This window comes from Kocuria nitroreducens, from assembly GCF_042879195.1.
Taxonomy (GTDB): Bacteria; Actinomycetota; Actinomycetes; order Actinomycetales; family Micrococcaceae; genus Kocuria; species Kocuria nitroreducens.
This window is the reverse complement of sequence record NZ_JBHZTC010000005.1, coordinates 1-54,356: the sequence shown is the minus strand read 5'-3', so window position 1 is coordinate 54,356 and position 54,356 is coordinate 1. Positions and strand designations below refer to the sequence as shown.

The following is a 54,356-nucleotide window of genomic DNA, read 5'->3' as shown; positions in this document are numbered from 1 at the left end:
GTGACACCATGGTCGACCTCATCGCCGAGGGCCACATCGACGACACCGGCCGCGAGCTGACGCTGACCGACGAGGGCCCGGCCGCCGCCGGGGTGCTGTGGCCCCGCGTGCGGTAAACGACGAGGGCAGGTTGGACGCCGTCGGCTCGGAGTCCTACGGGGTGCTCATCGGCCCGATGATCGACCACCAGCAGGCGGTCGTGCGGCTGCTGCGGGTCGCCCACTTCCGAGCCGCCGTCATCCCCCTCTCCCTGGACCACAACGCGGTGCCGCCGGAGATGTGACGGGAGGTTGCGCCAGTACCGTCAACCCTGATTCCCCTCCGCACTTGGGGTGATGGCGGTGACCAGCAGAAGTGGACGAAGGTCCTGGAGATCGACCGGGACGTCCTCATGAGGTGAGCGCGGTTGGCCGATGACCCCCATCACGGCGCAACCAGACCCCTTTCACCCTCCATCAGCGACGGCGCAGGACACCCCTGCCCTTGGGCTCCGTCTCGGAACAGGTCCTCTCCATGCGCACTCCCTCCCTCCGCGCCCACAAGATCGCCGGCCTCTCCGCCGCCCCCGTCGCCGTCCTCGTGGCCGGCGTGCTGGTCTGGCAGGGATCCACCGCCGCCTTCACCGCCACTACCCGCAACCCCGGCAACTCCTGGGCCACCGGCCAGGTCGCGCTGACCGACGACGACAACGGGCGCGCGGGGTTCAACGTGGAGAACCTCGTGCCCGGGGCGACCGGGGAGAAATGCATCGTGGTCACCTCCAACTCCACCGTCGCCGGTGAGGTCCGCGCCTACACCCAGAACCTCTCCGGCTCCGCCGCCGGGCTGGAGGACCACATCGACCTGCGGGTCGAGCGCGGCACGGGCGGCTCCTTCGACACCTGCGACGGCTTCGCTCCCGTCCCCGGTGCCCTTCCCGCCCAGTCCTTGTCCACCCTGGCTCAGGCCAACCGCGACTACGCCACCGGTGGCGCCGTCTGGGACACCACTGGCACTCCGGGCGAGTCCACGACCTACCGCGGCACCTGGACCTTCGACACCGCGGGCATGACCCAGTCCCAGATCGACGCGCTCCAGGGCTCCCGGGTGAGCGTGGACCTGGTCTGGGAGCTGCAGAGCGACGACGCCGCCGCACCCGCCTCCTGACCCGTTCCTCCGTGCGGAGCCGGCCCGACCCCGACCCCAGCCCCACCGCCGAGCCAGCACCTGATGGTGTGACGGCCGCGCTGTGGGGCTGGGCCCGGCTCTTCACCGGCACCGCGGCCCAGATCTACCTGGTGATGCTGGCCACCCTGGCCGCGATCGCGTTGATCCCCGCCCTGTTCGGCTGGCACTCCACCGTCATCGAGACCGGCTCGATGCGCCCGCACATCGAGCCCGGCGACGTCGTCGTGCTCGCCGACCTCCCCGCCGACCGGCCGGTGCCGCTCGGCGGGGTCGTGCAGTTCACCAGCCCCGCCGAGGCCCGAGCCAGCGGGGTGGAACGCCCGGTGCTGCACCGGATCGTGGTCGACCACGAGGACGGCACCTACGCCACCGCAGGGGACGCCAACGCCGACGTGGACTCCACTCCGCTGGTCCGGGAGCAGATCACCGGCCAGGCCCGTCTGCTGGTGCCGTTCATCGGGCTGCCCGCCCTGTGGCAGAGCACCGGCCGGCACCTGCAGCTGGGCCTGTGGGCCGCAGCCACCGTGGCGGCGCTGTTGACCACCCTGGCGGTCTTCGTCCCTCGGGGTCGTGCCGACGGTGACCAGGAGGGCGACGAGGACACACAGGAGCTTCCGGTGCTCGCTCGTCGTGGCGCTCTGGCTGTGGCGGGAACCGCCGTCCTGGCTGGCCTGGTGACAGCTCCGGTGCCGCCGAGCACCGCGGCCTTCACCGCCCGCACCGGCACCGGCGCCTCCTGGCGGTACGTGGGGCTGCCGGCGATCACTCCGGGGCGGGCCGGTCCGTACGCGCTCCTGGCTTCCACGAGCCTCACCGACCACACCCCCTCCGGGCACCCCTCCACGGTGGGCGGCAGCGTGGGCACCCACCCCGGCCTGGGCATCGCAGGCCTGCAGTCCAGCGGATCGCGCCGCAACGTCACCGGGTCGGTCGAGCCCGGCACCGCGGCAGCGGCCAACGCCATGGCCGACGCCCGTGCGCTGGAGATCGCCCTGCTTGCCCGGTCCGCCACCGGCAGCCGGCCCACGGTGCTGACGGGTCGGATCACACCGGGGACCTACACCAGCACCACCGGGGCCTTCACCGTCACCGGCGACCTGACCTTGGATGCCCAGGGGAACCCGGATGCACAGTTCATCTTCCGGGCCGCCACCATCACCGCCGCGGACAACAGCCGCGTGCTGCTCGGCGGGCAAGCGGGAGCAGCCAACGTCTACTGGGCCGCATCCGGCGGCATCACCTTGGGGATCGGCACCACCGCCCGGGGCACCTACCTCGCCCGCGGCAGCATCGCAGCCAACCTCACCCCCGGCAGCCCCACCCAGCGGCTCACCCTGGAGGGACGCCTGATCAGCCTGGGTACCGCGGCCCCCGGAGGGACGGTTGAGGTGAACCGGCCCACGACCACGCTCCCCGCCTGAGCCGCCGGAAACTGCGAAGGCCCGGACACCGGCAGCACAGTGGAATCCGGACCTGCGTGGCACCCACCCCCCACCGACGGAGGCAGGTGATTGATCGTGCGTGCCGGCGCCTGGTCAGGGCAAGAACCTCAGACGGCGACGGGCTCCTCGGCAGTCTCCTCGGCCACGGTCGCGGGTGGCCGATAGGCGGAGTGCACGACGCCGGCAACCTGATCCCAGCCGTAGCCCGGTGCGTTGGCGTCGGTGCACAACGCCTTCTGCTCCGGCTCGACCAGCACGTCCACGGCGACCTCGTCGCAAGCCGTCTCGGCGGCCTCGCGCCTGAGTGCCGAACTTGCCGCCGTGGTCCAGGGAGGACTCGCGGGCAGAAGCGGCCGCGGCGCTCATGTTCTCAGGCATGAAGGGAATGTGTGCGGCCCGGCCCGGCCTGGAATGGTCAGGACGGGCCGCACGAGCTGCCGGTGTCAGCCGGTCACGGGCAGGGGCGCTTGGCCAGCTCCGAGGCCAGGGCGGAAGCGGAGGAGGTGGAGGAGTTGATCCGCCAGTCGGTCTCCTTGTTCTCGTTGAACCACACCATCCCGGTGACGTCGGGCTGGGAAGCGAGGTAGTAGACCAGGTGGGCGTTCCACTCCGCCTTGGAGCCGCCGGCCTCGGCCGAGGCGACCTCCCCGATGAGGATCGGCTTGCCCGGTGCCACGCTGCGCGCCTCGTCCAGTCCCCAGCCGAAGAGCTCCCACGGCTGTTGCCAGGATGACCACGACTGGGAGGTGCCCCAGTTGTAGCCGTCCAGGCCCACGGTGTCGACGTAGGCGTCGCCGGGGTAGAGCCCGGCCATCGGCGTGGAGCCCCAGTAGGTGGTGTTGGGGTTCCAGACCCACTCGACGTTGTCGGCGCCGGCGGCGGAGAAGATGTCGTGGACGTGGCGGTAGGCGGCGACGTAGTCCCCGGCCTCGTTGCCGTTCACGCCCTCGGCCCACGGGTACCAGTTGCCGTTCATCTCGTGGGCGAAGCGCAGCATCACCGGGTTGTCCCAGGCGGCCAGTTGCTCGGCCCAGGAGCGGATGTAGTCGTCGTGGGCGCCGGAGGCAATCGCGTCCAGGGAGTAGGCGCGCTGGTCGATGCCCCCGCCCCAGGTCCACGGCTCCCAGGTCAGCAGCGTGCTCGCCCCGGCCGAACGTGCCTGCTCGAGCTCGTAGAACGGCACCGGCTGGTTGAAGTCCTTGTAGGACAAGATGATCGAGGGCTTCTCCCCGGTCAGCGAAGCGACCTCGGCCAGCTCGCCGGCGGCCGCGGGCCCGCTGGGGGTGCCGACCCCGAAGCGCAGCGGGCAGTTGCGCACCGTCAGCGCCACGGTGGTCGGCGCAGCGGCCGGGGCAGTGGTCGTCTTCTTGGCGGCGTTCGAGTTCTGATTCGGGGCTGCGGTTGCGGCCGGGACCGCCAGCAGCGACAGGGCGGCCGCGACGGCGACGGAGGAGATCATGGTGGAACGGGGCATGGGTGCTCCTTGTTCACGGCGCGCGGGAAACGCCACCGATGGGGGTTTGCAAAAGCATAACCCTGTGCGAGGCGGTGACGTCATCCGCACACACACGCCCACGTGAGGGGGTCGTGTCCGCAGCGCACGCCCGGCACCGCCGGCAGCATCTGCGGGGACGTGCCGACGCCGATGCCGGGCAGCCGGGTGAGCGGGGAGGCCTGGTGCCCGGTGCGGGAGGCGCAGCGCGAACCGGCCCGGTGATCGTCGTGGTGGACAGGGCGGGGGCGGGGTCAGTGTCGGCGCGCTCGTGTTCCCCGACGCGTGCGGCAGCTCACGCTGACCACCGCGCCGGAGGAGCAGACGTCAGGGCCTGGCCCCGTGCCTGCCCCAGGACATCGCACCGAACACCTCGTCCGTCCGTTCGAGGAACTCCACCTCTGCGCGGGACAGCAACGCGCCTGGGGCGTAGCCGTCGGACTCGCAGCGCACCGGCACGACCGCCTGGTGCGGGGCGGGCTCGTAGTCGGCGCACAGCACCAGCTCACCGGCACGCAGCTTCAAACCGGGCCGGTCCACCAGCATCCGGTAGCGACGCAGCCGGGCAGGCGTCTCGTCAGCACACGAGCCGCCGGTCGGGCTGGGACTGGTCAGTGCAACGGTGTGCAGAGTACTCATGGGGCAGACCTCCTGGAAAGCAGAATTCCCGGAAGGGACCTTCCGGGGCGTGACGCGCTCCATCGGTCGTCCACCTCCCACAGTAGCGGTCCCGGACATGATCGGTGACAGTGCACCGGTGAACATCTGGGGTCGGGTGCTGTGGCGCGGGGAGTCCTGGTCGCTGTCGGTGAGAGCCACGTGGAGGCGGCCCCCCGTCCGGGGGCCACGGGATCGAGGGGTACGGTTCTTCGGTGGCGCCCTCTCGTCGACGCACGCGACGGAGGACGGGTCGATGACCTGGGCGCCGCCGCCGGTGCGGCAGGAGAAGCTGCGGGTGCGAGCGAGGCCCAGGAGCGCGGTCCGCAGCTCGTCGGCGTCCACCACGGCGTTCGGTGCGGACTGGACGACGGCCTCGGTGCTGTCGCTGGTCAGGCGCACGTGGTCGGCCCAGGCGAAGGTCACGTCCACGATCCACGGGCAGGGGGTGGCGATCGAGAAGGAGGGCTCCAACGGGTCGAACGCGGTGCCCGGCACCGGGGCCCGGAGTCCGGCCGCGCGCAGGGTGGGCAGTGAGTGCCCGACAGCTGAGAGCCGGCCGGGGAACTGGTTGGTGGGGGCGGCGACCTGGGCGACAGGAACGTCGAACCGGTACGAGCCCGGCTCCACGGGGACGCGGGCCGGGGATCGTCTCGGCGACGCGCCGGGGAACGTGACGAGCTACTCCGGGGCGGTCGTCGGGGAAGCAGATGCGCCCCAGAAGAACTCTCCGTCCTGCGCTTCACCTGTCACGGTGATCGTCTCCGGTGGGGCATCGTCCGAGGCGCCGAGGTAGGTCGTGGTGGTCACCGGAGAGGTCGAGCAATCGCCCTCTCCGTAGGTGCCGCGTTCACCGCTGAGCGTCAACCGTGCGGAGCCGGTCCCGGAGTCCGTGGGTGTGCAGGCGATGGTGATCGCGTACCACCCCGGATCCAAGCCGGAGACCTCGATGGTGGATCGTCCGCCGTCCGAGCCCGTGATGCCCGCGACGGAGAAGCCGGTCCCATCGGCTGCGGGAAGAGTGTCGGATGCCCAGCCGTCGAGGTCGGTCGCCGGAGTTTCCGCCGCTTCGGGTGACGCACCACAGGCGGTGCCGGCCAGCAGCGCTGCGGTCGTGGCGGAGAGGGTCGTGGACGTTCGGATCGTCATCTCCGCCACCCTAGTCGCGTGTCGCGCGGTTCAGTCGGGTGGCGCTCTCAGTCTTCGACGGCGATGCCCAGCTGAGCAGCCATCGCCGGCGCCAACAGCTGCAATTGGAGGTCGGTGATCGTCGCCCCGCGCAGGTGCGCCAGCCCGGTGATCTGCGGCAGGTCCACCGCGCGCAGATCGACATCGGTCAGGGTCGCCCCGGAGACGTCGAGGGTGCCCACCTCGGTGTCGTCGAGGGCGAGCCGCTGCACCTGGGCGCCGGTGAGGTCGAGCTCGTCGATGACGCAGCCGGTGAACTGCACATCGCGCACGGTCGCTCCGCGCAGGCTCACGTATCCGACCTTGGCGTTGCGGATGTGCACGGAGCCCCAGCTGCCTTCGATGCATTGGAGCACGCCGAGCCGGGAGTCCTCGAGCAGCACTCCGCGCAGGGTCGAGTAGGCGGCCGAGACGGTGGGGATGTCCAGGTGGTGCAGGCGCGAGTCGATGATCCGCGCGCTGGTGAGTTCCAGCTCGATCGTGTTCAGGTCGGTGAGCGAGCAGTCGGTGAAGCCGACGCTGGACAGGTCCATGCCGGTGAGGTCGTCGCCGGTGAAGGACAGCGCCTCGAACGTGCCGTGGGCGCGGAGAGCGGACGGGTCGCCGGGGGTGAGTTCTGGCAGGCGGAGGGTGCGGAGCGTCGGGGGCACAGGCGTGGAGCGTCGAGGCATGCACACCACGGTAGCCGTGGGCGTCGACCGAGTGGTGATGCCGGGTCGTCAGCCGGTGCGCCCGGCGGACTGCAGGGCGCGCAGGCAGGCCCACCCGCGGCGGGCCCTGACGACGCAGAGCACGGTGACGAAGGCGAAGACGACCGTGAGCGAGGTCCACAGCCGCTCGTCGCGAGTCGGCATCAGGATGAAGAAGGCGCTGACGGAGCCGGCTCCGTTGACTGCCACCTCGATGCGATCGCAGGCCTCCACGGCTGCATCCACGCGCACAGGCTCGTCGTCCGGCGCGACCCCCCCGGCCGCTCGGGCAACCGGAGCATCGACTTCGCCCGCTGGGGACCCACGCGCTTGTCCCGCCGAGGACGCGGCGCCCGGGTGACGTGGTGCACGAGCAGCGGCAACCCGAAGACCGCGGCGAGGGCCACCGGCCACCACGGTGTGCGCATCTCTCCGGACGGATCGAGCAGCACCCGGACGACCAGCGGAAGGCTGAGAGCCATGGTCCCTGCCGCGGCAACGTGTTCCTGCTCCGGGGCAGGTGGGGCGGCTGGGTGATGCCGGCAGGAGCGGCGCTGCTCGTGGTGATGCTGACGCTGGTGGTCCGCCGGCGACGACGGGGCAATCAGGGAGTGCATTGTGCCCGCGGCACCCCGGGGTGAAGACGTCGGAGCAGCGGAAGCACGAGCGGGAGATCACGCTCTCGGTGACCTTCTTCCTGGGTGCCGGCACGTACCTCGTTCTGCTCTCCACGGCGTGGGACAGGGGCGCGACCGCACTCGGGATCCTCCTGTGCGGAGTCACTGGTTTCTACCTCGAGGGGTGGCGGCGCCGCCGAGACCGGAAGCGCCGACAGCTCAGCGCGGGAGGTGGCGCTGCAGCCACATCGTGCACCACAGCTTCAGCCGCAGCTCGTCCCAGTCGTGGACGTTGACGATCAGCGCGGAGGGCCCGTAGCGGTGGACCGACTCGACGCCGTCGCGGTCGCACAGCTCAGCGATCAGATGAGCCACGACCTGCGGGTGCTGGGCAGGGATGTCTTCGCGCAGGCCGACGTCGAAGCAGTCGAGCTCGGCGACGACCGTCACCATCGGCTCCTCGATGGCCTCGGCCTCGGGGCCTTCCCCGTGCATCGCGTCGATGGTGCGGCGGGTGTGGGCGAGCATCTCGGTCCCGCTCATCGGGTCCCGGCCGTGGGCGCACTGGTAGGCGCCGTAGAGCGGGATGGCCGGCAGGAAGATCTGGTGGTGCTCGGTCGCCAGCACCGGGTAGTTGAGCAGCGGGTGGTCGGAGATGAGGTGCTCACCGACCCGCCAGGAAGCCTGCGGCGCCGCGGTGCTGATGACGTGCGCGAGGTAGGAGGCGAAGCCGTCAACGAGTGCGAACGTGGCTGCCGGCGGGTGCGGGTCCACGAGCCGGCTGCGACGAGCCCAGGACGGCCAGGCGGGCCGGGTCGGGTCCTCGGTCAGGGTGTGCGGGTCCACGCCGAGCTCGGTGGCCCGGGTGTTGATCCACGCCCACAGCGGGGACACCGAGTAGACGGAACCATCGAGCATCTCCTCGGGATCCAGACCGTGACCGGCCAGTGCTGCGCGCAGGCGCTGCAGCGCAGGTTCGCGTTCAGTCAGGTAGGCGTCGAGCGCGTCAGCGGCCTGGTGCATGTCCATCAGCTCGTACAGCGGCTCACCCATGGGTGTGACTCTACTTGCCGGTGCCCGAAGGCGTCGCGGAGCCGGGGCGGTGCCGCAGGAACGTGCGCAGGACCTCTGCGGCGAGTGTCCGGCACGGTGTGTGCGTCCGCAGGCAGTCCGCACTCATGGTGTGCATGAGCAACCTTCGCATGGGCGCCACCCGCGGCTGGTGACCGACTCTGCCGCCGAAGCCTCGCCGGCCCGGTGGCTGGTGCGACTGGAAGTCGCCGACCGACGCCGGCGGTCGTGTGAGGACTCTTCCACCACCGGGGTGTGGCGGTGCACCATCGGATCACCCGAGGACCTCGTGAGCGCTGCAGCCCCAGCGCGGCGGGGTCCTCGGTCGATCCGGTGGACGCCCCGGCAGCAGTCGCCGGGGACAGGCCGATCCGACGGAAGGAGTCGCCATGAACCCCGACCAGTGCCCGTGCTGCGACAACGGAGTCATCAGCCCCTGGCGGGTGAACGCCACGAACGAGACCATTGTGGTCTGCGACGAGTGCGACTCCGTGCGGGAGGAGCCCGGGGATCTGCCGTGCCCGGCGCTGACGACCGTGGACCAGTTCCTCGCTGCCCGCGGGCGTCCTCCGTTGTGGAGCGAGCTGCAGCGCCTCGGTCGGGCGCCGGCTGCATGAGGGAGGCGTGGGCGGCTGCGACCGGTGACTCGACCTGGGCGCAGTACCTCCGCACGGCACGCGTGACCAGCACCACGCTGATCCTCACGGACGGGCCGATCATCGACCCGGCCGGGGTGGCAGCCAACCCGCAGGACTGCCTGCTGGACATCTACGAGCACGCGGCGGAGGCGTCCGCGCTGTGGCAGTCTCGCCGGCGCCGGGACCGGCACCGGAGCGAGGGCGAGATCCGGCTGCGCTGCCAGGGGGCTGAGCTGCTGCCGTTCGGGGCGGTGGACGACGTGTCGGCACTGTGGTGCTGCCTGGTGAACACGGTCGGGCAGTTCCTGGACACCGGCCACGGCGTGACCGACTACCCGGACCAGCCGCTGCCGGTGGTGCTGGAGACGGTCAAGCGCAGAATGTACTTCTCGGCCGACGGACAGAAGGTGATGGTCGAGCCCGTCCCGTTCCTCGACTCGCTGCTGGAGGAGGCCCAGCGGTTCTTCGCCTGGGCCGAGCGCCATCTGGCCGGGCCGGCGACGGACCGGGACATCGTCGAGCTGCGGGAGCGGTTGCCGCGTGAGCCTGGCGGATGGCAGCTGTGAACACCGCCGACGAGGAGGTGCCCGCGCCGTTGCACGGGCCCTGCGGACGAATACAGACCTGGCTGCAGGCGGACCCCGCCGGCGCCGAGCGGCTGCTCGAGGAGGTGGCGTACTCGCTGTCGGACATCGAGCGCGAGACGGCCGAGGTCAGCAGGGAGCCGAGGGCTTGAAGGGGGGCGCACCGGCGGAGATGGCCGGGGCATGATCGGCGACCGACTCCGCGGACCGCAGCAGTGCGGACAGCGGTTCGCGCCTGCAACTCCTAGCCTGAGAGTGTCCGGAGGCAGCGGCCTCCGTTCCAGCGAGAGAGGCAGGGCTTCGTGATCATCGGTTCGTTCGCCGTCGTGTTTGTGATCTTCTTCGTGACCATCATCGCCACGCTGGCCAGGGCTCCCATCGCCACCCGGATCGCCGGTGCACCCGAGGACATTCCTGTGGTCTCGACCCGGTTGTCGGTGACGTTGTTCCACGTCGCGATGCTGACGATGAGCCTGCTCCTGATGATCGCCGTGGGCACTCAGGTGCTCTACGGCGTCACGGACACCCAGACGGTCGTCGTCCCGGCCGTCGGAGCTGCCTTCTTCGCCTACGCCTACGTCCTGGCCCGCTACTTCAGCCGGTACTCGGGACGGCTCTCCTACCGCCAGTGGGTCGGCGGCGCCGATGGGGAGACCGCTGAGCTGTTTGCACAGGCCTACCGGGAGCGCGCCTGGATCGTGGGGCTGGCCATCATCCCGCCGCTGCTGGTGCTGGTCGCCCGAGTGCTCGCCGTCGGTGCGCTCGGCACGCCTGCGGACCTGCCGGCCGGCGCCGACTGGAGCTGAGCGCTGCTCCTCGTCCTGGCGGTCCCTCTCGTAGGTCCGGACCCGCCACTCCAGCCAGTCGAGCACCGGGCGCCCGACATGGACCGGTGGACGTCCTGGTCGTCCCAGACGAAGAGCTGTCCGAACGCCAGGTTCACCACCACGGACGGGCGCGGCACCGTGCGCCGGAACCGATTCGCCCTGTGGCCGTTGGGACGACCTCGACCTCCATGCGTGCTCCCCGATGCGCCCTGACCCCCCCCCGTCCGGGCATCGTGCCACGGGCGCCGGACTCAGCGGCAGACCCACGTCCGCGGTCATGCCTGCCCGACGACAAGGCGTTCCGCGCACCTGGAGGGCATGGAGACGACCACCGACGCACCCGCCGAGAACGCCATCCCCGACGCTGTCGCCGCCGAGCCGGCCACCGGTCACGCCCCGGACTCCCTCGCTGTCCACGCCGTCCAGCCGGCCTTGTCCACCTTGGAGAAGCCGGTGACGATCGCCGAGGTCGTTTCGGCCACCGACGAGGACGGATTCCTGACCGCGGTCGTGGTGGACTTCCTCTTCGACCTGTTGGAGGGTCGCGCGAACGAGGAGTCCGGTGAGGACTACCCGATCGTGCGCGAGATGGTCGAGGAGGAGCTGGAACCGGTGCAGACGGGCGACGAGGCCATCGGCGCGTCCCCGACCGACATGCTGACCCCGGTCGCCCGGTTCGACCTGCGGGAGGCCCTGGGGTTCCGGTACGGCCCCGAGGAACTCGAAGGGATGATCGGCTCCGCCGCCTGAACCGACCACACCCGAGACGCTCAACGCCCCGGGCTCCACGACGGAGACCGGGGCGTTGCGCGTGCCACCGGACACCCGGTGAGGTCCGCCGGTGTTCAGAGTGGTCGACGCACGGAGAGGTGTTCTACTGCTCGGCGGCTGCCTGGTCGAGCAGGTCGCACAGGTCGAAGACGTACTCCGTGGAGTTCTCGGTGATCTCCGCCGACACCACCGTCGGCTCCTGTCCTGGCTCCGATGCGGGTTCCAAGGTGATCGTCCCGGTCAGCTCTCCGGACAGGAAGAGGAAGGCTTCCGGCAGCCCGGCCTCGGCGAACGCCTGCGCCTCGGCCTCGCTGTAGGGGAACACGACCCCGGGCCCTGACCCGCTGACGGTGAGCGAGGTCCCGTCGGCGGCATTGGTCTGGAAGCTTCGCCCGTCCACGCTGACCTCATCGAGCGTGGCACCGTCGGAGGCACGGGTGATGTCGAGCGTGGTCTCGCCGCGGGACTCCACCACCGTGTTCCCCTCCGTGTCGATGAGGACCCGGTACTCCCTCTCATCGACGTCACCCGTTGCGAGCGTGACCTCGGAGTCGCAGGCAGCGGTGGTGAAGGGCTGTTTCGCCTCGTCAGGGTAGGGCACGAACTTGCCGTGGGTGCTGGGCAGCAGCTCCTGCATCTCGTCCGGCGGGGCGGGCTCATGGCTGGTTGCGCCGGCCGGTGTGGCGGCGCGCAGCAGGACGGCAGCGGCCGCGGCGGTGATGCGCTGGGTGGTGTTCATGATCGGTCCTCATGGCTGGGTGCCGAGGACGGACCGGACGCTGTCCACGGCAGGTGCAGTGGATGGTTTTCAGGCTGCAGGCGGCGTCGAGCGGTGCCCACGGGCCCAGTGTCATCGTCCCAGCGAGAGCATGGGTGCCAAGAGGCCGCCTGACCGCACGATCGTTACGGTCGCACCCGGCAGGCTGTCACAAACACTGCGGAGTCGGTGCGGATGCGAACGCCCCGGACTCCGCGACGGAGACCGGTGCGTTGGCACTGTGGCTCAGTCATCGCGGCCGGCCTTGCTGCCCTGCCGCCACTCGTCGACCGTCAGCGACACGGCGATCAGCACCGCGGCCGCGGTGAGACCGGTCAGGACCCGCTGGAGGTCGGTCTCCGGCGGCCACGACCCGAACTGCCCGCGCACCAGGAACGCCGCACCGACGAGCATCGCGATCAGGTGCCCGCGCAGCCGCCGGTCCGGTGTCATGACCCCTCCTGCGGGCCGGTCTCCCCGCCGCGACGGGTGCCACTCGACCACAGGTTGCTCAGCAGCAACCCAGCCACGCCGATCCCGGTCAGCCACCAGTTCCACTCGCCCAGGATCAGACGCAGCCCCACGATGAGGGCGACGATGATCGCCGTTTGGAGAACCACCTGCTGCCATCGCCTCGACACGCCCTGCTCCTTCCCTCTCCGACCATGCTCACTCGTATCGTGCCACGCAGCCGGGCCGGCGGGCGTCACCTCATCGAAGGCGCCGGCGGGCGGCCGCGGTGGGCGTCCATGACGCGGGCATGAGCCATCTCCATCCGGCCGTGGATCAGCGCGGTGGTGCCGAGGATCGGCCAGGGCGACAGAGCAGGGGCCGGCCCGAGCAAGACCAGCAGCAGCACCGGGACCGCCCAGCCCGGCACCGCCGCACCCCACCCGAAGAAGACCCCGCCCCGGGCCGGGTCACGTGGTCGTAGGCCGCCGGCAGCGGGTCCGGATCCCCTTCCGCCACCAGCCTCGCGTGCTTGACGTGGGTGCGCTGGATCCAGATGAAGCACACGGCGAGGGCGAGCAGCCCGAGCACGGCGCTGGAAGATCTGTAGCCGCCGGTGGCCGGCATCCGGTCCAGGGCCGCCTCGAGGAGTTCGTCGGCGACGAAGGTCGGCAGCAACCAGGCGGCGAACCACCACAGCCGCGTCCGGCGCTTCTTCAGCACCTCGGGCTCTCCGGCCTGTGGTTCCACGACTGTCGGCTCCGCCGTCCGGCTTGTCGTGCGTCTCATCGCAGCCACGGGGACCGTGCCGTGTCCGTCCGCACACAGGGGGGATGAGCCCGCACCGGCTCGGCGCACGCGGCGAAGACCGTCCGGAACCTGTCATCTCGCTGACCGTCAGGGGCCGTCGCAGGCAACACGTCTGTGGGAGTGGAATCCGCTCGGTGTCAGTTCGGGTCCGACTGGGGGGCACCCCCGTCCGAGGGCGCCGGGCAGTGCTCCCGGCCCCCGGCGACCGGCCGGCCCGGAGGCAGCACGCCCCGCGGCGCCGGACGAGGCGCGGCCCCGCTCCGGGAGACGGAGCGGGGCCGCGAGGGTGCCGGTGCCGGGTCAGCGGTAGTCGATCCGGATGGATCCTCCCGGCCGCCAGGTGATGGAACCGCCCTGGAAGTACTGCACCACGGAGCGGTCGGCGCGGGTGACCTCACCCGTCCTGGGGAAGCCCAGGCGGCTGGTCGTGCCGCCGAGCGCCACGTAGGCGTTGCCGATCGAGCCCTTGGTCTCCTGGGCGTAGGTGCTGGGGCTCCAGTAGATCCGGCCCTTCTGGAACACCTGGTAGACCCCGCCCGTGCTGGTGGCCGCCTCGTCGGTCGTGGGGTAGCCCAGGGCGCCGGCCGTGCCGCCGGAGCGGTTGTGCTGGGCGCCGATCGAGCCCTTGAGGGCGCGTGCCCCGCCGGTGGCGCTCCAGACGATCCGGCCCTTCTGGAAGGACTGCGTGGTGCCGCCCCGGCCGTCGGGGACGGCCCCGGAGGTGGGGTAGCCCAGCGACCCGCGCTCGCTGCCGGCCCGGGAGTAGGCCGCGCTGGTGGCGCCGGTGATCGCGTGGGCCCCGTGGGCGGAGCTCCAGAGGACCCGGCCGTTCTGGAAGGTCTGGTAGTACCCGCCGATGCCGTTGCTCCGCCGGTCCGCGGTGGGGTAGCCCAGGGCGCCCTTCTCGCCGCCCGCCGCGGCGAACGCCTTCTCGATGTCCCCGGTCAGGGCGTGGGCCCCGGTGCGGGAGGACCAGAGGATCCGGCCGTTCTGGAACAGCTGGTAGGCCCCGCCGATGCCGTTGGACAGCTCGTCCGAGCGCGGGAAGCGCAGGACACCGGCGGCGGTGTCGTTGCGCTTGTAGGCGGTCTCGACACCGCCCCGCACCCAGTAGGCGCCGGTGGCCGAGGACCAGTAGATCGTGCCCTTGGAGAAGGTCTGGCGGACCCCGCCGGCGACGGCCTGCTCGTGAGAGGTCGGGGCCCCCGTCTGGCTCTTGATCCGCTGGTACAGGGATCCGACGGCGCCCTTGGTGGTGTAGGTGGGGGTGGGCGCCGCCGGTGCCGCGGTGACGGCGGACTTCGTGATCCAGAGTGCGTCGTGGGAGTTCAGCGTCTTGCCCCCGGGGAGGGTGGACCAGATGTCCCCGGAGTCGAGGATCAGCTGCTTGTACTGGTCGGAGGTCAGTCCCGGGTTCTTCTGCTTGAGCAGGGCCAGGGTGCCGGCCACGTGCGGGGTGGCCATCGAGGTGCCGTAGTCGAATCGGCTGTTGGGCGCGACGGGTCCCCGGGTGCCGGTGTTGCCCGCGGAGAGGATGTGGTGGCCCGGGGCGTAGATGTCCACGGCGCCGCCGTGGTTGGAGTAGCTGGCGCGCACCCGGTCGGAGCCGATGGCGCCGACCGTGATCACGTTGTAGCAGTTGCCCGGGGCGTACTCGATCGCCGGGCGGCCGCTGTTGCCCGCGGCCACGGCCACGGGGATGCTCCGGAACCAGGCGGTGTTGATGGCGTTCTGCAGCGTCACCGGGCACGTCCCGCCCATGGAGAGGGACATGTTGATCACGTCGGCGCGCTTGCGCGGGGCGGCGGCCCCGGCCACGGTGTCGCCGGCCAGCCAGCGCACGGCGTCGGCCATGTCGGAGACGTAGCCGTAGCCGCACGCGCCCAGGGCACGGGCGTTGAGCAGGGTGGCGTCCGGGGCGATGCCGACGGTGCCGTAGCTGTCCCGCTTGGCGGCCACGGTGCCCGCCACGTGCGTGCCGTGCCAGATGGAGTTGGTGGCGGCGGAGCCGGCGTAGCACTGGCCGGCCGTGGAGTAGGTGCCCGGATCGCGCGGGTCCGCGTCACGGCCGTTGCCGTCGTTGCCGAGGGCGGCGGTGGAGACGAAGTCATAGCCGCCGATGGTCTGGGAGTCCAGGTCCGGGTGGTTGGCGAAGCCGGTGTCGACGACCCCGACCGTGACGCCCTTGCCGGTGGCGGTGTCCCACGCCTCGAAGGCGCGCAGGTTCGTCAGGGCCCACAGGGAGGGGACGCCGGGGTCCACGGCGGTCGCGGCCACGGAGCCCATGCCCTCCGGCTCCGCCTCGTCCCCGCCGGGGATCCGGGCGGTGGAGACGAGGCGGTCGGGCTCGGCGTAGGCCACGGCCGGGTCCTTGGTGAGCTCCTCGGCCAGCCTCTCGGCCTGGTCGGTCGAGACCTCGTCGGCCAGCTCGACGACGGCCGCGCCGTCGCCGGTGGTGCGGACCTCGGTGGTGTCCTCGGCCTCGGGGACGTCGGCCCCGGCGGCGGCGTCCTGGACGACCTGCTCCGACTCGGCGTCGCTCACGGGGGTGCGGTACTTGACGATCATCCGGTCGGTGATCTCGGGCGGGGCCTCGTCGCTGACCTGCTGGGGGGACAGGGTCGTGGCGTTCTCGGCGGGGGAGGCCGTGGCGGGCGTGAGAGGAGCCAGCACGAGGGCCATGGTGAGGGCGGACAGGGTGGGGGCGAGCATGGATCGTTGCATGGGCGAACTCCTGGGGGCTGGGGGGATCCCGGAAAAGGTTCTCATATGCAAATCAATGCGAACAGATCTAAGTGAAGATCACGACTTCATCACGAAGTGTGACGCCCGCAAGGTTCTTCGGGCGGTCCCGGCCGGTCGGTTCAGGTGGTCCTCGCGAGCACGGCGAGCCACTCGAGGTGGCGCAGCAGCGAGGGGACGCCCGCGGTCAGCAGGGCCACGGCGGTCGCGGACGTGGCGCGGCGCAGGTGGTTGCGGGCGGAGGCACGGGCGCCGGGGGACCGGCGGGGGGCGGCCGGTGCGAGGTCGAGCGCGACCTGGACCAGGCTCCACAGGGCTGTGGCGCCCGACCCGGCGACGACAAGGCAGCCGTAGAGGAGGACGGCGCCGGGCAGCTGGACCACGGGAGCGCGCCGCGGCTCAGCCGGCCAGCACGGCGGCGGTCAGGCCCACGGCGAGCACCACGGCCACCGCCCAGGTGAGGCGGTAGGCCCGGCGGTAGTGCTCCTCGCTGCGGAGCTCGAGCCAGGCGGCGCTGGACGGGTCCGGGGTGGCGCCCGGAGACGTCCGCACGCGTTCCAGCCGGCCGATCGCCCCGAGGTAGCGGCTCCAGTGCAGGACGGCCAGGGCCCCGACGGCGAGCAGCACCGGGATCGCGGCCAGCGGCACCCAGTGGGCGGGGGACTCGGGCATGACGGGCCTCCGGATCGGGACTGCGGTCGTTCCCCCAGCATGTGTGCAACTGCGAAGGGCTGTCTGTCCGCTCTCCTGGGGGCCGCCGCCCACGCCCGGCGGGCCGCCCGCACGCCCACGGCTTAAGCACAGCAGTTCTCCTGCTTTCGTCCGGCCGGCCTTGCTACGCTGGACGCACATCACGCACAACCGTGCCACGGAAGGACCCCTCAATGGCCGGCGGTAACCCGCTTCTCCGCGATCTCTCGAAGCCGGGCGCAGGAAGCGCCCAGTCCTACGGGAACCAGTACGGACAGACCTCCTACGGAACCCCCTACCAGCAGCAGCCCGGCTACGGACAGACCGGCTACCAGCAGCCCGGCTACGGCCGGCCGCAGCAGGGCGCCCCGTACTCGGCCGAGCGCCTGGACTCGATGTACAACGCCCCGGCCGCCGGGACGAACCAGACCGGCCGGATGACCTACGACGACGTCATCATGCGCACCGCCACGGTGCTCGGCGCCGTGGTCGTCGGTGCGCTCGCGGGCTGGATCATGCCGATCCTCACCATCCCCGGTGCCCTCGTCGGTCTGGTCCTCGGTCTGGTCAACGCCTTCAAGCGCGAGCCCTCGCCCGCGCTGATCCTCGCCTACGGCCTGTTCCAGGGCATGTTCCTGGGCGGCATCTCGGGGATGTTCGAGGCCATGTACCCGGGCATCGTGGTGCAGGCCGTGATCGGCACCATCGCCGTGTTCGTCTCGGTGCTCGTGCTCTTCCGGTCCGGGAAGGTCCGGGCCTCCCCGCGCGCCACCAAGATCTTCATGGTCGCGCTCATGGCGTACGTCGTCTTCGCCCTGGTCAACCTGGGTGCGGTGCTCCTGTTCGGCTTCAACATCCGCACGGACAGCCCGCTCGGCCCCTGGCTGGGCCTGCTCATCGGCGCCGTGGCCATCCTGCTCGCCGCCTACAGCTTCGTGCTGGACTTCGACAACATCAAGCGCGGTGTCGAGGTCGGCGTCCCGGAGAAAATGGCCTGGTCCGCGGCCTTCGGCCTGACGGTCACGCTGATCTGGACCTACATCGAGATCCTCCGCATCCTGGCGATCATCCGGGAGATGACCTCGAGCTAGGTCCTCGCCCCGGCTGCGTCCCCCACGACGGCCCGGCACCCGCGCACCGCGGGTCCCGGGCCGTCGTCGTGCCGTGGCCCCGGAACGGCGAGCGGGCGCGGAGGGACGGGCTCAGTGGTACGAGATGCGGGGCCCGGGTGTGGGGCGGGTGGCCGTGTGCTCGGCCGCCACGCCCCGCGGCGGGCGGCCCACGAACAGCCAGCCCAGGAGCTTCTCCTGCTCCGCCAGCCCGTAGAAGGCGCGGACCGCGGCCTCGCCCTCGCCGTCGCGGTGGGACCACACGGTGCCCCAGCCGGCGGCCCAGAACGCGGCCTCGAGCAGGGGGCGGGCTCCGTGCGCCGCCTTCAGCTGCTCCTTGCGGGGAACGCCCAGGGTGTCGTCGGGACTGAAGACGAGGGCGCAGCCCAGACCTCCCGTGCTCGCCCACTTCAGGGCACCCCGGAAGGCAGCGAGCCGGCGCAGCTGCTTGCCCTTGAGTCGGGGGAAGGGGGCCGACATGTCAGGTACGCGGGTCAGACCCGCCAGGGCCGCCGCGAGCTCCGGGGCGGAACGGCGGGTGGTCACGGCCACCCGCCAGCTCAGTCCCGGATCGGCCGCCGCGGTCCCGGCGGCCGCGCGGAGCACGGCCTCCAGCTCCTCGCGCGGAGGAGCATCCGGGGTCAGGCCGGGAGCCGGCCGGCGCTGGGCGAGGACGCGGAGAAAGGTGCGTGACATGCCGCCAGTCTTCCACCGCGCGCGCTCGGCGGCCCGGACCGGCCCGCGGATTCGTCTCCGGGCCCCGGCCGGGGGCGCGCCCGGCGGTCGGAACGGCGTGCCAAGATGGCTCCATGCCTTCGACATCGCACGACGCCGAGCGGCCCCTGCGGCCGGGGCGCAGCGCCGAGCTCCCCCCGCTGCACGGCGACGCCGCGGGCGGCGTCGCGGTCTCGGTGCGAGTGGCCGCGGCGTGGTCGTGGCGGCTCATCATCATCCTCGCGGCCGTAGGGCTGCTCGGGTACATGCTGTCGACGATCACGGTGGTCATCATCCCCGTGCTCATCGCCGGTCTGCTGGCCGGGCTCCTGTTCCCGCTGGTGAAGTGGTTGCGGGGACAGCACGTGCCGGCCGGCCTGGCCTCGGGGATCGCGGTCCTCGGGCTCATCGCCCTCGTGACGGGCCTGCTCGTGCTGGCCGGCCGGCAGATCGTGCTGGGCTTCGCGCAGCTGTCCCAGAACGTGGTGGTCGGCACGCAGCAGCTGCTGGGCTGGCTCGAGGACGGGCCCCTGAACCTCAGTGCCGACAGCGTGAACGACTGGATCGACGACCTCGGCACCACGGTCCAGGACAACAGCCAGGCCATCCTGGACGGGGCCATGTCCTTCGGCTCGACGGCCGGCAACGTGCTGACCGGCATCATCATCATGCTCTTCACCCTGCTGTTCTTCCTCATGGACGGGGAGCGCATCTGGCTCTTCCTGGTCCGGCTGTTCCCGGTCAGCGCGCGGCGGGCCGTCAACGGCGCCGGCCGCCGGGGGTGGACCTCACTCGTGCAGTACGCGCGGATCCAGGGCTTCGTGGCGTTCGTGGACGCCGTGGGCATCGGGTTGAGCGCCGCCATGCTCGGCGTCCCGCTCGCCCTGCCCATCGGCATCCTGGTGTTCCTGGGCTCCTTCGTCCCGATCGTGGGCGCCGTGCTCACCGGCGCGGTGGCCGTGCTCGTCGCCCTCGTGGCCAACGGCTTCGGCACCGCCCTGGCCATGCTCGGATTCGTGCTCCTGATCCAGCAGATCGAGTCCAACGTCCTGCAGCCGCTCGTGATGGGCCGGGCCGTGTCCCTGCACCCCCTCGCGGTCTTCCTCGCCGTCGCGTCCGGGACCATCCTCTTCGGCATCGCGGGTGCTCTGTTCGCGGTGCCCGTGATGGCCTTCCTCAACACCGTGGTGCGCTACCTCGTGGGCGGGACCTGGAAGGCGGACGACGAGATCCCCTGGGAGCCGTACTACTTCCCGTGGGAGATCAAGAAGCACGCCCGGCAGAACGAGCTCACTCGCGAGCAGGTCATGGCGCAGCTCCAGCGCTTCCGCCGGACCCGCGCCAAGGAACGGCTGCAGGCCGCGCTCAAGCGCGGCCGCCGGGACGACCGCGCCCGGGCCGCCGCGGGAGCGGCACCCGGGAGCGGCCGGAGCACCGGGGCGGGCAGCGGCCAGGAGACCCGGCGCGGGCCCGGCCGCGGGGCTCCCCGCGGGTCCGAGCGGCCCCCGGTCAAGCACTAGGATGAGGACCGCGCCCGCCGCCGGCGGGCGCTCACCGTGGCGGGCCCCAGTGGACCCCCCACGGTCCTGCACCGACGCACCGACCGGGAAAGAAGACGCACCGTGAGCCTGGCCGCACTGCCCGTCCGTCTCGCCGACATCCAGGACGCCGCCGCGCTCCTCGAGGGCGTGATCGACCGGACTCCGGTGGCCCACTCCCGGGCGCTCTCCCGGCTGGTCGGCTCCGAGGTGAACCTCAAGGCCGAGAACCTGCAGCGCTCGGGCTCCTTCAAGGTGCGCGGCGCCTACGTGCGGATGGCCAAGCTCACCGACGACGAGAAGGCCCGGGGCGTCGTGGCGGCCTCCGCCGGCAACCACGCCCAGGGGGTGGCACTCGCCGCGGCCAAGCTGGGCATCACCGCCCGCATCTACATGCCGCTGGGCGCGGCCCTGCCCAAGGTCGCCGCGACCCAGGACCACGGCGCGGAGGTCATCCTGCACGGCACCAGCGTGGACGAGGCCCTCGGCGAGGCCCAGCGCCACGCCACGGAGACCGGGGCGGTGTTCGTCCACCCCTTCGACCACCCGGACATCGTGGCGGGCCAGGGCACGCTCGGCCTCGAGGTCCTCGACCAGGTGCCCGAGGTCGACACCGTCATCACCGGGGTGGGCGGCGGGGGACTGCTCGCCGGCATGGCCGTGGCGGTCAAGGCCCGCGCCGAGCAGCTCGGGCGGCCGATCCGGCTCATCGGCGTGCAGGCGGAGAACGCGGCGGCCTACCCGCCCAGCCTCGCGGGGGACGCTCTCGTGACCCTCGACCGGGTCTCGACCATCGCGGATGGCATCGCCGTGGGCAAACCGGGGCAGCTGCCGTTCAGCATCATCAAGGAGCTCACCGACGACGTCGTGACGGTCTCGGAGGACTCCCTCGCCCAGGCGCTGATCTTCCTGCTCGAGCGCAACAAGCTCGTGGTGGAGCCGGCCGGCGCCGTCGGCGTCGCGGCCCTCCTGGACGGCCGGCTGCAGGCCGCGTACCCGGACCTCGGCAGCACGGTGGTGGTGCTCTCGGGCGGCAACGTCGACCCCATGCTCATGCTCAAGGTCATCCAGCGGGGGCTCTCCGCGGCCGGCCGGTACATGACCATCAAGATGATGCTCACCGACCGCCCGGGAGAGCTCGCTCGCATCTCCCAGCTCATCGCGGTGCAGGACGCCAACGTCACCGGCGTGGACCACACCCGGATCGGCGGCTCGCTCAGCCTGGGCGACGTGTCCATCACCATCGACATGGAGACCAAGGGGCACGAGCACTGCCGCCAGATCCTCCGGGCGCTCGAGGCGGAGGGCTACCACCCCGTCGTCGTGCACTGACCGTCGTCCGACACCGACCCTGATCCGGGCTCCCGGCGACGACGGCGCCGGTCCCCTCGGGGACCGGCGCCGTCATGGGCGGGGGCGGCGTCAGGAGCGGCGCCGGCCGGTCAGGTAGGTGACGAACGCGCTGACGAACGTCGCGAAGACGACGATGTTGCGCAGGCTGCCGGGGGCGCTCGCGGCCGGATCGCCCTGGCCCGCGAAGTGCAGCACGACGGCCACGACCGCCAGCACCACCGTCAGGACCATCAGGGCCTTGGTGCCCGGCCCGGGGCTGCGCAACCAGTGGGTCGTCACGAGGGCCTCAGCCCTGGAACGGCTTGGCGTCCAGGATCTTCACCGGGATCTCTTTGCCGTTGGGGGTGGTGTAGGACAGCTCGTCGCCGACCCGGTGACCGGAGATGGCGGAGCCCATCGGGGACTTCTCGGAGAAGACCTCGAGCGCGCTGCCGGCGGCAAGGTCCTCGGCCACCTCGCGGGAGCCGATGAGGAAGGTCATCGCCTCGCCGGCGATCTCCGCGGTGACGACCATGCCGGCCTCGACGACCCCGTCGTCGGCCGGGGCCTCGCCCACCTGGGCGTTCTCGAGCAGGTTCTTGAGGTGGACGATGCGCCCCTCGTTCTTGCTCTGCTCCTCGCGGGCGGCGTGGTAGCCGCCGTTCTCTTTGAGGTCGCCCTCCGAGCGCGCCTGGTCGATGCGCTCCACGATCTCCTGCCGGTACGGGCCGGAGATGTGGTCGAGCTCCCTCTTCAGGCGGTCGTAGGCCTCCTGGGTCAGCCAGGCGCCGGTCTTGTTCGTGGTGGTCACAGTCTCTCCTCGGTGGACGGGCGGTCGGGCCGCGGCTGCCCGCCCGGGGTCCGGGCGGGTCCGCGGCCCGACCGGGACGACGGCGCGGGGGCCGCCGGCGGTGCGGGGGTCCGCTACGCAAAGACCCCGCCCCGGTGCTGGTCGTCCGTTTCGGGTGGCGTCCGGCTGCCGGGGACGGGGAGTCCTGATCCCCCAGTCTAGGCGGGGCGGGCGGGCAAGCCCAAAGCACGACGACGACGGCGGCGACACACGGGCGCCCCGTCCGGCGAGGGGCTCAGCCCTCGAGCCGGCAGGAGTCCACGACCGCCGTGGTCGCCAGGTTGGTGGTGCGCACGGCCGCGCGGTGGGAACTCGTCCCGCCGTCGCCCAGCCGGTCCTCGGGCACGGCCCCGACGGTCACCTCGACCCAGCCCACCACGGCGTACTCCTGGTTGAGGGCCTGCACCGCGCACGTCACGACGTCCCCCGGGCGCTTGGTGAGCTCGAAGTCCGCCGTGGCCCGAGCCTCCGAGACCACCTCGAAGCCGATGTCCTTGAAGGTGGGGGCGTTCTGCCGCGCCGTCACCACCCAGGCGACGAAGCCGGCCGTGACCAGGGTGGCCACCAGCACGAGGCCGATCCAGCCGCGGGTCCCGATCCGGCGCTGGCGGCGGGCGGCTCCGTAGCGGTCGCGGAGCAGGTCTGGGGAGTCGGTGGACACGGCGGCCTCGGGTCTCGGGGGCTGGGGGGCGGCGCCGGGCCCGGCGACCGCCCGACCACTGTAGCGGAGGCCCCTGGGAGCATCCCGGGCGCAGGACTCCCTGGCGAACGCGTAAAATGGGTGGCGGCCCGTGCCCGCACCGGCCGCGTCCCCGTCTCCCCCGACCGTTCCGAGAGGATCTCCCGAGTGACCTCCCTGTCAGAGATGCGCCTGCTGGCCGTCCACGCCCACCCCGACGACGAGTCGAGCAAGGGCGCCGCGACCATGGCCCATTACGCCCGGCAGGGGGTCGAGGTCATGGTGGCCACGTGCACCGGTGGGGAGCGGGGCTCGATCCTCAACGCCGAGATGGAGGGCCACCCGCACGCCGAGCGGGACCTGACCGGTCTGCGCCGGCACGAGATGGCGCAGGCGGCCGCCGCGCTGGACGTCCACCACCGCTGGCTCGGCTTCATGGACTCGGGGCTGCCCGAGGGGGACCCGCTGCCGCCGCTGCCGTGGGGCTGCTTCGCCCTGCAGCCGCTCGAGCGCGCCGCCGCACCGCTGGTCCGGCTCGTGCGCCGGTTCCGGCCGCACGTGATCGTCACCTACGACGAGAACGGCGGCTACCCCCACCCGGACCACATCCAGACGCACAACGTCTCCGTCGAGGCGTTCCGCGCCGCCGGGGACCCGGAGAAGTACCCGGGCCTCGGCGAGCCGTGGACCCCGCAGAAGCTCTACTACGACCGGGCGTTCAACGTGGAGCGCTTCCTCGCCCTGCACGAGGCTCTCGAGGAGCGCGGCCTGCAGTCCCCGTACGCGGCCCGGATCGCGATGCTCCAGGAGAGCGACCCGGAGGGCCACCGCCCGCCGGCGCCCCGGCACGAGACCACCACCAAGGTGCGGTGCCCGGACACGTTCACGCTGCGGGACGAGGCGCTGCGCAGCCACCGGACCCAGGTGGCGCCCGACGGGATGTTCTTCGCCGTCTCCGCCGAGCTGCAGTCCCAGGTGTGGCCGTGGGAGGACTACGTCCTGGCGGAGTCCCGGGTGCCGACCGGCCTGCCGGAGCACGACCTGTTCGCCGGGATCGTGGGCTGAGCGCCGGGATGACCACCGTGCTGAACGTGCTCGCCCTGCTGCCGGCGATGGCGCCCAACCCGATCGACGAGGGCACCCTGCGCCCCGGCCTGGACCCGAGCCAGGTGACCCCCGGAATGCTGGGCTTCCTCATGACGCTGCTGCTGGCCGTGGCCGTCATCTTCCTCGTGCGGGACTTCAACCGCCGCAACCGGCGGCTGCGCTACCGCGCGGAGTACGCCGAGCGCCGCACCGCCGAGCAGCGGCTGGGCGGACACGCCGGGGCGGACGGGGCCCGGACGGCCGGAACCGGAACCGACGGTGCCCGGGCCGACGGCGACGACGTGGCCCGGACCGGCGGTGAGCCCCCGGCGCCGGCCGAGGAGCCGGAGGGCCCTGACCGGCGCGGCTGAGACCGGGGCCCGCCCGCGGGCCCGTGTGCAGGACCCGAGATCCGAGGAGCCACCCGTGCCCAACCGATTGACCGGACAGTCCTCCGCCTACCTGCGCCAGCACGCGGACAACCCCGTGGACTGGCAGCCGTTCGACGACGCCGCGTTCGCGGAGGCCGCCCGCCGCGACGTGCCGGTGTTCCTCTCGGTGGGCTACGCCGCCTGCCACTGGTGCCACGTGATGGCCCACGAGTCCTTCGAGGACCGCGAGATCGGCGCCTACCTCAACGAGCACTACGTGCCCGTCAAGGTGGACCGCGAGGAGCGCCCCGACGTGGACGCGACCTACATGGCGGCCACGCAGCTCATCGCCCGGCAGGGCGGCTGGCCGATGAGCGCGTTCCTCACCCCGGACGGGCGGGCGTTCCATGCGGGCACGTACTTCCCGCCCCGACCGGCCCACGGGATGCCGTCCTTCCGGAAGGTCCTGGAGGTGGTGGCCGCGGCGTGGTCCACCCGCCGGGACGAGCTCGAGCAGGCCGCGGACGCGGTCTCCCGGGCGATCGCCGAGCAGGCGGAGGACCTGCGCACCGCCCTGGCCGGCGCCGCCGTGACCGTACCGGCGGCGGTGCCGTCGGAGGAGGACGGGACGGACCCGGCCGCGGTGGCACTCGAGGTGCTCCTGCGGGAGGAGGACCCGGCGCACGGGGGCTTCGGCGGCGCCCCCAAGTTCCCGCCCTCCACGGTGCTGCCCCTCCTGGAGCGGCTCGCCGCCGGTGGGACCCCGGGGACTGCCGACCGGGCGCGGGGCCTGCTCGGGCGGACCCTCGGCGCGATGCGCGGCTCGGCGCTGTTCGACCACGTGGGCGGCGGCTTCTACCGGTACTCCGTGACCCAAGAGTGGTCCCTGCCGCACTACGAGAAGATGCTCTACGACAACGCTCAGCTGCTGCGGGCCTTCGCGCGCGCCGCGGACGTGGAGCCCGACGCCGGCCACGGGCGGGCCGCCGCGGACACCGCCGGGTTCCTGCTGGCCGAACTGCGCCTGCCCGGCGGGGCGTTCGCGTCCTCCCTGGACGCGGACACGGCCGCCGCGGACGGTGACGTGCACAGCGGCGAGGGCGCGTTCTACGTGTGGCGCCGGTCCGAGCTGCACGAGGTCCTGGGCGCCGACCGCGGCACGGCGGTGGCTGACCTCATGGGCGTGGCGGCCGGACCCCCGCAGCCGCTGCACCCCGGCCGGGTCCTCGACGACGCCGAGCAGGCCCTGTGGGACACGGCCCGTCCGGCGCTCGCGGCCGCGCGGGCCCGGCGCCCGGCTCCGGCCCGGGACGACAAGGTCGTGGCCGGCTGGAACGGCATGACGGTCGCCGCGCTCGCGGAGGCCGGGGTGCTGCTGGAGGACCCCGCGCTCGTGCTCGCCGCCGAGGAGGCCGCGGGACACCTGTGGGCCGTGCACTGGGACGCGTCCGGCCGGAGGCTCGCGCGCACCAGCCACGCGGGCTCGGCGGAGCACTCGATCGAGGGCCTGCTCGAGGACTACGCGATGGTCGCCGAGGGCTTCCTCGTCCTGTACCGGGCCACCGGGGCGACGCCCTGGTACGAGCGGGCCCGGGAGCTCGCGGACGTCGCCGCGGAGCGCTTCTCGCACCCGGCCGCGGACGGCGGACCGGACGCTCCGGAGCGGGTGTGGTCGGACCTGGCCGACGTCCCCGCGCCGCTGCTCGCCGCCGGGGCCTCCGGGAGGGCGGATCCTCTCGACGACGTCACGCCGGCCGGGACGGCCGTGCTCGCCGCGGTGCTCGTGGAGCTGTGGGTCCTCGAGGAGGACGAGCGGCGGGTGCGGCCGGTCGCGTCCCTGCTGGGATCGCTGGACCTGCTGGCCCGGCGCTCGCCCCGCAGCGCCGGCCGGGCCCTGGCCGTGCGGGCGGAGCTCGCGTCCGCCCCGGCCCACGTGGTGCTCGCGGGCGGGACCGCCGAGGACAAGCTCGCGGCGCGGCGCGCGGTGGGGCCCGCCGCCGTGCTGAGCACCCGGGTGGTGGACGCCGACGCCTCCGGGGCGCCCGGCTCGGCGCGCGGGAAGACCGCGCTCGGCGGCCGGTTCACGGTGTACGTGTGCCGGGACTTCGCCTGCCGGGCCCCCGTCCACTCCGTCGCGGAGCTCCAGGAGCAGCTGGACGGGGCGGGCCCGCTCAGCTGAGCATCGCGAGCATGATCGCCACGTAGTGCAGCACGAAGCCCAGCACCGTGAAGGCGTGGAAGACCTCGTGGAAGCTGAACACCCGGGGGAGCAGCCGCGGGCGCCGGGTGCCGTAGGCCACGGCCCCGGTGATGTAGGCGATGCCGCCGGCGGCGGTGAGCGCGGCCGCCGGGGGGCTGGTCTGCCAGAACTGCGGCAGGTAGAACAGGGCCAGGCAGCCCATCACCACGTACAGCGGGGTGTACAGCCAGCGCGGCGCCAGGGTCCACAGCAGCCGGAAGAGCACGAGACCGGCGGCGCAGGACCAGATCACGGCCAGCAGCAGCCGGGACTGCGCCGGGGCCAGCAGCGCGACCGCCAGCGGGGTGTAGGTGCCGGCGATCAGCAGCGCGATGTTCGAGTGGTCCATCCGGCGCAGGACCATGTGCAGCCGCCGGGGCCAGTAGGCGCGGTGGTAGATCGCCGACACGCCGAACAGGAGGATGCCCGTCACGCCGTACACGGCGCACGCGATCCGCAGCTCGGCGGTGGGCGCCAGCAGGATCGCCACGAGACCCAGGACGACGACGACGGGCGTGAAACTCGCGTGGATCCAGCCCCGCCACGCGGGCTTGCGCTCCACGAGGCCCTCGATCCGGTGCTCGAGCGCCTCCTCGACGCGGCCGGCGGCCCGGCCGACGGCGCCGTGCGTGTGCTCCATGATGTTCCTTCCGGCGTTCTGTTCGTGAGTCCGTCCGGCCTCCCACCGGGTAGTTTAGGAGGCGTCGCCGAGAGCCGGCCGGGTCCGTGACCACCACCACGTCCGGCACCGTGGCCCCCACCACGTCCGGCCCCACCACAGACACCGTGCGCGAGAACCCGGAAGGAAGCACAGATGCCCAAGCCACGGCCGCTCTACCGGTTCTACGAGCGCCGGCTCTCCGCCGAGCTCGACCCGCGCCGGCTGCCCAAGCACGTCGGCGTCCTCGTGGACGGCAACCGGCGGTGGGCCAAGCAGTTCGGCGCCTCGACCGCGGACGGGCACAAGGCGGGGGCGCAGAAGATCGTCGAGTTCCTCGGCTGGTGCCGGGAGCTGGACATCGAGGTGGTCACCCTCTACATCCTCTCGACCGAGAACCTCAAGCGCCCGGCCGCGGAGCTGGAGCCCCTGCTCGAGATCATCTCCGACCTGATGGACACCCTCACCGAGGCGGGCATCTGCCGGGTCCAGCCCGTCGGCGCCCTGGAGATGCTGCCGCCGAGGCTCGCGGCGTGCCTGGCCGACCTCACGGAGCGCACCGCGGACAACGCCGGCCCGCACCTGAACATCGCGGTCGGCTACGGGGGCCGGCAGGAGATCGTGGACGCCGTGCGGGAGGTCCTCACCGAGGCCCTCGACGCCGGCGCGGACGTCCGGGAGCTCGCGCAGAGCCTGTCCGTGGAGGACATCTCCCAGCACCTCTACACGCGGGGGCAGCCGGACCCGGACCTGCTGATCCGCACCTCGGGCGAGCAGCGGCTGTCCGGGTTCCTCATGTGGCAGTCCGCCTACAGCGAGTACTACTTCTGCGAGGCGCTGTGGCCGGACTTCCGGCGCGTGGACTTCCTGCGGGCGCTGCGCGACTACGCCTCGCGGCAACGGCGCTTCGGCGGCTGAGCGGCCCCGGGCCAGCCCGTTGTCGTCCCGGATGCCGTCCTGGACGCCGTGCCGGGCGCCGCCCCTGGTGGTCGCGTCCAATTTCCGCGCCGTTCACCGTTTCTGCTCGCGTGGCGGGGCCGGTCCGCATACGTTGTCCTCAGGTGGACGGCGCGGACGCCGCCCGCCGTACCGAGGAGGAAGGGCTGCCATGAGCATCTCCAAGAAGCAGGAGCGCATCGTCGACATCTCCGCCCCCCTGGGGGCCGGGGTGCGCTCCTACGTGATCGACACCTCGGTGCTGCTGTCCGACCCCCGGGCGATCCTGCGCTTCGCGGAGCACCAGGTGGTGCTGCCCGTCATCGTCATCACCGAGCTGGAGGGCAAGCGGCACGACCCGGAGCTGGGCTACTTCGCCCGGCAGGCCCTGCGGCTGCTGGACGACCTGCGCGTGGAGCACGGCGGGCTCAACCGGCCCGTGCCCCTCGGGGACCAGGGCGGGAGCCTGGTCGTGGAGCTGAATCACGTCTCGGACACCGTCCTGCCCGTGAGCTTCCGGCTCAAGGACAACGACTCCCTGATCCTGGCCGTGGCGCTGAGCCTCGCCAACGACGGCAAGGACGTGTGCATCGTCTCCAAGGACCTGCCGATGCGGGTCAAGGCCTCCGCCCTGGGCCTGGAGGCCGAGGAGTACCGGGCCGAGTGGGTCGGCTCCGACGTCGAGTGGTCCGGGACCGCGGCCCTCGACGTGCCCGACGACGTGGTGGACCGGCTCTACGGCGGCGAGGCCGTCGTGGTCCCGGGCGCCGAGGGGCTGCCGGCGAACACGGGCCTGACGCTGCACTCCGTGCGCGGCAGCGCCCTGGCCCGGGTCCGCGCCGACGGCTCCGCCCGGGTGGTGCGCGGCGACCGGGACGTCTTCGGCGTGCACGGCCGCTCCGCCGAGCAGCGGCTCGCGATCGACCTCCTGCTGGACCCCGAGGTGGGCATCGTGTCGCTGGGCGGGCGCGCCGGAACCGGCAAGTCCGCCCTGGCCCTGTGCGCCGGCCTGGAGACGGTGATGGAGCGCCGGGAGCACCGCAAGGTCATGGTCTTCCGGCCCCTCTACGCGGTGGGGGGCCAGGAGCTCGGCTACCTGCCCGGCTCGGAGGAGGAGAAGATGAACCCCTGGGGCCAGGCGGTGTTCGACACCCTCGGGGCCCTGGTCTCGCAGGAGGTCGTCGAGGAGGTGCTCGACCGGGGCATGCTCGAGGTGCTGCCGCTGACGCACATCCGCGGCCGGTCCCTGCACGACGCCTTCGTGATCGTCGACGAGGCGCAGTCCCTCGAGAAGAACGTGCTGCTCACCGTGCTGTCCCGCATCGGGCAGAACTCCAAGGTGGTCATGACCCACGACGTCGCCCAGCGCGACAACCTCCGGGTCGGTCGCCACGACGGGGTGACCGCCGTGGTCGAGGCGCTCAAGGGCCACCCGCTCTTCGGCCACGTCACGCTGACCCGCTCGGAGCGCTCGCCGATCGCCGCCCTGGTCACGGAGGTGCTGGGCGACCTGGACGGCTGAGCCACGGCTCTCCCGGGGCCGCGTCCCGGGCGTCCCCGCCATCCGTGGCCAGTGGTGCCCCGGACGTGCCGAGGGCTCTGGAGCCTTGGAGACCTCAGGTGTTCCAGCGGCCTGGGGGTTCGAGCGGCCTCAGGGGCCTCAGGGGCCGACCGGCCAGGGCAGGTGCTGGCTGACGTCCGTGAGGTCCAGGCGCACCGAGCGGAAGAGGTCGTCGATGAAGTACTCGTCCACGGCCTCGACCTGCAGGTCGTGGCCCGTGCCGGCCAGCGGCCCCTCGAGCACCTCGGAGCGGACGCAGATCGCCGTCCGCTCGTCGAGCAGCACGCGGGTGCGGGCCGGGGCGAGGGGGTGTCCCGGCGTCGTCGCGGTGTAGGCGTGGCCGGGGACGACCACGGCGCCGCGCACGCGCCGCCCGTGGTGGGTGCCGGTGCCGACGTCCTCGACCGTGCAGGGCCGCCGCTCCGGCAGATAGGGCGGCACCGGGGCGTCCCCGGCCAGCTCGACCGGGTCCAGGATGGCCTGCCAGCGACCGCCGCCGAAGACGGGGTCCCCGTAGGCCGCCTCGGGCCGTCGCTCGACGAGTCCCGAGTCCGTGAACACCGGGGCCACGAGCTGCGGTGCGAGCAGCCACGAGGCGGAGGTCGAGGCGACGTAGAAGTCGTCGCGGGACTGCTCCCGCGCGGTGGCCGTGTAGAGCGCAGTTCCGTCCAGGGTCTCGACGCGCAGCCCGTCCGGGCGACGGACCCAGGCCCTGACGGGCCGGCGGGGCGCGGCGTCCGCCGGAGCCAGCCAGGACAGCACGAAGCGCACGGTGTCCCAGCGCCACGGGGAGGAGCGGCTCAGCGCGCAGAACTCGTCCTGGTCGGTGGGCGCGGGGACGGCGGAGCGGTGCATGGCCCCAGTCTAGGGACGGCCCCCTGCGTCCACAGGCACCTCGCCCCGGCGGGGACCGGGGCTACGATGCCCGGTGTGGGCACCTTCCTGACCGAGCAGTTCGCCCGCGGCGACCCCGCCGGTTGGGCCGCCGGGGCGCTCGCGGTGCTCGGCACCGCCGTGCTCGTGGCCGCGTGCGCGTGGCTGTGGCGCACCGACGTGCGGGAGCACCGCCTGCCCGGCCGCGTGGTGCGCCCGCTCTACCCCGTGTGCGGGGTGCTGCTGGGCGCGGCGGCGGTCGTGGCCGGCGAGCCCGTCCGGCTGCTGTGGATGCTGTGGGGCCTGGTGCTCGTGGGCGGGCTCTACGTCCTGCTCCGCGTGCTCCACCCGGCCGGGATGGGCATGGGCGACGTCCGGCTCTCCGGTGTGCTCGGCCTGTGCCTGGGCTTCGCCTCCGTCTGGCACGCCGTGCTGGGGGCGGCGGCCGGGTTCGTGCTCGGCGGTCTGGCCGGGGCGGTGCTCGTGGCGCTGGGCCGGGTCGACGCCCGCTCCCGGGTGGCGTTCGGCCCCGCCATGATCACCGGGGCCCTCGGCGTCCTCCTGCTGCTCTGACCTGCGCCGGCCTGCCAGAATGGGCCGGACCCCACGCCCCGAGACCCCGCACGAGGAGCCCGCATGCCCACCCCCGAGTTCGTCCTGTCCCTGCGGGAGAAGATCGGCCACGATCTCCTCTGGCTGCCTGCCGTCACCGCCGTGGTGCTGCGTGAGGACGGCAGGGTCCTGCTGGCCCGCCGCCGCGACAACGGCAACTGGGGGCTGGTGAGCGGGATCGTGGAGCCCGGCGAGGAGCCGGCGGTCACGGCGGTCCGCGAGTGCCTGGAGGAGACCGGCGTCGTCGCCGTCGTGGAGGAACTCGTGGCCGTCAAGGCGGGGGAGCCCGTGCAGTACCCGAACGGGGACCGGTGCCAGTTCCTGGACCACACGTTCCGCTGCCGCTGGCTCTCCGGTGAGGCCCGGGTCAACGACGACGAGTCGCTCGAGGTCGGCTGGTACTCCCCGGACGGGCTCCCGCCCATGCCGTCCCACCAGCTCGATCGGCTACGGACCGCGCGGGCGCACAGCGGCCCGCCCCGCTTCGTGGTCTGAGCACGGTCCTCGCCGGCCGACGGGGAGAACGACGGCGCGCTCCGTCCGACCTGGGCTCCGGAACCCGGCTGTCGGGGGCGGGCTGTCAGGACCGGGCGGCGGGGATCCGTCCGGCAGCTGGGCCGATGATCGACCGTGCCGTGCTGCGGGCGAGCGCCACGGGATCGGACGGCGCGCCCCGCAGGAGGCTGCTGAGCACCCCGTTGTAGAGCAGCAGCAGCACCGAGGCCGTGGCGGCCGGATCCCGGCAGCCGGCCTCCCGGGCGAGCTGTGCCAGCCGGTCGGTGACCAGCTCGGTGTCCTGCCGGATCAGATCGAACACCGGGTCCGTCCGCCCGTCCTCGGGGGCGGGGCGCTCGGAGGCGGTGGCCAGGAAGCAGCACCACTGGGTCGGTCCGGACGACGCGCGGAAGGACTCGATGGCGTCGAAGACCGCCAGCAGGCGTTCTTCCGCGGCGCCGGCGCCGGCGACGGCCTCGTCCCAGTGCCGGGTCCAGGAGTCGAGCCGGCGGGAGAGCACCTCGCGCAGGAGGTTGTCCTTGGAGCCGAAGTGCTTGTAGAGCGTCACGATCGCCACTCCGGCCGATGCGGCGACCCGGTCGACGCCCGTCGTGGCGATGCCCTCGGTGAAGAAGAGCATCTCGGCGGCGTCCAGGATGCGCTCCCGGGTGTGCTGGGGATTGGCCATGCCCGTAGTGTAACGTTCGTTCTGGTGAAACGATCGTTATGCTTACGGAGGCTGTCATGACGGGAACCACCGCGGACCCTCGGGCCGCAACCGGTCTCGGTGCTGCGGCGGCAGGGATGCTGCTGATCGCTGCCACCTACGGCATGGCGCGGTTCGGCGTGGGTCTCTTCGCTCCGGCCCTGAGCGCCCAGCGCCCCGACCTCGCGGGGGTCCTCGGCTGGGCGGGGGCCGCGCAGTTCACCGCGTACTCGCTGGCCGCCGTGGCGGCCGCCCGGTGGGTCGACCGGCGCCCCCGTGCCGGGCTGCTGCTCGCCGGGGCCACCGCGACCCTGGGGTGCCTGGGGGTGGCGGTCGCGTCGACCCCGGCGGTGTTCGTGGCCGCGGTGTTCATCGGCGGCCTGGGCGGGGGCTTCGCCTCTCCTGCCCTGGTGCCGGTCGTCGACGCGGTCGTTGCTCCGCACGCCTCGGCGACGGCGCAGTCCGTGGTGAACGCCGGAACGGCCGTGGGCGTGATCGGGGCGGGGACGGTGGCCTCGACGGCCGCAGCGGTGGGTCCGGCCTGGGTGTTCATGGCGCTGGTGTGCGCGGTGGCCACGGTGGCGGCGTGGTACCCGGTCCGGGCGCGCACCGATCTGGCCGTGGCCCATCGCCCCACCGCGGGCCCGCCCTCCGCCCCGGCCCGGCGCCCGTGGCGGCTCCTCGTCCTCCCCGGTGCGGCGGCGGTGGTCGCCGGTGCCGGGTCGGCCCTGACCTGGACGTTCGGGCCGCTGCTGATCACCGGTTCCGGGGCCGTGGCCCCGGCGCGGGCCGGGTGGCTGTGGATCGCCCTCGGTCTGGGGGGAGTGCTCGGCACCCTCACCGGCACGCTGGTCCGGCGCACGGGGGCGCGCGGGGCGTGGTGCTGGTGTGCCGGTGCCCTGGCCGTGGCCGCCGCCGGAGTGGCGGTGTCCGTGGCGGCCGGCAGCGCGTGGCCAGCCTACGGGAGCATGGCCCTCTTCGGCGCCGGCTACATGGGTCTGTCCGGGGTGCTGATCCTGTGGGCGCGTCAGGTCTGGCCCGGCGGCGCCGGGGCGGGCACGTCCGTGCTCTTCGTCGCCCTGGCCACCGGGCAGGCGCTGGGCTCGGTCGGCTTCGGACTGGCCCAGGACGTCGCGGGCCCGGCGGTCCTGGCGGTGCTCGCGGCCGGACTCTGCGTCCTGGGCGGTCTCACGGCCCGGATCCGGAAGGGGTGACGAGTCCGGCGCCACCCCGCGGGCACGGCCGCGGTGACCCGCGGGCATCGCGGCCTCCGCTTCGCGGCCGAGGCCCGTCCGGCGGCACCGCCCCCAGAAACACAGCGTGCTTACTTGTGACTGGCGACACCCGCTCCTAGACTCGGAGTCGTCCATCCGACGAGCACGAACGAGCAAGGAGGAACGACATGGCGACAGGTGAGACCGGTTTCGACGACGTCACCTACGACCTGGTGTCCGTGCAGTACCACGCGCTCAAAGCAGGTCACGACTACGGCCAGTACGTGCGGGACGCCCGCAACGCCGGCCGCGACGACATCGCCGACTTCTTCGAGAAGGTGATGTCCGAGGACTCCGCGCGCGCGCAGCAGTGCCACGAGTTCATCAAGGAGCTCTCCAAGTCCGACGAGTCCGGGCCGGCCGTCACCTCCTGACCGGCGCGGGCCGCCGGCCCGGGTCGGGAGGCGCGAGCCGCCGCCGCACGACGCGAGGGGTCGCGTCCGCACCGGAACTTCCTTCCGGGCGGGCGCGACCCCTCCTCGTGGGCGAGCGACGGGTCAGGAGTTGGGGCCCGTCATGGTGGTGACGTCCAGCGCCCGGTCCAGCTGCTCCTCGGTGAGCCGGCCGTCCTCCACGTAGCCCAGGGCGATCGTCGCCTCGCGCACCGTCATCTTGTTCGCCACGGCGTGCTTGGCGATCTTCGCGGCGGCCTCGTAGCCGATGGCCTTGTTCAGCGGGGTCACGATGGACGGGGACGCCTCGGCGAGGAAGCGGCAGCGCTCCACGTTCGCCTCGAGCCCGTCGATCATCTTCTCGGCCATCACACGCGAGGAGTTCGCGAGCAGCCGGACGGACTCCAGCAGGGCCGAGGCCATGACCGGGATGCCCACGTTGAGCTCGAACGCGCCGTTGGTGGAGGACAGCGAGACCGTGGTGTCGTTGCCGATCACCTGCGCGCAGACCTGGATGGTGGACTCGCAGATCACCGGGTTCACCTTGCCCGGCATGATCGAGGAGCCGGGCTGGAGGTCGGGGATGAGGATCTCGCCGAGGCCGGTGTTGGGGCCGGAGCCCATCCAGCGCAGGTCGTTGTTGATCTTCATGTAGCTGTAGGCGATGTTGCGCAGCTGGCCGGAGGCCTCGACGAGGCCGTCCCGGTTGGCCTGGGCCTCGAAGTGGTTGCGGGCCTCGGTGATCGGCAGCCCGGTCTCCTCCGCGAGCAGCTCGATGACGCGGGCGGAGAAGCCGGCGGGGGTGTTGATGCCGGTGCCCACGGCGGTGCCGCCCAGCGGGACCTCGGCCACGCGGGGCAGGGAGGACCGGACCCGCTCGATGCCGTAGCGGACCTGCGCGGCGTAGCCGCCGAACTCCTGGCCGAGGGTCACCGGGGTGGCGTCCATGAGGTGCGTGCGCCCGGACTTCACGACGTCCTGGAACTCCGCGGCCTTCTTCTCGAGGGACTCGGCCAGCTGGGTCATGGCCGGGACCAGATCGTTGACCAGCGCGCCCGTGACGGCGACGTGCACGGAGGTCGGGAAGACGTCGTTGGAGGACTGGGAGGCGTTGACGTGGTCGTTGGGGTGGACCTCGACGTCCCTGCCCTCCAGCGCCTGGTTGGCGAGGGTCGCCAGCACCTCGTTGGTGTTCATGTTGGAGGACGTCCCGGAACCGGTCTGGAAGACGTCGATCGGGAAGTGCTCGTCGTACTGCCCCGTGGTGACCTTGTCCGCGGCGTCCGCGATGGCCTGGGCGCGCTCGTCGTCGAGCACCCCCAGCTCCGCGTTCGCCCTGGCGGCGGCCTTCTTGATCTGTGCCAGCGCGACGATGTGCTGGGGCTCGAGTGGCTTGCCCGAGATGGGGAAGTTCTCGACCGCCCGCTGGGTCTGAGCACGGTACAGGGCGCTCGCGGGAACGCGGACCTCGCCCATGGTGTCGTGCTCGATGCGGTACTCGGTGGTCTCTGCCGTGGTGTTTGCCATGGCGCCAGTCTAGGACAGCCCCCGGTGACGCCCGGCACGGCGTCCCGCGCTCACGGCCGCCGGCCCGGGCGCCCGGTTCAGCGGCCCGGCAGCCAGGTGCCGTGCCCGTGGACGAGCTCCGCCTCGCCGTCCTCGAGGTGGTAGAAGACGCCGACCACGGCGACGTCGCCGTTGGAGACCGCGTCCGCGATCACCCGGGACTGCTCCATGAGGCGCGAGGCCGTCTGCTTGGTGTGCTCCACGACCGCCGAGTTGACGTCCTCGTGGCCGCGGCGCTGGGTCTCGAGCACGGACGGCATGATCCGCTCGATGAGGTCCCGCTGGAAGCCGCGGGGCATCCGCCCGGACCCGGCGACGTCGTGCGCGGCGGACACGGCACCGCACGAGTCGTGGCCGAGCACCATGATCAGGGGCGTGCCGAGGTTGGCGACGGAGTACTCGATCGAGCCGAGCACGGCGTCGTCGATGACCTGACCGGCGGTGCGCACCACGAACGCGTCGCCCAGGCCGAGGTCGAAGATGATCTCGGCGGCCAGCCGCGAGTCCGAGCAGCCGAAGATCACGGCGAACGGGTGCTGCCCGCCCGCCACGGACTGCCGCCGGGAGGCGTCCTGGTTGGGGTGCATGGACTCGCCCGCCACGAAGCGGGCGTTGCCCTCGCGCAACCGCTGCCACGCGGCGGTCGGGGTGCGGGGCGAGGTGTCTTCGGGGCGGCTGTCCGGGGTCATGGGGTCTCCGTGGTTCGCGGGGCAGGGGCGTCGGTGAGGTACTCGGCGACGGCGGTGGCCAGCCGGTCCAGCTCGGCGCCGGGCGCGTCGCCCTTGAGCACCACGGTGGAGCCGTTGATCTCTCCGGTGTACACGGTCAGGGGGTCCTGGTTCCGGGACTCCTCCCGGATGTGGACGTCCCACGGCACGTCCCCGGCCTCGACCACCGTGGAGGCGGGAACGGCCTCGGTCTGCTGGGCCAGCCACGTGGGATTGGCCATGGACGTCTGGACCAGGCCGATGAAGCTCCCCTGCGGGGTGGCCCAGCCGATCTCCCAGAAGGGCACCCCCTCCGCGGCACCGCCGTTCCACCGGGCGTAGTTGGCGGTCCAGTCCTCGCCCGGCTCGGGCACGACCGGGGTGAAGGGCGCCTCGTCCGCGACGTAGGCCGCCTCCTGGGCGACGTCGACGTCGGGACGGTACGGCTGGGCGTCCGGGCGGGGCTGGAGCCACACGAACGGCAGGACCAGCAGAAGGAGGACGGCCATGGAGATGATCATGCCCTGCACGGGAGCGTTGAGCCGCCGGGCCTGCTTCTCCGTGATCTGCGGGAGTGGCTGCCCGGGGGCGTCGGGGCCGGAGGCGGTGCCGGGGTCCGCGGGGTGCTCAGCGGGACGGTCGGGGGTGGAGGAGCTCACCCGTCCATTGTGCCCTGTCCGCCGTCCCCTGTCCGTAGCGCCCGCTCCCTCCGCCCCGGCCGGGTGCGGGTCGGGGCGGACCCGCCCGGCCGCAATGTGGCGCAGGTCGCGGTCGGCGGGGGAGCGGGCGATATGCTGGGCGGGACGTGGACTGCGCCCGCGGCCGAGCCCGGCCCGGGGGTCCCGCAGAACGTGAACTCGAAGGTGAGGAACAACGTGGCCGAAGAATCCCCCGGAACGATCCAGGCGCGCTCCAACAACGTGGCCGACCGGAACCTGGCGATGGAGCTGGTGCGGACGACCGAGGCAGCGGCGATCGCCGGCGGCCAGTGGGTCGGCGCCGGTGACAAGCTCGCCGCCGACGGCGCCGCGGTCGACGCCATGCGGGCCCTGCTCTCCACCGTGCACTTCAACGGCACCGTGGTCATCGGCGAGGGCGAGAAGGACGAGGCCCCGATGCTGTTCAACGGCGAGCAGGTGGGTGACGGCTCCGGGCCGGCCTCCGACGTCGCGGTGGACCCCATCGACGGCACCCGCCTCACCGCGCTGGGCATGAACAACGCCCTGGCCGTCATCGCGGTGGCCGACGGCGGGTCGATGTTCGACCCCTCCGCCGTGTTCTACATGGACAAGCTCGTGGTGGGCCCGGAGGCCGCGGACTTCGTGGACCTGCGCCTGCCCGTCAAACAGAACCTGCACCTCGTGGCCAGGGCCAAGGGCATCAACATCAACCAGCTCACCGTGTGTGTGCTGGACCGCCCGCGCCACCAGAAGCTCGTCGACGAGATCCGCGGGACCGGCGCCCGCACCCGGATGATCCTCGACGGGGACGTGGCCGGAGCGATCGCGGCGTGCCGCGAGGGCACCGGCGTGGACGTCATGATGGGCATCGGCGGCACCCCGGAGGGCATCGTCACCGCGTGCGCCGTCAAGGCCACCGGCGGGATCATCCAGGGCCGGCTGGCACCCACCGACGACGACGAGAAGCAGAAGGCGCTCGACGCCGGCCTGGACCTCGAGGCAGTGATGAGCACCGACGACCTCGTCACCTCGGACAACTGCTTCTTCTCCGCGACGGGCATCACCGACGGCGACCTGCTGCGCGGCGTGCGCTACCGCGGTCCCCAGATCACCACGCAGTCCATCGTGATGCGCTCCCGCTCCGGGACCGTGCGGATGGTCGAGGCGGAGCACCTCGCCTCCAAGTGGGAGAAGTACGCCCGCCGCTGATCCCGCACGCCCGCGGCCCTCGCAGCCGCGGCACAGGACCCCCGCCCCGTCCACCGGTGCGGGGGTCCTGCTGTGCCCGGGCCGGCCGTGTCCGGCGCCTCCCGGGACCCCTCCCGGCTCTAGACTGGAGGCCGAACTGCGGGCGCCGACCGCGGTCCCCCAGCCGGGGCGGAGCGCCCGGGTGACGAGGAGGATCCCCACGTGAGCACCACGGTCAGCCCCTGTCCCAACCGCAAGACCTGGGACGCCACCGTCCGGGTGACCGGCGGGCACCCGCAGCAGCTGTGGGGCATCGGCGAGGCGCAGGTCTCCGCCGAGGGCCCGGGCCTGCGGGTCGACCGGGTCATGGTCCACGACGCCGAGCAGCGCACCGTGGGCTACGCGCAGCTCTACCTGCGGCCCGAGGCCGAGCGCGTGGTCGCCGGGACCGTGCACTGCCACGTCCACCGGCCCGAGGACCTGCCTGTGGTCGCCGCCGCGCTCGCGGACTGGGCGCGGGAGGAGCACTCGGCCGTCCTGCTGCGCTTCCAGGCCGACACGCTGCGCGTCCCCGGCGCCGCGGAGGCCATGGAGGCCGCCGGATTCGCCCGCCCCGCCGCGGGCGCCGGGCCGGACGAGCCGCAGCGGCTGGAGGTGGTGCTGGGGGAGACCGAGCGGGACCTCTCACGGATGCTCTCGGAGGCCACCCTGGACCGGTGCCGCACGGCCCTGCGCACCCCGGGCGTGACGGTGCGCGAGGTCACGGCGGGCAGCCGGGTCCTCGCGAACATCGGGCTGCGGACCCACCTCATCACCCAGCTGCTGGAGGACCTGGGCGAGGACTCGCTGCTGCTCGTGGCCACCGAGGCCGCCGAGGACGGCCGCGAGACGGCCCTGGGCTACCTGTGGTTCGTGCACACGCGCGGCCTGGCGATGATCTACCGGCTCGGCTTCACCCGCCGGGGACGGAACCTGGGAGTGGACGACGCCCTGCTGCTGACCGGGATCGTGGAGCTGCAGAAGCGACGCGTGCAGCGCCTCGACGGCGGCGACCCGGACGAGACGGAGGTGCCGCTGGTGGTCCGTGAGCTGGCCGCGGCGCAGCGGCCGGTGCTGGGCCTGTGGGAGAAGTCCCTGGGGCGGGGCCCGGCCGGGGAGTTCTCGGAGGACGTCGCCGACGCCGCGGCCGAGGCCTCGGGGACGGCGGTCGCCGCGGAGCTGGGCCTGGGCGAGCCGGCCCCGGCGTGGTCGCCCGACCGCGGGGAGCCGGACGACGTGCCCGAGGACGACGACGGCCCCGGGCGTCCGGCGAGGGGGCGTGCCCGGCGGGCCAGGGACCTCACCCGCCGCGTGATCGGGGAGAGCATCTCCGCTTTCCGGGACGCGGCGGGACGCTGAGACCGGGCCGCGGCCGGTCCCTGTCGGCCCGGTCCCGGCCCGTGCGCCTTCGGTCCGTGCCGTTCGGTCCCGGCCTCCCGGGCTCGGGCCCGCCGGCCGGGAGGAGCGCTCAGGCCTCCCGGCGGCGCAGCCCCGCGACGGTCTGCCGGAGCCGGTCGGGCAGGCCCGGGAGGCTCTTGCGGGCCGAGACGGCGGCCTCCCGGGCGGCGCGCACTCCGGTGTACGCGGCGTACTTCCCACGGCTCAGCGGCAGGTCCCAGGTCCCGGGGTAGGACTCCGGGCGGCCGCCGAAGGACTTCTTGAACTTCGTGAAGCCGTGCCACGCGTGGTCCGGGCCGGCGTCCTCGGGCGCGGTGCCGAAGAGGTCGAACCGGCTCAGGCCCTTCTGCTTGGCGTCGAGGACCATCCGCACGACCAGCGGGATCCCGGCCGAGAGCCTGCGGTGCTCGAAGTCCATCGCGGCGTGGGCGTAGGTGCGGGTGTCGTCGGAGTCGTAGACGAGGGAGGCGCCGATGGGCTCCCCGTCCAGCCGGGCCACGTAGAGGGCCGCCGCGCCCGCGGGCATGAGGCTGCGGGCGGCCTCGCGCAGGTAGGCGTCCTGCTGGCGGGCGAAGTCCTTGCGCTCGGCCGTGGCCTTGAGGAAGCCCAGCAGCACGTCGACGTCCGCGGGGTCGGACGAGGTCGTGAAGGTCACGCCCTTCTTGGCGATGTTGCGGTGCAGGTTGCGGTTGGTGGACCTCATGTCCCGGAGGATCGCGTCCTCGTCCTGGGTGAGGTCGATGACCTGGGTGTGCCCGGGCTGCACCTGACGGGGCGCAGGGCGCAGTCCGCGGCGGCGCAGCGACGCCTCGGGCGTCTCGAGCCCGTCGGTCACCGCGGCGTCGACGGGCTCCACGCGCACGAACCAGCACCGCTCGGCCCGGGCCGTGCGGGCGAGGTCGTCGAGCGCGGCCTCGAAGGCCTGCGGCGTCCGCGCCTCGGGACCGTACGGGCAGTAGAGGTATCGACCGGTCCGGCCGCCCTCGAGGATCGCGAGGTAGCGCCATCCGTCCCCGGAGGCCTGGAACACCGTGTGCCCCAGGTTCCGCTGGAATCCGGCCCATGCGTTCGACTGCAGTATGTTCGCCACGCCCCCACTGTACCGGGGCGTCCGGGCGCCGCCGGCGACCCGGGGCCCGGTCCGGTCAGGGCACCGAGCAGGTGCCGTTGGGGGTGAGTTCCTGCGCCCTCACGAGGGGCTTCGCCGCTGCGAGCGGGGCGGTCATCGCGACCCCGGAGCCCACCGGCGTGCCGCCCGGCAGGGCCCCCGCGTCCCGCGCGCCGCGGTCCGTGGCCTCCTCGAGCACCCGGTCGAGGTCCTCGTGGAGCAGGTCGAAGTCCGGGTAGGTGGGGAAGGACGGGTCGTAGTACGGCGGGCCGGCGGCGTACTGCACCAGCTCGTGCTCCTTCGCCTTCAGCGCCACGTCCACGAACGAGCCGATCTGGCTCTGCGGGATGTCCGTCTCGACGACCTGCGTGCCCGAGTCCGCGAGGTCCTCGAACCGGGTCAGCACGTTGATGGGGTTGAGCTGCTCGAGCATTGCGGCCTGCACGCAGCGCTGGCGCGCCTGGCGGTCGTAGTCCGTGGCCCCCTCGCGGGACCGGGCATACCAGAGGGCGTGGTAGCCGTCCAGGTGCTGGACGCCCGGCTCGATGTACCCGAAGATCTCGTTCGGCAGGCCCGTCGTCAGGTCGGTGCCGCCGCCGATCGGCACGCGTCCGCCGACGTCGATGGTGATCCCGCCGAGGGCGTCCACGAGCTGCTCGAACCCGTTCATCTCGACGACGGCGTAGGCCTGGACCTCGATGCCGAGGATCCCCGACGCGGCGTCCTTCATGGCCTCGGCGCCGGGGTCCGCGGCGTCGGGGTAGAGCCCGGCGTGGTTGTTCGTGACGTCGGTGTAGAGGGAGTTGAGGATGCACTCGTCGCCGCAGTCGTAGCCCTCGGGGTAGACGTCCGCCAGCGGCGAGTCCTCGGGGAACGGCGCATTCTGCAGGTTGCGGGGCAGGGAGACGGTCACGGTCCGCCCGGAGTCGGCGTCCACGCTGAGCACTGTCATCGAGTCGGGGCGGCGGCCCGAGCGGTCCTCACCGGAGTCGGTGCCCATGAGCAGGATGTTGTAGCGCCCCTCCGAGGGCCGGAAGGGCAGACCGCCCCCGAACACGTCCGAGACCGCGCCGCGCGTCACGGACAGCAGGTAGGCGGAGTAGGCCAGCCCGCCCGAGGTGACGATCATGAGCGCCACGGTGGCCGCGGCCACCGCCCGCCGGGTCCGCTGCACGAGCAGACCGGGCCGGATGAGCCGGAACGTGTCGAAGAAGAGGAATGCCCACCCGAGGGCCAGGGCCAGCAGCCCGGCGATGACCAGCAGGGAGGTGAACGAGTTCGTCAGGAACCAGATCAGGGGGGTCCGCCACAGCACCAGGCAGACGAGCGCCAGGGCGGCCGCGGCCCAGACGACCACGTCGGCCTTGAGGGCGGTGCGCCCCGTGGCTCGCCGGCCCGCGACGAGCTGCGCGCTGCCGGGGACCACGAGCGTGGACAGCAGCAGCGTCCAGGCACGCCGGGCACGGGTGGCGTCCCCGGCGTGCTGGGGGTGGCGCAGCGGGTCCGTGAGCCGGGGCGGGCTCGCCGCGTCGTCGTCGACGCCCCGCACGGCCGTCACGGCGTCGGGCGGGAGGTCCCGGGAGCGGAAGTCCGCGGCGGACGGGTCGTGTGGCGGGCGGGGGTCGTGCTCAGCGCGGGGGGTGTGGCCGTTCACGGGCAGCTCCGGCGGGGAAGGTCGGGTGGGGGGAAGGGCAGGAGGGGAGCGGGCGACCGGGTCAGCCGTCGAGGCGGGTGCGCAGGGCGGCGCCCTTGTCGTGGGCGGTCTGCCGGAGCTCGGCGGCGAAGCCCAGGAGCTGCCCGCGCAGGGCCTGGGCCTGCGGGTCCACGCCGGCGGCGAGGATCCGGGCGGCCAGCAGCCCGGCGTTGCGGGCCCCGCCGATGGACACGGTGGCCACCGGCACGCCGGCGGGCATCTGCACGATCGACAGCAGCGAGTCCATGCCGTCGAGGGTCTTCAGGGGGACGGGGACGCCGATCACGGGCAGGGGCGTCACCGAGGCGAGCATCCCCGGCAGGTGGGCGGCACCACCGGCCCCGGCGATGATCACCCGCAGCCCGCGGTCGTGGGCCCGCTGACCGTACTCGATCATCTCGGTGGGCATCCGGTGGGCGGAGACGACGTCGGCCTCGTACGGGATGCCGAACTCCTCGAGCGCGGTGGCGGCGGCCTCCATCACGGGCCAGTCGGAGTCCGAGCCCATCACGACGCCCACGACGGGCTGCTGCTTCTCGTTCACTGGTGCTCCTGGGCTGCTCGGCGGGTGGGGGCCGCCATCGCGGTCCGGTCTGGGACTACGCTAACCGTCCCGGCTGGACGGGCCGTGGGAGGCACGCGGGTCAGGACTGCCCGTCGCGCAGCACGGCCGCCACGCGCGAGGCCCGCCGGCGCAGCTCCGGGATCTCGTCCGCGGCGCCCGTGAGATTGACGTGGCCGATCTTGCGCCCGGGCCGCACGGCCTTGCCGTAGTTGTGGATCTTGGCACGGGGCTCGGCGCCCATCGCCGCCCGGTAGGCGCCGAAGAGGTCCTGGTTCGCCCCGCCCAGGTAGTTCTTCATCACCGCGGACCCGCCGATCAGCCCGGTGTCCCCGAGCGGGAGGTCCAGCACGGCGCGGAGGTGCTGCTCGAACTGGCTCGTCACGGACCCGTCCATGGTCCAGTGCCCGGAGTTGTGCGGGCGCATGGCCAGCTCGTTGACCAGGAAGCCGGGGCCGCGGCCCGGGGTCTCGAAGAGCTCCACGGCCATCACCCCGGTCACGCCGAGTTCCGTGGCCAGCGTCCGAGCGGCGTCCGCGGCCGCGGCCCCGACCTCGGGCAGCAGCTGCGGGGCGGGCGCGAGCACCTCGTCGCAGACGCCGTCCACCTGGATCGACTCCACCACCGGCCACGCCCGCACCTCGCCGGAGGGGGTGCGGGCCACGAGTGCGGAGAGCTCCCGGGAGAACCCGACCTTCTCCTCGGCCAGCAGGGGGCCGTCCGTGCGGGCGAACCACTGCGCCGGTTCGGTGCCGCGGGCCGCCTGGGCGGTGCCGAGCACCATGACGCCCTTGCCGTCGTAGCCGCCGCGCGGCGTCTTGAGCACCACGGGCCAGCCCGTGCGCTCGCCGAAGGCGATCAGCTCCTCGACGTCGGCGACCGCCTCCCACTGCGGGTTCGGCAGCCCCAGGCGCTCCACGGCGGCGCGCATCCGCAGCTTGTCCTGAGCGTGCACCAGCGCGTCCGGGCCCGGGCGGACGTCCACGCCCTCGGCGAGCAGGGTCTGCAGGTGCTCGGTGGGCACGTGCTCGTGGTCGAACGTCAGGACGTCGACGCCCTGGGCGAACCGGCGCAGCACGTCGAGGTCGGTGTAGTCGCCCACGGGGGCGGTGGGCACGGCGGCGACCGCCGAGACGTCGGGGCCCTCGGCGAGCACGCGCAGCTCGATCCCGAGGGCAGTGGCGGAGGGCGCCATCATGCGGGCGAGCTGCCCGCCTCCGACGACGCCGACGACAGGGGCGGTCACAGAAGAATTCACCCGACCAGGATATCCCGGTCCGTGGAGCCCTCCCTGCGGGTCACCAACGCACCATCTCCCCGTCCCCACGGGTCCCTCCCGTCCCGGCACCTGCCCAGGAACCGCCAGGGGCTTGTGCTGTAACTTTCTAGTGCCGCGGAGAAGGGGCGGGGTAGCATTTGCCGAGGTCCGCCGCGGGTGCTCTCCTGCGTGTCGACCGCCGCGCCGGCCGGCGCCCACCGCCTCACCACCTGGGAGACCTGAAGCCGCGTGAACCGTCTCGTCGACCGTTTCGATGCCCTGTGGCACCTGTTCGTCAAGGAACTCATGAAGTTCGGCGTTGTCGGCGCCCTCGCGTTCGTGATCAACGCGTCACTCACCTGGATTCTGATGCACACGGTGTTCGAGGACGGCCACCTCAAGGCCAAGTTCGTGGCGACGACCGTGGCCATCGTCTTCGCGTGGGTCGCCAACAGGCTGTGGACCTTCCGGGACAAGCGCCAGTCGAACAAGCGCCGAGAGCTGTTCCAGTTCCTCGTGGCCAACGGCATCGGCATGGCCATCGAGCTCGGCTGCCTCGGTTTCAGTTACTACGTGCTCGGACTCACCAGTGCCTACGCGTCCTTCGTATCGGGCACGATCATCGGGACCATCCTCGGCACGATCTTCCGGTACTTCGCCTACCGCTTCTGGGTGTTCACCCAAGAGCTCGACGATGACCCCGACTTCGCGGACACAGCGGCGCTCGAAATCGCCCTGATCACGGACCCACCGCTGGCGGCGGGCGCTGAGCACGCGCTCCAGGAGCACGCGGTGCGCCCCGGCCCGGACGCCCACGAGACCACGGAGCCGGTGGAAGGGCGCTGAACCGCCCCGCTCAGAAGGAGGCGGCGTTCTCGGCCGCCAGCACGGTCCGCCAGGGGTCGTCCGCCGGGCGGTCGGTGACGACCGCGGCCCGGCCCCCGGCCAGCACGGCCAGCACCCGCAGCAGGAGCACCTCGTCCATCCGCCGCCCCGGCACGTGCACCGCCGACGCCGCGCCCCACGCGCGCTCCCGCCCGGAGGCGAGCTCGCCCGCGGCCGGCATCAGCCGGTCGTGGGGGAGGAATCCCTCGGTGCCCGCGGCCCGGAGCGCGGCACCGTCCGGCGCCGGCTCCTCGGCGCCGTCGTAGACGTCCGCGTGGGAGCGGACCTCGGCGCAGTAGTCGAGGACTTCCCCGACGGGCAGCTCGCCGCGGTAGCCGAGCGAGAGCGCCGGCCGGTCCAGGACCACCGCCCGCGCGCCGGCAGGCACCCGGTCCAGCAACGGCGGCGTCGCCCCGTGCGCGTCGACGAGCCCCACCACGGCCCGGTCCCCGGACTCCGCCGCGCCCTCGAGCGGATCGACCGCCCGAACCGCGGCGCCCATGGTCCAGGTGCCCAGGACGACGGCGAGACTGCGCCAGTGCACCTCGTCGCCGACGGCCACGACGTCGCCCGACTCGAGGTCCAGCTCGTTCACCCACAGGTTCGCGGTCTTGGCCACCCAGTTGTCGAGAACCCGCCCGGAGAGCTCCACGCGCTCGCCGTCCTGGCCGTACCAGATCAGGCCGGGACGGCTGCTGCTCCGCAGTTTGTCCACCAAGCGGGGGACGGAGCGGGGGATCGGGATGTCCATGGTTCCTCCTCGGGGCTGCCGCGCCCGCGGCGGCGGCGTGGCATATGCGTAGCACCGCATTCTTCGCGCTCTGCGGCGTCCTGTCGAAAATCGGCTCGTGACGTGGAAAAACGTCTACTCCCAAAGACATTCTTCCCGGATATCGTGGCATGGGCGGCCTCCCAGGACGGGTTGACGCCGTGCTAGTTACACACGTGTAATTGGGAAGTCCGGCAGACGATCAGCAAGGATACGTTCTCCGGGATGCAAAGGGTCGGCACCCCCCCCCGTACTGTGCCGGGCCCGAGCGATCAAGTCGGATGGAAGGAAAGTCATGGGAGAGGCCGCACGACAGCAGGTCGTGGAATCCAGCCCCCTCGATGCCCGTCGACGGAGCATGCGATCGGTGCCCGACGACTGGTTCGTGGACCCCGTCGACCCGCGCGCCGCCGAACGGCACGTCCGCCGGGCCGCCGGGAGCATGGAGGACCAGGCCACCGCCTACCTGCGGGCCCACGAAGCCGTCCAGAACCTCTCCGGCGCCGGAGCGGCATCCGCCCTCGACCTGCTGGAGGCGCCCGCCGTCGAGGACTCCGACTGGAGCGCCGTGGCCGGGCTGTACGCGGTGGACGAGGGCGAGGGCGAGCTCGCGTGGCAGACCGACGCGCTGTGCGCCCAGACCGATCCGGAGGCCTTTTTCCCCGAGAAGGGCGGGTCCACGCGGGACGCCAAGCGCGTGTGCGAGGCCTGCCCCGTGCAGGCCGAGTGCCTGGACTACGCGATGAGCAAGGACGAGAAGTTCGGCATCTGGGGCGGGCTCTCCGAGCGTGAGCGCCGCCGCCTGCGCCGCCTCGCCCGCTGAGGTAGCTTCGGGCCATGAGCTCCATCGCCGGCGCCACCCGCCTCTGCTCCCGCCAGACCTGCACGCGCGACGCGGTCATGACCCTCACCTACGTGTACTCGGACTCGACCGCGGTGGTCGGCCCGCTCGCCGGGCACGCCGAGCCCCACGCCTACGACCTGTGCGCCGTGCACGCCGACCGGCTCACGGTGCCCCGCGGCTGGCGCGTCGTCCGGCTGGAGCTGCCGGAGGCGCGGGCCCGGCGCGAGGACATCGGAGCCGTGGCGGAGGCGGTCCGGGAGAACGAGCCCTCGGCACCCGTCCGCGACCGCCCGCGGACGGTGCTGCGCGACGTCTCCCTGCCGCGACCGTCCTCACCGGGGCCTTCCCTCCCGCGCCCGTTGCGGCCCGAGAGCCTTCGCGCGAGTTCCGGGTCCGGCCGGCGGACGGGTGCCGAGAGTGCCGCACAGAGCGGCCCGGCGGCGGCGCCGACGCCCGCCCCGGAGGACCTCCGGACGCCCGCCGCCGAGGTCTCCCGGAAGCCCGCCGCGGTGAGCGCCCCGCGGCCGACCCCGGAGCCGGGCCCCGAGGTGCCGTGGCACGACGTCGCGATGCCCGGATCCCTGCGCCGGGCGCACCTGCGCCGACCCGCCGCGCGCGGGCACTCCGCCCAGCCCGGGGCCTGACCCGCGCGTCCCCGGCCGGTTCCGGACCACGCCAGTGCTCCGCCCCTAGGATGGGCCGCAGACCGCACCTGTCCGGTGCGGAAGGCTCTTCCCCCCGGAGCACCAGGAGTCCCCCCATGACTGTCCCTGCAACGACGCAGCCGACGCACGCGTTCCACACCGCGCCCCGCCGCGAGAACAGGCCCGCACGGCGCCACGAGGCACCGGCCGCCCGCCGCCCGGCCCCCTGGGCGCTGCCGGCGGCCGAGCCGGAACCCCCGGTGGCAGTGACTCTGGAGCCGGGGCTCCTCGCGATCCTGCGGTGCCCCCTGACGGGCGGCACGCTGATCCGCGTGGACGCCGACCGGCTGATGAGCGATCGGCCGTTCCGGGACGGCGTGCACCCGGTCTACCCGATCACCCGCGGCATTCCCTGCCTGACCCCCGGACGCTGAGGCTCCGGGCACGCCGCCGGGGGACACGAAGGCGTTAACATTCGTGACCGGAGGGCAGCGGGTGGGGCCGAGTGCGGCCCGGGGACCTATCGTGGAAGCAGTTCTCCAGCGTTCCCCCGCCCCCCTGACGCCCGAGGTGCCCTTCCCCATGCCCCTGTCCTCCCACCCGGATCCCCTTCCCCCTGGCCTCCGAGGGCTGCCGGCCCCCTCGCGCCTGCTCGCGCTGGGTGCCGTGACGGTGCTGCTCGCCACCGGCTGCGCGCAGGCCACCGGGGCCCCCGCGGCAGTGCCGACCGCCACCGCATCGGCCGCCACCGCCCGGATCGCCACCACCCCGGTCACGCCGGCCCCGAGCCGGGCGGTCACGGCCGCGCCGGCCGAGGTCACGGTGGCCCCCGCGGACGCCGCCGTCGAGCACAACCCCGTGGAGCCGGTCGTGGTGCGGGCCGACGGGGGCGAGCTGACCGACGTCGTGCTGGTTCCCGCCCCGGGCGGCGAACCGGTGCCCGGAGAGCTCTCCGCCGACGGGAGCACCTGGACCAGCACAGCGGTCCTTGCCTTTGACACCCCGTACGTTGTGCACTGGAGCGCCGCGTCCGGGGCCGGGCCGACCACGGGCACCAGCGCCTTCACGACCGTCGTCGCGGCTCACGAGGTCGACGCGCGCCTCAACGTCGTCGAGGGCGGGGTCTACGGCACCGGGCAGGTCCTGGAGTTCACGTTCTCCGAGCCCGTCGCGAACAAGGAGCAGGTCGAGGAGGCCGTGACCGTGGACGGCGGCGGGGACCGGGCGGGCGCCTTCCGCTGGTACTCGGACACGACGGTCCGCTACCGCCCGGCCGAGAAGTGGGCGCCGCGCTCGGAGATCACGGTCTCCCTCGACCTGCACGGTCTCGACGTGGGCCACGGCATGGTGGGCAACCACGACCTGCGCCGGAGCTTCTCGACCGGTGCCGAGCACTACGCCCGGGTGGACAACAAGACCAAGACGCTGACCGCCTGGGTGGACGGCGAGATCGCGGCGACGTTCCCCGTGACCCTGGGCAATCCCGACTGGCCCTCGACCACCGGGCAGAAGGTCATCATGGAGCAGGCCCCGGAGTACCTGTTCCGGGCCGGCTCCCTGGACCTGCGGCCGGGGGACCCGCACTGGTACGACACGTTCTGGGCCTCCAACGTGTCCCGGCTGACCGCCAGCGGGGAGTTCGTGCACCAGGCGCTGCCCTCCGCGATGCCCGTCCTGGGGGTCGAGAACGTCTCCCACGGGTGCGTGGGCATGCCGCCCGAGGGCGCGAAGTTCATCCACGACGTGTTCCGCCCCGGGGACGTCGTGGAGGTCGTGGGCACCGGCTACCCCCAGGCCGACCCCGACGACGGGTACGGCGACTGGAACATCCCGCTCGAGCACTACGCGGACGAGGAGTGGAAGGGCGACTGGTGAGCCCCGGCGCTGAGGGCCCGTCGTCGCGCCCCCGCCGCTGGACCCCTGTCGCGGCGCCCCCGCCGCCGAGCGCTCGTCGCTGGACCCCCGCGGCCGAGCTACCGTCGGGCAGCGTCCGCCGCTGGGCCCCTGGCGGCGGAGTCCGGGGCAGGAGACCGGAGCACGAGGCCGGTGGGGGAGGACGCGTGAGAGTGCGCCGGCGGGGATACCGGCGGGTGGGCCGGTGGGGAGAGGGCGCACCCGCGGTGGGTAGGATCGGGACCGGCCGGAGCGGACCCGCCCGCCCCGGACCCCTCGACCCCCTCCGACCGAAGGACCGCCCGTGGCCACCCCCAGCAACGACAAGGCCCCCTGGCAGCAGGCCGACCCGCCCGCGGACGACCAGCAGCGCGAGGAGCCCGTGTGGACGGGCCTGCTCCCCGCCGTCGTCCCCGCGCAGAGCGTGCACGACCCCGAGAACGACGACCAGCACGACCAGCACGACGACGAACGCCCCGGCGAGCCCTGGGAGCTCAGCGGCGCCGGGCAGCGCCGTGCGCCCGGTCGCACGGGCCGGGGCTCCCGCGCCGTCGGGGCCGACGAGGCCGCGGGGGACGACGACCCGGACGCTGAGGCGCGCCGCCGGGCCGCGCTGCGCCGGGACGCGCTGGCGGACGAGCCGCGGCTGCCTCGGCTGCAGCAGGTCTTCCTGGTGCTCGTGCTCCCGCTCGCGCTGCTGGCCGCGGCCGTGCGCGTGGTGGCCACGCCCCTTTTCCTGTGGGCGGAGTACCACCGCCCGAGCTTCCCGGCGGACTCCTACGGCTTCTCCACCGAGGAGCGGATGGTCTTCGGCTCCTACGGACTGGACTACGTCATGAACTGGGCCCCGTCCGGGTTCCTCGCCGGGCTGCAGGGCACGGACGGCGCCCAGCTGTTCCTGAGCTCCGAGGTGGCGCACATGACCGACGTGAAGGTCGTGCTGCAGAGCGCGCTCGCCGTGGTCGCAGTCCTGGCACTGCTCGGCATCGTCGCGTGCCTGTACCTGCGGGCGAAGGCCCCGGGCGCCGCCTCCGGCGCCCTGTTCTTCGGCTCGTGGCTGACCGTGGCGCTGCTGGTCGCGCTGGCGGTCGCCGCGGTGCTCGGCTGGCAGCAGTTCTTCACGCTGTTCCACTCCCTCTTCTTCGTGGACGGGTCCTGGACCTTCCGGGCCTCGGACACTCTCATCCGGCTGTACCCCACCCAGTTCTGGATGGACGCCGCGATCGCGGTGGCCGGCCTCGCCCTCCTGGGGGCGCTCGCGGTCATGGCCGCCACCTGGCCCACCGCCTTCCGCCGGCACCGGGCCCTGGACCGGGTGCGCCGGCGGCAGGAGCTCAAGCGGCGGCTGGCCGGCCGCTGAGCGGGCGTTGCGGGCTCAGATCCAGGCCGCGAACCACATCCGATCCCGCCACTGGGCGTACTCGACGGTCTCCGCGTACCAGACGGGCACGAAGTGCGCGCTCAGCAGGAGCACCGCGGCCGTGAACACGCCGACCACCGCGAGACCCGCGCGGCGGCGCCGCACGGTGTCCCCGGGCCGGCCCAGGACCAGGCCGAGCATGCCGGCGAGCATGAGCACCAGGGCCGGCTGCACGGCCAGCGCGTAGAAGTAGTACATGGTGCGCTCGGGGTACAGGAACCAGGGCAGGTACCCGGCCGCGAACACGCCGGTCAGCGCTCCGAACCGCCAGTCCCGCCGCACGGCCCACAGCCACGCCGCCACGAGCACGGCGGCGATCGCCGTCCACCACAGGAGCGGGTTGCCGATGTTGAGGATCGCCTGCGAGCAGTGCTCCACCGCGCACCCGGCCGTGCCCTGCTCGGGGACCTCGTAGAAGTAGGAGGTGGGCCGGCCCAGGGTCAGCCACAGCCACGGCATCGCCTCGTAGGAGTGCTCGGTGCCCAGGCCGCTGTGGAAGCCGTAGGCCGAGGAGTGGTAGGCCCACAGCGAGCGCAGGGACGCGGGCAGCCACTGGGGGCCCTCGCCCGGGTGCAGCTGCGCCCAGGTGCGGTCGTAGGCGTCCGACGAGGCGAACCAGCCCGCCCAGGTGGACACGTAGACCACCAGGCCCGTCCCGACGACCGCGAAGAACGCGGGCACGCCGTCCTTGAGCACCCCGGCGAGCAGCCAGTGCCGCACGCCGGCCACCCGGCGGGCGTTGAGGTCCCACAGCACCGAGAGCAGGCCCAGCCCGGCCACCAGGAAGAGGGCGCTCCACTTCACGCCGACCGCGAGCCCGCAGGCCGCGCCTGCCGCGATCCGCCACCAGCGCACGCCCAGCCACGGCCCCCACCCCAGGCGGCGCAGCAGCTCCGCGTCGGGGACGTCGCGGCCCGGGGGCACGTCGAGCCGGGTGACCAGGCGGCGGCGCCCGTGCTCCCGGTCCAGCAGGAGCAGGACGAACGCGAGCAGGACGAAGAACATGAGGAAGACGTCCAGCATCGCCAGCCGGGACTGCACCAGGTGCAGGCCGTCCACCGCGGTGAACAGCCCCGCCAGCGTGGCCACCGTGACCGAGCGGAAGAGTAGCCACCCGGCGGCGCACACCAGCGCGATGGACAGCGTCCCGATCAGCGCCGCGGAGAAGCGCCACCCCAGGGGGTCCCCGGCGCCGAACAGCCACATGCCGAACGCGATGAGCCACTTCCCGGCCGGCGGGTGCACCACGTAGGAGGGGGTGCTCAGGGCCTCCGGCGGGGTGCCCGCCACGAACAGCTCGTCCGCGCCCTCCTGCCACTGCCGCTCGTAGCCGTGCAGCAGCAGCGAGTAGGAGTCCTTCACGTAGTAGGTCTCGTCGAAGACGATCGCGTCCGGGTGGGAGAGCCGGTGGAAGCGCAGCAACCCGCCGAGCAGGACCACCAGCAGCGGCGCCAGCCACGCGAGCCGGGCCACCCCCGCGGGGGCCGGCAGCAGCCGCTCCTGCAGGGCGGTGGGGGCCAGGGACCGGCGCAGGGTGCTCACCGGCGCCGCCGGCCGAGGCCCCGGGACCAGGACTGGGGCGCGCACCGAAGAACTCACGGTGTCATCGTAGGGGACGCGTCCCAGCGCCCGCGGACCCGCGGGGGCCCCGCGGAGCGCGCCGTAGAGTGGACCCGTGCACACGGAACCCCACGACGACGCTCCTGCCGAGGCCCCCACCGGCGCTCCCGCCGATCCCGCCGGCGGCGCCGCCGATGCCGGGCAGGTGGTCCTGGCGGGCACCCCGATCGGCAACCGCCGGGGAGCACTCGGACCTCGGCATTCAGGGCGGATTCAATCGGTGGTCGCAACACCTCGATCACGGAGGTTTGCGATGGGGCTCGGAAGGAAACAGCTGCCGAAGGCGCCGGCGGGTGCGCGGCGGCAATGGGCAGCGGATCGAGCGTTGCGGCCGCCGATGCGTTCCCCGGGCCGGCCTGAGCCCTCGCGGGCTCTGCAGCGGGAGTTCTGGTGGCTCATCGCGTCGGGGGTGACGACGGCCGAGGCCGCGGAGTCCATTGGTGTGTCCTGGCCGGTCGGGGCCCGCTGGTTCCGTCACGCTGGCGGCATGCCGCCGATCAGCCTGGACGAGCCCTCGGGTCGATACGTGTCGTTCGCCGAGAGGGAGGAGATTGCCCTGCTGCGTGCCCAGGAACTCGGCGTGCGCGAGATCGCCCGCCGGATCGGGCGCGACCCCGGGACCGTCTCTCGCGAGCTGCGCCGCAACGCGGCGACCAGAAGCGGCAGGCAGGCCTACCGAGCCCTGGTAACGCAGTGGAAAGCGCAGCAGGCCGCGAAGCGCCCGAAGACCGCGAAGCTCGTGAACAACGACAAGTGGCGTCAGTACGTGCACGAACGGTTGGACGGGAGCGTCCGCCGACCCGATGGCACGATCGTCACCGGCCCCGAGACGCCGGCGTGGAAAGGACTGAACGAGCTGCACCGGCAGGACAGAAGATGGTCAACGACGTGGAGTCCGGAACAGATCTCCCACCGGCTCCGGGTTGATTTCCCCGATGATGAGGCCATGCGCATCAGCCACGAGGCGATCTATCAGTCGCTGTTCATCGAGGGGCGTGGCGCGCTCAAGCGAGAGCTGGTCACGTGTCTGCGCACCGGCCGGGCGCTGCGGACACCACGAGCCCGATCACGCAACAAACCGCAGGGGCATGTCACCGCCGATGTCGTCCTCAGCCAACGCCCCGCCAAAGCCGAGGATCGCGCCGTCCCAGGTCACTGGGAAGGGGACCTGATCATCGGAACCGGCCGGTCCGCGATCGGCACGCTCGTTGAGCGCAGCAGCCGCTCCACCCTCCTGGTCCATCTGCCTCGACTCGAGGGCTGGGGTGAGAAACCACCAGTGAAGAACGGTCCGTCGCTGGGCGGCTACGGCGCCGTCGCGATGAACGCCGCGTTGGCCGCCTCGATCACCCGACTGCCGGAGCAGCTGCGTCGGACGCTCACCTGGGACCGTGGGAAGGAACTGTCGGGACATGCGCAGCTCACCCTCGACACCGGGACCAAGGTGTTCTTCGCCGCCCCCCACTCGCCATGGCAGCGACCGACGAACGAGAACACGAATGGCCTGCTGCGTCAGTACTTCCCGAAGGGCACCGATCTATCCAGGTGGTCCGCCGAGGACCTCGAAGCCGTCGCCCTCGCGATCAACAACCGCCCCCGCAAGATCCTCCACTGGCGGACCCCGGCCGAGGCTTTCGAGGAGCAGCTACGCTCACTACAACAACCCGGTGTTGCGTCGACCGGTTGAACTCGCCCAATTTCGGTCGCGGAAGTTCGTCCACGCCTTGAACCGGCACGGCTTGGTCGGTTCGATGGGCCGGGTCGGTGCGGCTGGCGACAACGCCGCGATGGAGAGCTTCTTCGCCCTGCTGCAGAAGAACGTCCTCGATCGGCGGTCCTGGGCGACCCGGGAAGAACTGCGAATCGCCATCGTCACCTGGACCGAGCGGACCTACCACCGGCGCCGCCGGCAAGCCCGTCTCGGGCGGTTGACCCCCATCGAGTACGAGACCATGATGAAGCCCGCCGTCACTCTCGCGGCATGAAACCCCACCTGACCTGACCTACAGTTTGGTTTCCAGTTGTCGTCGCTAGCCGAAGGCCTTCATGGAAGGCTCGTCGCTAT

60 protein-coding genes and 1 pseudogene (1 of these 61 running past the window's edge) are annotated in these 54,356 nt (G+C 72.8%); 31 read left to right on the top strand and 30 right to left on the bottom strand.

The window, feature by feature from the left end:
• The 4 genes from ACFYE1_RS04465 to ACFYE1_RS04450 all read left to right on the top strand — a co-directional run.
• Window positions 1-116, top strand: partial view of a hypothetical protein gene (locus tag ACFYE1_RS04465; RefSeq protein ID WP_387740379.1) — the 3' end only. The gene continues 172 nt to the left of window position 1, outside the view; only the last 116 of its 288 coding nucleotides appear in the window; its start codon lies beyond the left edge, outside the window; its stop codon occupies window positions 114-116.
• A 14-nt stretch (window positions 117-130) separates the two neighbouring features.
• Window positions 131-283: a hypothetical protein gene (locus ACFYE1_RS04460; RefSeq protein WP_387740376.1), complete on the top strand. Its 153-nt coding sequence runs from the start codon at window positions 131-133 to the stop codon at window positions 281-283.
• Between the two features lie 230 nt (window positions 284-513).
• Window positions 514-1,146, top strand: a complete 633-nt coding sequence (locus tag ACFYE1_RS04455; RefSeq protein WP_387740374.1) for a hypothetical protein — start codon at window positions 514-516, stop codon at window positions 1,144-1,146.
• A gap of 68 nt (window positions 1,147-1,214) precedes the next feature.
• Window positions 1,215-2,588: an ice-binding family protein gene (locus ACFYE1_RS04450; protein ID WP_387740372.1), complete on the top strand. Its 1,374-nt coding sequence runs from the start codon at window positions 1,215-1,217 to the stop codon at window positions 2,586-2,588.
• A 128-nt stretch (window positions 2,589-2,716) separates the two neighbouring features.
• On the opposite strand, the gene ACFYE1_RS04445 is transcribed toward ACFYE1_RS04450, so the two are convergent.
• The 7 genes from ACFYE1_RS04445 to ACFYE1_RS04415 all read right to left on the bottom strand — a co-directional run bounded on the left by ACFYE1_RS04445 (window position 2,717) and on the right by ACFYE1_RS04415 (window position 8,305).
• The gene (locus ACFYE1_RS04445) at window positions 2,717-2,872 is read right to left on the bottom strand and encodes a hypothetical protein (protein WP_387740370.1); all 156 of its coding nucleotides are present in this window, start codon (window positions 2,870-2,872) and stop codon (window positions 2,717-2,719) included.
• A 188-nt stretch (window positions 2,873-3,060) separates the two neighbouring features.
• On the bottom strand, window positions 3,061-4,083 hold the full coding sequence (locus ACFYE1_RS04440) for a glycoside hydrolase family 26 protein (RefSeq protein ID WP_387740368.1): 1,023 nt from the start codon (window positions 4,081-4,083) through the stop codon (window positions 3,061-3,063).
• Between the two features lie 345 nt (window positions 4,084-4,428).
• Window positions 4,429-5,388 carry a hypothetical protein gene (locus ACFYE1_RS04435; RefSeq protein WP_387740365.1) on the bottom strand — a complete coding sequence of 320 codons (960 nt, stop codon included), beginning with the start codon at window positions 5,386-5,388 and terminating at the stop codon, window positions 4,429-4,431.
• A 51-nt stretch (window positions 5,389-5,439) separates the two neighbouring features.
• Entirely contained in the window at window positions 5,440-5,907 is a 468-nt protein-coding gene (locus ACFYE1_RS04430; RefSeq protein ID WP_387740363.1) for a hypothetical protein, read from the bottom strand.
• A 47-nt stretch (window positions 5,908-5,954) separates the two neighbouring features.
• The gene (locus tag ACFYE1_RS04425; RefSeq protein WP_387740362.1) at window positions 5,955-6,617 is read right to left on the bottom strand and encodes a pentapeptide repeat-containing protein; all 663 of its coding nucleotides are present in this window, start codon (window positions 6,615-6,617) and stop codon (window positions 5,955-5,957) included.
• A gap of 48 nt (window positions 6,618-6,665) precedes the next feature.
• Window positions 6,666-6,881 carry a hypothetical protein gene (locus ACFYE1_RS04420; RefSeq protein ID WP_387740360.1) on the bottom strand — a complete coding sequence of 72 codons (216 nt, stop codon included), beginning with the start codon at window positions 6,879-6,881 and terminating at the stop codon, window positions 6,666-6,668.
• Window positions 6,882-7,471: 590 nt separating this feature from the next.
• On the bottom strand, window positions 7,472-8,305 hold the full coding sequence (locus ACFYE1_RS04415; protein WP_387740359.1) for a hypothetical protein: 834 nt from the start codon (window positions 8,303-8,305) through the stop codon (window positions 7,472-7,474).
• A 407-nt stretch (window positions 8,306-8,712) separates the two neighbouring features.
• Here ACFYE1_RS04415 and ACFYE1_RS04410 point away from each other — a divergent pair, with 407 nt between their 5' ends.
• The 5 genes from ACFYE1_RS04410 to ACFYE1_RS04390 all read left to right on the top strand — a co-directional run bounded on the left by ACFYE1_RS04410 (window position 8,713) and on the right by ACFYE1_RS04390 (window position 11,122).
• Window positions 8,713-8,940: a hypothetical protein gene (locus tag ACFYE1_RS04410; protein WP_387740357.1), complete on the top strand. Its 228-nt coding sequence runs from the start codon at window positions 8,713-8,715 to the stop codon at window positions 8,938-8,940.
• Between the two features lie 62 nt (window positions 8,941-9,002).
• Complete coding sequence (locus tag ACFYE1_RS04405) at window positions 9,003-9,527, top strand: hypothetical protein (RefSeq protein WP_387740356.1); 525 nt, start codon at window positions 9,003-9,005, stop codon at window positions 9,525-9,527.
• On the top strand, window positions 9,515-9,697 hold the full coding sequence (locus ACFYE1_RS04400; RefSeq protein ID WP_387740354.1) for a hypothetical protein: 183 nt from the start codon (window positions 9,515-9,517) through the stop codon (window positions 9,695-9,697). The genes ACFYE1_RS04405 and ACFYE1_RS04400 overlap by 13 nt, the downstream gene beginning before the upstream one ends.
• A 150-nt stretch (window positions 9,698-9,847) precedes the next feature.
• On the top strand, window positions 9,848-10,351 hold the full coding sequence (locus ACFYE1_RS04395; RefSeq protein ID WP_387740352.1) for a hypothetical protein: 504 nt from the start codon (window positions 9,848-9,850) through the stop codon (window positions 10,349-10,351).
• A gap of 339 nt (window positions 10,352-10,690) precedes the next feature.
• The gene (locus ACFYE1_RS04390; protein WP_387740349.1) at window positions 10,691-11,122 is read left to right on the top strand and encodes a hypothetical protein; all 432 of its coding nucleotides are present in this window, start codon (window positions 10,691-10,693) and stop codon (window positions 11,120-11,122) included.
• A gap of 124 nt (window positions 11,123-11,246) precedes the next feature.
• Here the strand turns inward: ACFYE1_RS04390 and ACFYE1_RS04385 are convergent, their stop codons facing one another.
• The 7 genes from ACFYE1_RS04385 to ACFYE1_RS04355 all read right to left on the bottom strand — a co-directional run bounded on the left by ACFYE1_RS04385 (window position 11,247) and on the right by ACFYE1_RS04355 (window position 16,574).
• Complete coding sequence (locus ACFYE1_RS04385) at window positions 11,247-11,882, bottom strand: hypothetical protein (protein ID WP_387740347.1); 636 nt, start codon at window positions 11,880-11,882, stop codon at window positions 11,247-11,249.
• Window positions 11,883-12,146: 264 nt separating this feature from the next.
• Window positions 12,147-12,353 (bottom strand): hypothetical protein, encoded by a 207-nt coding sequence (locus ACFYE1_RS04380; protein WP_387740344.1) that lies wholly within the window; start codon window positions 12,351-12,353, stop codon window positions 12,147-12,149.
• Window positions 12,350-12,541, bottom strand: coding sequence for a hypothetical protein (locus tag ACFYE1_RS04375; RefSeq protein WP_387740342.1), 192 nt, complete (start codon window positions 12,539-12,541; stop codon window positions 12,350-12,352). The genes ACFYE1_RS04380 and ACFYE1_RS04375 overlap by 4 nt, the downstream gene beginning before the upstream one ends.
• 145 nt (window positions 12,542-12,686) lie before the next feature.
• Window positions 12,687-13,100, bottom strand: coding sequence for a hypothetical protein (locus ACFYE1_RS04370; protein ID WP_387740339.1), 414 nt, complete (start codon window positions 13,098-13,100; stop codon window positions 12,687-12,689).
• Window positions 13,101-13,460: 360 nt separating this feature from the next.
• Complete coding sequence (locus ACFYE1_RS04365) at window positions 13,461-15,884, bottom strand: S8 family serine peptidase (RefSeq protein ID WP_387740337.1); 2,424 nt, start codon at window positions 15,882-15,884, stop codon at window positions 13,461-13,463.
• Window positions 15,885-16,024: 140 nt separating this feature from the next.
• Window positions 16,025-16,285 carry a hypothetical protein gene (locus tag ACFYE1_RS04360; protein WP_387740335.1) on the bottom strand — a complete coding sequence of 87 codons (261 nt, stop codon included), beginning with the start codon at window positions 16,283-16,285 and terminating at the stop codon, window positions 16,025-16,027.
• Between the two features lie 16 nt (window positions 16,286-16,301).
• On the bottom strand, window positions 16,302-16,574 hold the full coding sequence (locus tag ACFYE1_RS04355) for a hypothetical protein (protein ID WP_387740333.1): 273 nt from the start codon (window positions 16,572-16,574) through the stop codon (window positions 16,302-16,304).
• Window positions 16,575-16,786: 212 nt separating this feature from the next.
• On the opposite strand from ACFYE1_RS04355, the gene ACFYE1_RS04350 reads away from it, so the two are divergent.
• Window positions 16,787-17,683, top strand: a complete 897-nt coding sequence (locus ACFYE1_RS04350) for a Bax inhibitor-1/YccA family protein (protein WP_387740331.1) — start codon at window positions 16,787-16,789, stop codon at window positions 17,681-17,683.
• A gap of 111 nt (window positions 17,684-17,794) precedes the next feature.
• Here ACFYE1_RS04350 and ACFYE1_RS04345 read toward each other — a convergent pair whose 3' ends face one another.
• A complete protein-coding gene (locus ACFYE1_RS04345) occupies window positions 17,795-18,397 on the bottom strand; it encodes a nitroreductase family protein (protein WP_387740329.1) in 603 nt (200 codons plus the stop codon).
• A gap of 113 nt (window positions 18,398-18,510) precedes the next feature.
• Between ACFYE1_RS04345 and ACFYE1_RS04340 the strand changes: the two genes are divergently transcribed.
• Both ACFYE1_RS04340 and ilvA read left to right on the top strand, forming a co-directional pair.
• A complete protein-coding gene (locus tag ACFYE1_RS04340; protein WP_387740326.1) occupies window positions 18,511-19,935 on the top strand; it encodes an AI-2E family transporter in 1,425 nt (474 codons plus the stop codon).
• A gap of 102 nt (window positions 19,936-20,037) precedes the next feature.
• Complete coding sequence (gene ilvA, locus ACFYE1_RS04335) at window positions 20,038-21,285, top strand: threonine ammonia-lyase (protein ID WP_387740324.1); 1,248 nt, start codon at window positions 20,038-20,040, stop codon at window positions 21,283-21,285.
• A gap of 90 nt (window positions 21,286-21,375) precedes the next feature.
• On the opposite strand, the gene ACFYE1_RS04330 is transcribed toward ilvA, so the two are convergent.
• The 3 genes from ACFYE1_RS04330 to ACFYE1_RS04320 all read right to left on the bottom strand — a co-directional run bounded on the left by ACFYE1_RS04330 (window position 21,376) and on the right by ACFYE1_RS04320 (window position 22,796).
• Window positions 21,376-21,585: a hypothetical protein gene (locus ACFYE1_RS04330; protein WP_387740322.1), complete on the bottom strand. Its 210-nt coding sequence runs from the start codon at window positions 21,583-21,585 to the stop codon at window positions 21,376-21,378.
• A gap of 7 nt (window positions 21,586-21,592) precedes the next feature.
• Entirely contained in the window at window positions 21,593-22,096 is a 504-nt protein-coding gene (gene greA / locus ACFYE1_RS04325) for a transcription elongation factor GreA (protein ID WP_387740319.1), read from the bottom strand.
• Between the two features lie 274 nt (window positions 22,097-22,370).
• On the bottom strand, window positions 22,371-22,796 hold the full coding sequence (locus ACFYE1_RS04320; protein ID WP_387740317.1) for a DUF4307 domain-containing protein: 426 nt from the start codon (window positions 22,794-22,796) through the stop codon (window positions 22,371-22,373).
• A gap of 204 nt (window positions 22,797-23,000) precedes the next feature.
• Between ACFYE1_RS04320 and mca the strand changes: the two genes are divergently transcribed.
• The 3 genes from mca to ACFYE1_RS04305 are packed head-to-tail and all read left to right on the top strand — an operon-like array spanning window position 23,001 to window position 26,450.
• A complete protein-coding gene (gene mca / locus ACFYE1_RS04315) occupies window positions 23,001-23,879 on the top strand; it encodes a mycothiol conjugate amidase Mca (protein WP_387740651.1) in 879 nt (292 codons plus the stop codon).
• Between the two features lie 8 nt (window positions 23,880-23,887).
• A complete protein-coding gene (locus tag ACFYE1_RS04310; RefSeq protein WP_387740315.1) occupies window positions 23,888-24,271 on the top strand; it encodes a hypothetical protein in 384 nt (127 codons plus the stop codon).
• Between the two features lie 55 nt (window positions 24,272-24,326).
• The gene (locus ACFYE1_RS04305; RefSeq protein ID WP_387740313.1) at window positions 24,327-26,450 is read left to right on the top strand and encodes a thioredoxin domain-containing protein; all 2,124 of its coding nucleotides are present in this window, start codon (window positions 24,327-24,329) and stop codon (window positions 26,448-26,450) included.
• Here the strand turns inward: ACFYE1_RS04305 and trhA are convergent.
• On the bottom strand, window positions 26,443-27,150 hold the full coding sequence (gene trhA, locus ACFYE1_RS04300; RefSeq protein WP_387740310.1) for a PAQR family membrane homeostasis protein TrhA: 708 nt from the start codon (window positions 27,148-27,150) through the stop codon (window positions 26,443-26,445). The two genes, ACFYE1_RS04305 and trhA, sit on opposite strands and share 8 nt — an antisense overlap.
• Window positions 27,151-27,324: 174 nt before the next feature.
• On the opposite strand from trhA, the gene ACFYE1_RS04295 reads away from it, so the two are divergent.
• Together ACFYE1_RS04295 and ACFYE1_RS04290 are read left to right on the top strand one after the other, a co-directional pair.
• On the top strand, window positions 27,325-28,086 hold the full coding sequence (locus ACFYE1_RS04295) for an isoprenyl transferase (protein ID WP_387740308.1): 762 nt from the start codon (window positions 27,325-27,327) through the stop codon (window positions 28,084-28,086).
• A 190-nt stretch (window positions 28,087-28,276) separates the two neighbouring features.
• Entirely contained in the window at window positions 28,277-29,626 is a 1,350-nt protein-coding gene (locus ACFYE1_RS04290; protein ID WP_387740305.1) for a PhoH family protein, read from the top strand.
• A 138-nt stretch (window positions 29,627-29,764) separates the two neighbouring features.
• On the opposite strand, the gene ACFYE1_RS04285 is transcribed toward ACFYE1_RS04290, so the two are convergent.
• Window positions 29,765-30,520 (bottom strand): hypothetical protein, encoded by a 756-nt coding sequence (locus tag ACFYE1_RS04285; RefSeq protein WP_387740303.1) that lies wholly within the window; start codon window positions 30,518-30,520, stop codon window positions 29,765-29,767.
• Window positions 30,521-30,586: 66 nt separating this feature from the next.
• Here ACFYE1_RS04285 and ACFYE1_RS04280 point away from each other — a divergent pair, with 66 nt between their 5' ends.
• Both ACFYE1_RS04280 and ACFYE1_RS04275 read left to right on the top strand, forming a co-directional pair.
• Entirely contained in the window at window positions 30,587-31,111 is a 525-nt protein-coding gene (locus tag ACFYE1_RS04280; RefSeq protein ID WP_387740302.1) for a prepilin peptidase, read from the top strand.
• Window positions 31,112-31,174: 63 nt separating this feature from the next.
• Window positions 31,175-31,645, top strand: a complete 471-nt coding sequence (locus ACFYE1_RS04275; protein ID WP_387740300.1) for an NUDIX hydrolase — start codon at window positions 31,175-31,177, stop codon at window positions 31,643-31,645.
• An 85-nt stretch (window positions 31,646-31,730) separates the two neighbouring features.
• Here the strand turns inward: ACFYE1_RS04275 and ACFYE1_RS04270 are convergent, their stop codons facing one another.
• A complete protein-coding gene (locus ACFYE1_RS04270) occupies window positions 31,731-32,333 on the bottom strand; it encodes a TetR/AcrR family transcriptional regulator (RefSeq protein WP_387740297.1) in 603 nt (200 codons plus the stop codon).
• A 56-nt stretch (window positions 32,334-32,389) separates the two neighbouring features.
• Between ACFYE1_RS04270 and ACFYE1_RS04265 the strand changes: the two genes are divergently transcribed.
• The gene (locus ACFYE1_RS04265) at window positions 32,390-33,565 is read left to right on the top strand and encodes an MFS transporter (protein ID WP_387740295.1); all 1,176 of its coding nucleotides are present in this window, start codon (window positions 32,390-32,392) and stop codon (window positions 33,563-33,565) included.
• A 188-nt stretch (window positions 33,566-33,753) separates the two neighbouring features.
• Complete coding sequence (locus ACFYE1_RS04260) at window positions 33,754-33,999, top strand: acyl carrier protein (protein ID WP_387740293.1); 246 nt, start codon at window positions 33,754-33,756, stop codon at window positions 33,997-33,999.
• 123 nt (window positions 34,000-34,122) lie between these two features.
• On the opposite strand, the gene ACFYE1_RS04255 is transcribed toward ACFYE1_RS04260, so the two are convergent.
• From ACFYE1_RS04255 to ACFYE1_RS04245, 3 genes are all read right to left on the bottom strand, one after another.
• A complete protein-coding gene (locus ACFYE1_RS04255) occupies window positions 34,123-35,544 on the bottom strand; it encodes a class II fumarate hydratase (RefSeq protein ID WP_387740292.1) in 1,422 nt (473 codons plus the stop codon).
• A gap of 77 nt (window positions 35,545-35,621) precedes the next feature.
• A complete protein-coding gene (locus ACFYE1_RS04250; protein ID WP_387740291.1) occupies window positions 35,622-36,272 on the bottom strand; it encodes a carbonic anhydrase in 651 nt (216 codons plus the stop codon).
• Entirely contained in the window at window positions 36,269-36,949 is a 681-nt protein-coding gene (locus ACFYE1_RS04245; RefSeq protein ID WP_387740290.1) for a DUF4245 domain-containing protein, read from the bottom strand. The genes ACFYE1_RS04250 and ACFYE1_RS04245 overlap by 4 nt, the downstream gene beginning before the upstream one ends.
• 282 nt (window positions 36,950-37,231) lie before the next feature.
• On the opposite strand from ACFYE1_RS04245, the gene glpX reads away from it, so the two are divergent.
• Together glpX and ACFYE1_RS04235 are read left to right on the top strand one after the other, a co-directional pair.
• On the top strand, window positions 37,232-38,179 hold the full coding sequence (gene glpX, locus ACFYE1_RS04240) for a class II fructose-bisphosphatase (RefSeq protein WP_387740649.1): 948 nt from the start codon (window positions 37,232-37,234) through the stop codon (window positions 38,177-38,179).
• A gap of 201 nt (window positions 38,180-38,380) precedes the next feature.
• Window positions 38,381-39,556, top strand: coding sequence for a hypothetical protein (locus ACFYE1_RS04235; RefSeq protein WP_387740288.1), 1,176 nt, complete (start codon window positions 38,381-38,383; stop codon window positions 39,554-39,556).
• A gap of 109 nt (window positions 39,557-39,665) precedes the next feature.
• On the opposite strand, the gene ACFYE1_RS04230 is transcribed toward ACFYE1_RS04235, so the two are convergent.
• From ACFYE1_RS04230 to ACFYE1_RS04215, 4 genes are all read right to left on the bottom strand, one after another.
• A complete protein-coding gene (locus ACFYE1_RS04230) occupies window positions 39,666-40,685 on the bottom strand; it encodes a lipid II:glycine glycyltransferase FemX (RefSeq protein WP_387740286.1) in 1,020 nt (339 codons plus the stop codon).
• A gap of 55 nt (window positions 40,686-40,740) precedes the next feature.
• Complete coding sequence (locus tag ACFYE1_RS04225) at window positions 40,741-42,357, bottom strand: LCP family protein (protein WP_387740284.1); 1,617 nt, start codon at window positions 42,355-42,357, stop codon at window positions 40,741-40,743.
• Between the two features lie 61 nt (window positions 42,358-42,418).
• Window positions 42,419-42,904: a 5-(carboxyamino)imidazole ribonucleotide mutase gene (gene purE, locus ACFYE1_RS04220; protein ID WP_387740647.1), complete on the bottom strand. Its 486-nt coding sequence runs from the start codon at window positions 42,902-42,904 to the stop codon at window positions 42,419-42,421.
• Window positions 42,905-43,040: 136 nt separating this feature from the next.
• Window positions 43,041-44,204, bottom strand: coding sequence for a 5-(carboxyamino)imidazole ribonucleotide synthase (locus ACFYE1_RS04215; protein ID WP_387740282.1), 1,164 nt, complete (start codon window positions 44,202-44,204; stop codon window positions 43,041-43,043).
• A gap of 261 nt (window positions 44,205-44,465) precedes the next feature.
• Here ACFYE1_RS04215 and ACFYE1_RS04210 point away from each other — a divergent pair, with 261 nt between their 5' ends.
• Window positions 44,466-45,062 (top strand): GtrA family protein, encoded by a 597-nt coding sequence (locus tag ACFYE1_RS04210; RefSeq protein WP_387740280.1) that lies wholly within the window; start codon window positions 44,466-44,468, stop codon window positions 45,060-45,062.
• Window positions 45,063-45,072: 10 nt separating this feature from the next.
• Here the strand turns inward: ACFYE1_RS04210 and ACFYE1_RS04205 are convergent, their stop codons facing one another.
• A complete protein-coding gene (locus ACFYE1_RS04205) occupies window positions 45,073-45,852 on the bottom strand; it encodes a TIGR03089 family protein (protein ID WP_387740278.1) in 780 nt (259 codons plus the stop codon).
• Window positions 45,853-46,165: 313 nt separating this feature from the next.
• Here ACFYE1_RS04205 and ACFYE1_RS04200 point away from each other — a divergent pair, with 313 nt between their 5' ends.
• From ACFYE1_RS04200 to ACFYE1_RS04180, 5 genes are all read left to right on the top strand, one after another.
• Window positions 46,166-46,693, top strand: a complete 528-nt coding sequence (locus ACFYE1_RS04200) for a WhiB family transcriptional regulator (protein ID WP_387740276.1) — start codon at window positions 46,166-46,168, stop codon at window positions 46,691-46,693.
• Between the two features lie 14 nt (window positions 46,694-46,707).
• On the top strand, window positions 46,708-47,358 hold the full coding sequence (locus ACFYE1_RS04195) for a DUF3499 family protein (protein WP_387740274.1): 651 nt from the start codon (window positions 46,708-46,710) through the stop codon (window positions 47,356-47,358).
• 116 nt (window positions 47,359-47,474) lie between these two features.
• The gene (locus ACFYE1_RS04190) at window positions 47,475-47,792 is read left to right on the top strand and encodes a hypothetical protein (protein WP_387740272.1); all 318 of its coding nucleotides are present in this window, start codon (window positions 47,475-47,477) and stop codon (window positions 47,790-47,792) included.
• A gap of 91 nt (window positions 47,793-47,883) precedes the next feature.
• The gene (locus ACFYE1_RS04185; protein ID WP_387740270.1) at window positions 47,884-49,233 is read left to right on the top strand and encodes a L,D-transpeptidase; all 1,350 of its coding nucleotides are present in this window, start codon (window positions 47,884-47,886) and stop codon (window positions 49,231-49,233) included.
• Between the two features lie 322 nt (window positions 49,234-49,555).
• Window positions 49,556-50,611, top strand: a complete 1,056-nt coding sequence (locus ACFYE1_RS04180) for a TIGR01906 family membrane protein (RefSeq protein WP_387740267.1) — start codon at window positions 49,556-49,558, stop codon at window positions 50,609-50,611.
• A 15-nt stretch (window positions 50,612-50,626) separates the two neighbouring features.
• On the opposite strand, the gene ACFYE1_RS04175 is transcribed toward ACFYE1_RS04180, so the two are convergent.
• The gene (locus ACFYE1_RS04175) at window positions 50,627-52,213 is read right to left on the bottom strand and encodes a dolichyl-phosphate-mannose--protein mannosyltransferase (RefSeq protein ID WP_387740265.1); all 1,587 of its coding nucleotides are present in this window, start codon (window positions 52,211-52,213) and stop codon (window positions 50,627-50,629) included.
• Window positions 52,214-52,628: 415 nt separating this feature from the next.
• Here ACFYE1_RS04175 and ACFYE1_RS04170 point away from each other — a divergent pair, with 415 nt between their 5' ends.
• Window positions 52,629-53,978, top strand: coding sequence for an IS30 family transposase (locus ACFYE1_RS04170; protein WP_449274634.1), 1,350 nt, complete (start codon window positions 52,629-52,631; stop codon window positions 53,976-53,978).
• A 4-nt stretch (window positions 53,979-53,982) separates the two neighbouring features.
• Window positions 53,983-54,276: pseudogene (locus tag ACFYE1_RS04165) on the top strand (IS3 family transposase); the annotation flags it as partial.
• Window positions 54,277-54,356: the final 80 nt, after the last annotated feature.

What these genes read in the sequence shown, in the direction of transcription:
- ACFYE1_RS04455 (WP_387740374.1), top strand. Translation starts at nt 514, where the DNA reads ATGCGCACTCCCTCCCTCCGCGCCCACAAGATCGCCGGCCTCTCCGCC.
- ACFYE1_RS04440 (WP_387740368.1), bottom strand. Translation starts at nt 4,083, where the DNA reads ATGCCCCGTTCCACCATGATCTCCTCCGTCGCCGTCGCGGCCGCCCTG.
- ACFYE1_RS04430 (WP_387740363.1), bottom strand. Translation starts at nt 5,907, where the DNA reads ATGACGATCCGAACGTCCACGACCCTCTCCGCCACGACCGCAGCGCTG.
- ACFYE1_RS04425 (WP_387740362.1), bottom strand. Translation starts at nt 6,617, where the DNA reads ATGCCTCGACGCTCCACGCCTGTGCCCCCGACGCTCCGCACCCTCCGC.
- ACFYE1_RS04415 (WP_387740359.1), bottom strand. Translation starts at nt 8,305, where the DNA reads ATGGGTGAGCCGCTGTACGAGCTGATGGACATGCACCAGGCCGCTGAC.
- ACFYE1_RS04410 (WP_387740357.1), top strand. Translation starts at nt 8,713, where the DNA reads ATGAACCCCGACCAGTGCCCGTGCTGCGACAACGGAGTCATCAGCCCC.
- ACFYE1_RS04400 (WP_387740354.1), top strand. Translation starts at nt 9,515, where the DNA reads ATGGCAGCTGTGAACACCGCCGACGAGGAGGTGCCCGCGCCGTTGCAC.
- ACFYE1_RS04390 (WP_387740349.1), top strand. Translation starts at nt 10,691, where the DNA reads ATGGAGACGACCACCGACGCACCCGCCGAGAACGCCATCCCCGACGCT.
- ACFYE1_RS04385 (WP_387740347.1), bottom strand. Translation starts at nt 11,882, where the DNA reads ATGAACACCACCCAGCGCATCACCGCCGCGGCCGCTGCCGTCCTGCTG.
- ACFYE1_RS04380 (WP_387740344.1), bottom strand. Translation starts at nt 12,353, where the DNA reads ATGACACCGGACCGGCGGCTGCGCGGGCACCTGATCGCGATGCTCGTC.
- ACFYE1_RS04365 (WP_387740337.1), bottom strand. Translation starts at nt 15,884, where the DNA reads ATGCAACGATCCATGCTCGCCCCCACCCTGTCCGCCCTCACCATGGCC.
- ACFYE1_RS04355 (WP_387740333.1), bottom strand. Translation starts at nt 16,574, where the DNA reads ATGCCCGAGTCCCCCGCCCACTGGGTGCCGCTGGCCGCGATCCCGGTG.
- ACFYE1_RS04350 (WP_387740331.1), top strand. Translation starts at nt 16,787, where the DNA reads ATGGCCGGCGGTAACCCGCTTCTCCGCGATCTCTCGAAGCCGGGCGCA.
- ACFYE1_RS04345 (WP_387740329.1), bottom strand. Translation starts at nt 18,397, where the DNA reads ATGTCACGCACCTTTCTCCGCGTCCTCGCCCAGCGCCGGCCGGCTCCC.
- ACFYE1_RS04340 (WP_387740326.1), top strand. Translation starts at nt 18,511, where the DNA reads ATGCCTTCGACATCGCACGACGCCGAGCGGCCCCTGCGGCCGGGGCGC.
- mca (WP_387740651.1), top strand. Translation starts at nt 23,001, where the DNA reads ATGCGCCTGCTGGCCGTCCACGCCCACCCCGACGACGAGTCGAGCAAG.
- ACFYE1_RS04310 (WP_387740315.1), top strand. Translation starts at nt 23,888, where the DNA reads ATGACCACCGTGCTGAACGTGCTCGCCCTGCTGCCGGCGATGGCGCCC.
- trhA (WP_387740310.1), bottom strand. Translation starts at nt 27,150, where the DNA reads ATGGAGCACACGCACGGCGCCGTCGGCCGGGCCGCCGGCCGCGTCGAG.
- ACFYE1_RS04295 (WP_387740308.1), top strand. Translation starts at nt 27,325, where the DNA reads ATGCCCAAGCCACGGCCGCTCTACCGGTTCTACGAGCGCCGGCTCTCC.
- ACFYE1_RS04290 (WP_387740305.1), top strand. Translation starts at nt 28,277, where the DNA reads ATGAGCATCTCCAAGAAGCAGGAGCGCATCGTCGACATCTCCGCCCCC.
- ACFYE1_RS04285 (WP_387740303.1), bottom strand. Translation starts at nt 30,520, where the DNA reads ATGCACCGCTCCGCCGTCCCCGCGCCCACCGACCAGGACGAGTTCTGC.
- ACFYE1_RS04280 (WP_387740302.1), top strand. Translation starts at nt 30,587, where the DNA reads ATGCCCGGTGTGGGCACCTTCCTGACCGAGCAGTTCGCCCGCGGCGAC.
- ACFYE1_RS04275 (WP_387740300.1), top strand. Translation starts at nt 31,175, where the DNA reads ATGCCCACCCCCGAGTTCGTCCTGTCCCTGCGGGAGAAGATCGGCCAC.
- ACFYE1_RS04270 (WP_387740297.1), bottom strand. Translation starts at nt 32,333, where the DNA reads ATGGCCAATCCCCAGCACACCCGGGAGCGCATCCTGGACGCCGCCGAG.
- ACFYE1_RS04265 (WP_387740295.1), top strand. Translation starts at nt 32,390, where the DNA reads ATGACGGGAACCACCGCGGACCCTCGGGCCGCAACCGGTCTCGGTGCT.
- ACFYE1_RS04260 (WP_387740293.1), top strand. Translation starts at nt 33,754, where the DNA reads ATGGCGACAGGTGAGACCGGTTTCGACGACGTCACCTACGACCTGGTG.
- ACFYE1_RS04255 (WP_387740292.1), bottom strand. Translation starts at nt 35,544, where the DNA reads ATGGCAAACACCACGGCAGAGACCACCGAGTACCGCATCGAGCACGAC.
- ACFYE1_RS04250 (WP_387740291.1), bottom strand. Translation starts at nt 36,272, where the DNA reads ATGACCCCGGACAGCCGCCCCGAAGACACCTCGCCCCGCACCCCGACC.
- glpX (WP_387740649.1), top strand. Translation starts at nt 37,232, where the DNA reads ATGGAGCTGGTGCGGACGACCGAGGCAGCGGCGATCGCCGGCGGCCAG.
- purE (WP_387740647.1), bottom strand. Translation starts at nt 42,904, where the DNA reads ATGGGCTCGGACTCCGACTGGCCCGTGATGGAGGCCGCCGCCACCGCG.
- ACFYE1_RS04205 (WP_387740278.1), bottom strand. Translation starts at nt 45,852, where the DNA reads ATGGACATCCCGATCCCCCGCTCCGTCCCCCGCTTGGTGGACAAACTG.
- ACFYE1_RS04200 (WP_387740276.1), top strand. Translation starts at nt 46,166, where the DNA reads ATGGGAGAGGCCGCACGACAGCAGGTCGTGGAATCCAGCCCCCTCGAT.
- ACFYE1_RS04195 (WP_387740274.1), top strand. Translation starts at nt 46,708, where the DNA reads ATGAGCTCCATCGCCGGCGCCACCCGCCTCTGCTCCCGCCAGACCTGC.
- ACFYE1_RS04190 (WP_387740272.1), top strand. Translation starts at nt 47,475, where the DNA reads ATGACTGTCCCTGCAACGACGCAGCCGACGCACGCGTTCCACACCGCG.
- ACFYE1_RS04170 (WP_449274634.1), top strand. Translation starts at nt 52,629, where the DNA reads ATGCGTTCCCCGGGCCGGCCTGAGCCCTCGCGGGCTCTGCAGCGGGAG.